The 47,470-nt window shown below is 70.7% G+C and carries 37 protein-coding genes and 1 pseudogene (1 of these 38 running past the window's edge); 27 read left to right on the top strand and 11 right to left on the bottom strand.

Annotated elements, in window-relative coordinates; translation table 11 throughout:
* The 11 genes from N555_RS0101155 to N555_RS0101205 all read left to right on the top strand — a co-directional run.
* Window positions 1–319 carry the 3' portion of an SAF domain-containing protein gene (locus tag N555_RS0101155; RefSeq protein ID WP_231502557.1) on the top strand. The gene continues 236 nt to the left of window position 1, outside the view, so the window shows 319 of its 555 coding nt (coding positions 237–555); its start codon lies off the left edge, out of view; the stop codon is at window positions 317–319.
* Window positions 320–330: 11 nt separating this feature from the next.
* Window positions 331–1,134, top strand: a complete 804-nt coding sequence (locus tag N555_RS0101160) for a hypothetical protein (RefSeq protein WP_029429672.1) — start codon at window positions 331–333, stop codon at window positions 1,132–1,134.
* Window positions 1,124–2,545 (top strand): CpaF family protein, encoded by a 1,422-nt coding sequence (locus tag N555_RS0101165; protein WP_231502558.1) that lies wholly within the window; start codon window positions 1,124–1,126, stop codon window positions 2,543–2,545. The genes N555_RS0101160 and N555_RS0101165 overlap by 11 nt, the downstream gene beginning before the upstream one ends.
* Window positions 2,542–3,456, top strand: a complete 915-nt coding sequence (locus N555_RS0101170; RefSeq protein WP_034508138.1) for a type II secretion system F family protein — start codon at window positions 2,542–2,544, stop codon at window positions 3,454–3,456. Before N555_RS0101165 ends, N555_RS0101170 begins: the two co-directional genes overlap by 4 nt.
* The gene (locus tag N555_RS0101175) at window positions 3,453–4,367 is read left to right on the top strand and encodes a type II secretion system F family protein (RefSeq protein ID WP_029429675.1); all 915 of its coding nucleotides are present in this window, start codon (window positions 3,453–3,455) and stop codon (window positions 4,365–4,367) included. Before N555_RS0101170 ends, N555_RS0101175 begins: the two co-directional genes overlap by 4 nt.
* A 50-nt stretch (window positions 4,368–4,417) precedes the next feature.
* Window positions 4,418–4,615 (top strand): hypothetical protein, encoded by a 198-nt coding sequence (locus N555_RS0101180; RefSeq protein WP_029429676.1) that lies wholly within the window; start codon window positions 4,418–4,420, stop codon window positions 4,613–4,615.
* A 123-nt stretch (window positions 4,616–4,738) separates the two neighbouring features.
* Entirely contained in the window at window positions 4,739–5,083 is a 345-nt protein-coding gene (locus N555_RS0101185; protein WP_029429677.1) for a TadE/TadG family type IV pilus assembly protein, read from the top strand.
* Complete coding sequence (locus tag N555_RS0101190) at window positions 5,080–5,499, top strand: TadE/TadG family type IV pilus assembly protein (RefSeq protein WP_029429678.1); 420 nt, start codon at window positions 5,080–5,082, stop codon at window positions 5,497–5,499. Before N555_RS0101185 ends, N555_RS0101190 begins: the two co-directional genes overlap by 4 nt.
* Window positions 5,496–5,933 (top strand): TadE/TadG family type IV pilus assembly protein, encoded by a 438-nt coding sequence (locus N555_RS0101195; RefSeq protein WP_029429679.1) that lies wholly within the window; start codon window positions 5,496–5,498, stop codon window positions 5,931–5,933. Before N555_RS0101190 ends, N555_RS0101195 begins: the two co-directional genes overlap by 4 nt.
* Window positions 5,930–9,142: a LysM peptidoglycan-binding domain-containing protein gene (locus tag N555_RS0101200; RefSeq protein WP_029429680.1), complete on the top strand. Its 3,213-nt coding sequence runs from the start codon at window positions 5,930–5,932 to the stop codon at window positions 9,140–9,142. The genes N555_RS0101195 and N555_RS0101200 overlap by 4 nt, the downstream gene beginning before the upstream one ends.
* A gap of 670 nt (window positions 9,143–9,812) precedes the next feature.
* Window positions 9,813–10,280, top strand: coding sequence for a hypothetical protein (locus N555_RS0101205; RefSeq protein WP_156036023.1), 468 nt, complete (start codon window positions 9,813–9,815; stop codon window positions 10,278–10,280).
* Between the two features lie 6 nt (window positions 10,281–10,286).
* On the opposite strand, the gene N555_RS27670 is transcribed toward N555_RS0101205, so the two are convergent.
* Together N555_RS27670 and N555_RS29030 are read right to left on the bottom strand one after the other, a co-directional pair.
* On the bottom strand, window positions 10,287–10,433 hold the full coding sequence (locus tag N555_RS27670; protein ID WP_156036026.1) for a hypothetical protein: 147 nt from the start codon (window positions 10,431–10,433) through the stop codon (window positions 10,287–10,289).
* 498 nt (window positions 10,434–10,931) lie between these two features.
* Window positions 10,932–12,437, bottom strand: a complete 1,506-nt coding sequence (locus N555_RS29030) for an exonuclease domain-containing protein (protein WP_029429682.1) — start codon at window positions 12,435–12,437, stop codon at window positions 10,932–10,934.
* 1,049 nt (window positions 12,438–13,486) lie between these two features.
* Between N555_RS29030 and N555_RS28530 the strand changes: the two genes are divergently transcribed.
* The 11 genes from N555_RS28530 to N555_RS0101270 all read left to right on the top strand — a co-directional run bounded on the left by N555_RS28530 (window position 13,487) and on the right by N555_RS0101270 (window position 25,618).
* Window positions 13,487–13,912, top strand: a complete 426-nt coding sequence (locus tag N555_RS28530; RefSeq protein WP_231502561.1) for a hypothetical protein — start codon at window positions 13,487–13,489, stop codon at window positions 13,910–13,912.
* Window positions 13,913–14,055: 143 nt separating this feature from the next.
* Window positions 14,056–14,286 carry a hypothetical protein gene (locus N555_RS28535; protein ID WP_231502562.1) on the top strand — a complete coding sequence of 77 codons (231 nt, stop codon included), beginning with the start codon at window positions 14,056–14,058 and terminating at the stop codon, window positions 14,284–14,286.
* Window positions 14,287–14,369: 83 nt separating this feature from the next.
* A complete protein-coding gene (locus N555_RS0101230; protein ID WP_369794000.1) occupies window positions 14,370–15,092 on the top strand; it encodes a hypothetical protein in 723 nt (240 codons plus the stop codon).
* Window positions 15,093–15,150: 58 nt separating this feature from the next.
* The gene (locus N555_RS0101235; protein ID WP_231502563.1) at window positions 15,151–16,716 is read left to right on the top strand and encodes a hypothetical protein; all 1,566 of its coding nucleotides are present in this window, start codon (window positions 15,151–15,153) and stop codon (window positions 16,714–16,716) included.
* Window positions 16,713–18,233: an SCO6880 family protein gene (locus N555_RS0101240; RefSeq protein ID WP_029429687.1), complete on the top strand. Its 1,521-nt coding sequence runs from the start codon at window positions 16,713–16,715 to the stop codon at window positions 18,231–18,233. Before N555_RS0101235 ends, N555_RS0101240 begins: the two co-directional genes overlap by 4 nt.
* On the top strand, window positions 18,230–19,735 hold the full coding sequence (locus N555_RS0101245) for an ATP-binding protein (RefSeq protein WP_029429688.1): 1,506 nt from the start codon (window positions 18,230–18,232) through the stop codon (window positions 19,733–19,735). The genes N555_RS0101240 and N555_RS0101245 overlap by 4 nt, the downstream gene beginning before the upstream one ends.
* The gene (locus N555_RS0101250; protein ID WP_029429689.1) at window positions 19,732–20,892 is read left to right on the top strand and encodes a M23 family metallopeptidase; all 1,161 of its coding nucleotides are present in this window, start codon (window positions 19,732–19,734) and stop codon (window positions 20,890–20,892) included. Before N555_RS0101245 ends, N555_RS0101250 begins: the two co-directional genes overlap by 4 nt.
* An 85-nt stretch (window positions 20,893–20,977) precedes the next feature.
* Complete coding sequence (locus N555_RS0101255) at window positions 20,978–22,888, top strand: type IV secretory system conjugative DNA transfer family protein (RefSeq protein ID WP_029429690.1); 1,911 nt, start codon at window positions 20,978–20,980, stop codon at window positions 22,886–22,888.
* On the top strand, window positions 22,885–23,439 hold the full coding sequence (locus tag N555_RS0101260; protein WP_081865883.1) for a hypothetical protein: 555 nt from the start codon (window positions 22,885–22,887) through the stop codon (window positions 23,437–23,439). The genes N555_RS0101255 and N555_RS0101260 overlap by 4 nt, the downstream gene beginning before the upstream one ends.
* Window positions 23,440–24,004: 565 nt before the next feature.
* Complete coding sequence (locus N555_RS0101265) at window positions 24,005–24,301, top strand: hypothetical protein (RefSeq protein ID WP_051683518.1); 297 nt, start codon at window positions 24,005–24,007, stop codon at window positions 24,299–24,301.
* Between the two features lie 3 nt (window positions 24,302–24,304).
* Entirely contained in the window at window positions 24,305–25,618 is a 1,314-nt protein-coding gene (locus tag N555_RS0101270; RefSeq protein WP_051683519.1) for a hypothetical protein, read from the top strand.
* 654 nt (window positions 25,619–26,272) lie between these two features.
* Here N555_RS0101270 and mobF read toward each other — a convergent pair.
* Window positions 26,273–31,741, bottom strand: a complete 5,469-nt coding sequence (gene mobF / locus N555_RS0101275; protein ID WP_034508265.1) for a MobF family relaxase — start codon at window positions 31,739–31,741, stop codon at window positions 26,273–26,275.
* A 2,132-nt stretch (window positions 31,742–33,873) separates the two neighbouring features.
* On the opposite strand from mobF, the gene N555_RS0101290 reads away from it, so the two are divergent.
* The gene (locus tag N555_RS0101290; RefSeq protein WP_029429696.1) at window positions 33,874–34,131 is read left to right on the top strand and encodes a hypothetical protein; all 258 of its coding nucleotides are present in this window, start codon (window positions 33,874–33,876) and stop codon (window positions 34,129–34,131) included.
* Window positions 34,128–34,964, top strand: coding sequence for a hypothetical protein (locus N555_RS0101295; protein WP_029429697.1), 837 nt, complete (start codon window positions 34,128–34,130; stop codon window positions 34,962–34,964). Before N555_RS0101290 ends, N555_RS0101295 begins: the two co-directional genes overlap by 4 nt.
* A 368-nt stretch (window positions 34,965–35,332) precedes the next feature.
* Here the strand turns inward: N555_RS0101295 and N555_RS0101300 are convergent, their stop codons facing one another.
* Window positions 35,333–37,609 (bottom strand): hypothetical protein, encoded by a 2,277-nt coding sequence (locus tag N555_RS0101300; protein ID WP_029429698.1) that lies wholly within the window; start codon window positions 37,607–37,609, stop codon window positions 35,333–35,335.
* Window positions 37,610–38,276: 667 nt separating this feature from the next.
* On the opposite strand from N555_RS0101300, the gene N555_RS25445 reads away from it, so the two are divergent.
* From N555_RS25445 to N555_RS27675, 3 genes are all read left to right on the top strand, one after another.
* Window positions 38,277–39,371 (top strand): IS110 family RNA-guided transposase, encoded by a 1,095-nt coding sequence (locus tag N555_RS25445; protein ID WP_197028864.1) that lies wholly within the window; start codon window positions 38,277–38,279, stop codon window positions 39,369–39,371.
* Complete coding sequence (locus N555_RS28140; protein WP_197028865.1) at window positions 39,372–39,509, top strand: hypothetical protein; 138 nt, start codon at window positions 39,372–39,374, stop codon at window positions 39,507–39,509.
* Between the two features lie 705 nt (window positions 39,510–40,214).
* Window positions 40,215–40,475, top strand: a complete 261-nt coding sequence (locus N555_RS27675) for a hypothetical protein (protein ID WP_029429699.1) — start codon at window positions 40,215–40,217, stop codon at window positions 40,473–40,475.
* Between the two features lie 107 nt (window positions 40,476–40,582).
* On the opposite strand, the pseudogene N555_RS25450 reads toward N555_RS27675, so the two are convergent.
* The 7 genes and pseudogenes from N555_RS25450 to N555_RS0101340 form a co-directional block, all read right to left on the bottom strand.
* Window positions 40,583–41,571 (bottom strand): annotated as a pseudogene (locus N555_RS25450) (IS481 family transposase).
* Between the two features lie 131 nt (window positions 41,572–41,702).
* Entirely contained in the window at window positions 41,703–42,818 is a 1,116-nt protein-coding gene (locus N555_RS0101320) for an alcohol dehydrogenase catalytic domain-containing protein (protein ID WP_051683520.1), read from the bottom strand.
* Between the two features lie 49 nt (window positions 42,819–42,867).
* Complete coding sequence (locus N555_RS0101325) at window positions 42,868–44,340, bottom strand: aldehyde dehydrogenase family protein (RefSeq protein ID WP_029429701.1); 1,473 nt, start codon at window positions 44,338–44,340, stop codon at window positions 42,868–42,870.
* 107 nt (window positions 44,341–44,447) lie between these two features.
* Entirely contained in the window at window positions 44,448–45,722 is a 1,275-nt protein-coding gene (locus tag N555_RS0101330; protein WP_156036029.1) for a cytochrome P450, read from the bottom strand.
* Between the two features lie 78 nt (window positions 45,723–45,800).
* Window positions 45,801–45,950, bottom strand: a complete 150-nt coding sequence (locus N555_RS27680) for a hypothetical protein (protein ID WP_156036032.1) — start codon at window positions 45,948–45,950, stop codon at window positions 45,801–45,803.
* A 136-nt stretch (window positions 45,951–46,086) separates the two neighbouring features.
* Window positions 46,087–46,338 carry a zinc-binding dehydrogenase gene (locus N555_RS26490; RefSeq protein ID WP_051683523.1) on the bottom strand — a complete coding sequence of 84 codons (252 nt, stop codon included), beginning with the start codon at window positions 46,336–46,338 and terminating at the stop codon, window positions 46,087–46,089.
* A partial coding sequence (locus tag N555_RS0101340) for an FAD-binding protein (RefSeq protein ID WP_156036035.1) occupies window positions 46,326–47,470 on the bottom strand: 1,145 nt, incomplete at its 5' end. The genes N555_RS26490 and N555_RS0101340, both read right to left, overlap by 13 nt.

Here is a 47,470-nt window from a genome sequence, read left to right on the forward strand (position 1 = left end):
CACCCGCGACGCGCTGGCCGAGCAGCGGCTGCCTGGTCCTGGTCAGCAGTTGGTCGGGGTCGGGGTCTCCTCCGTCCAGCTGCCGGCGACCCCGCTGCGTCCCGGCGACGCGGTCCTGCTGGTGCCCGTGACGGGGACCGCCACGAGCACCGGGTCGGCCGCCTCGGACATGGTCGAGGCGACCGTCGTGCAGACCGGTCCACCAGGAGCCGACGGCTTGCGAGTAGTCGACGTCCTGGTCGACGCCGCTGACGGGCCGGACGTCGCAGCCCGCGCCGCGGCTGGCCAGATCGCCGTCGTCGTGACCGCCGGCGCATAGGGGCAGCTGTCGTGTTGATCGCGTTGTGCTCGGCGAAGGGCGCACCCGGGGTGACCACCACCGGGCTGGCCCTCGCGTTGTCGTGGCCGCGGCCGGTGGTCCTGGCCGAGCTCGATCCGGCCGGTGGGGATGTGCTGGCCGGATACGGCCGCGGGGAGACGCCTGCGGACGGCTTGGCGGAGATCGAGTTCGCCGCCCGCCGCGGCGACCTGATCCGTCACCTGGACGCACGGCTACTGCGGCTGGACGGCGACGGGCAGGCACGGCTGCTCCCCGGTCTCGCCGACCCCGCGGGCGCGGGACACGTGAACTGGGACCGGCTCGCCTCCTCGCTTGCGGGGCTCGATGGCGGCACGACGGACGTGCTCGCCGACTGTGGACGACTGCGCACGGAGCACTTCCCGACGGCGGTGCTCGAGCGGGCTGCCGCCGTCGTGCTGGTCACCGGCTCGTCGCTGCGGGCTGTCCGGGCAGCCACGCACGCGATCGCCGAGCTGCGGGCCCGGACCGGCGGTGCGGGCCTGCTTGCCGCGGTCGTGGTGAGGCCGGGGGAGCCCTACTCCGAGCCGGAGATCGGCGAGGCGCTCGGCGTCCCCGTCATCGGCTCGTTGCCTCGGGATGTCAAGGCAGCCGCCGTGCTCAGCGACGGCATCCCGGCCGGACGGCTGTACTCCCAGTCGGCCCTGATGCGGACCGCCCGCACGCTTGCCACCGAGGTCATCCGGGTCGTCGAAGCACACCGGTCTCGGCTGGCGCCACCGCCGGACGCCACATCGCCGTCCACGATCACGGTCGGGGACAGCCGTGTCGGCTGACCGCTACCCCGTGCCGGCCGGCAGCGAGCCGCGGCCCGAGCCTCGCGACACCATGGAGGTCGCGGTGGACTGGTCGCTGGTGCGCCGGCTGCACGAGGTGACGGCGACTGCGCTGGCCGAGGAGCTCAAGCGCCGCCCGGAGATGAGCTCCTTCGCTCAGCAGGAGCTTGCCCGCACGCTCGTGCAGGACAGCGTCGATGACCTGGTCCGGGAGCGGATGCGCGCGGGGGAGGTGGTGCCGTCAGCGGCAGAGGAGGCGGCGATCGCCGAGGCGGTGTTCGCCGCCCAGTTCGGCCTCGGGCGCCTGCAGCCCTACGTCGATGACCCGCTGGTGGAGAACATCGAGGTACACGGACACGACAACGTCTGGATCGGCTACGCCGACGGCCGGGACGCCCGCGTCGGCCCGATCGCGGACTCCGACGAGGACCTCGTCCGCCAGCTGCAACACATCGCGGCCAGGCTGGGCCGCGCGGAGCGGACCCTGACCACAGCGAGTCCGCTGCTGACGATGCGACTGCCGGACGGCTCCCGGCTGGCCGCTGTCATCGAGACCGTGCCGCGTCCGCAGCTGGTGATCCGCCGGCACCGGATCCGCAACGTCGACCTCGACGACCTGGTGGAGCTGGGCGCCCTCGACCGGGCGCTCGCCGAGTTCCTCCGGGCCGGGGTGCGGGCCCGCAAGAACATCATCGTCACCGGCGCGCAGGGAGCCGGAAAGACGCTGCTGCTGCGGGCTCTGGCCAACGAGCTCCCGGTCACCGAGAACCTCGCCACCATCGAAAAGCACTTCGAGTTGCTCCTGCACGAGCTGCCCGACCGGCATCCGCGCGTGGTGCCGTTCGAGGCCCGCGACGGAACCGGCGAGCGGGGCCCGGACGGTCGCCGGCTGGGCGAGGTGACGCTGACCGAGCTGGTCGAGCAGGCGCTGGTCATGAACGTCAGCCGGGTCTGGCTGGGCGAAGTCCGTGGCGAAGAGGCGTGGCCGCTGATCGAGGTGATGGAGGCCGGCGAAGGCGGCTCGTGCTGCACGCTGCACGCCCGCTCGGCGCGGCACGCCTTCGAGCGACTGGCCAACCTGTGCATGCGCGGCCGCGCCGCCGTCACCCCCGAGCACGCCTACCGGTCCTGTGCTGCGGCGATCGACCTCGTCGTGCACATCACCACTGTGGACGAACGGTGGACCGGCGGCCAGCGGCAGCGGTTCGTCAGCCAGGTCGTCGAATGCAACGGCATCGGCGAGGGCGGACGCCCCGCACTCACCGAGGTCTTCGCTCCCGGTCCCGACGGACGAGCGGTGCCCGAACACGACCCGGTGGACCTCGCCGACTACGTCCGCGTCGGCTTCGACCCCGCCTGGCTGCGCTCCGGCCCGGTCAGTTGGGCCGGTGCCGCGGGAGGGCGACGATGAGCGCCCACGCCCTGCTCGCCGGCGTCTGCGGCGCGCTGGTGGTCGGCGGCCTCGTGCTGGCCGTCCACGCCATCACCTCCAATGAACCACCGGATCGGCCACGACGCCGCACCCTGCGGCTCCGGCGGCAGCCAGAGCGCCAGATCTCTCGGCGCTGGCGAGTGACATGGGTGATCGGCGGCGCCGCGGCCGTCGCCGTCTGGCTCGCCTCCGAATGGCCGGTCGGCGGAGCGCTGGTCGGGCTGGCGGTGATCGGGGTGCCCTGGCTGTTCGCGCAGTTCTCCACAGGCAACGCCGGCGTCGAACGCCTGGAGGCGCTGCAGGACTGGGTCCGGCGCACCTCCGACGTGCTGGCCGCCGGCGGAGGACTGGAGCAGACCCTCATCCGGTCGGCCCGGACCGCCCCCGGCCCGATCCAGGCGGAGGTGTCCACGCTCGCGGCGAGACTGCAGGCGCGATGGCCTACGCAACGAGCGCTGCTGGCCTTCGCCGACGACCTCGACGACGCCGCCGGCGACCTGGTGGTGGCCGCGCTGCTGTCGGGGGCGGAGCTCCGCGGGCCCGGCCTCGCGCGCGTGCTGACCGAGCTCGCGCACAGCCTCACCGACGAAGTCACCATGCGCCGCAAGGTCGAGGCCGACCGCGCCAAGCCACGCGCCAACGCCCGCTGGCTGCTGATGATCACCGTTGCCGCCAGCGGACTGGCCGCGCTCAACGGCGACTACCTGAGCCCCTACGGCACCGCGCTGGGGCAGCTCGTCCTAGCCGCCATCGGCGCCGCGATGGCCGCCTGCCTGCTGTGGATGCGTCGCCTCACCCTCCCGGCGCCGTCCCCCCGCTTCCTGGCCGACCGAGACCGCGATCGCAGTCACGACGCTCAGCCACAACCGGTCGCGGTGAGCCTCCGGTGAGCAGCACGCAGGCCCTGCTTATTGGCGCCGGCGCGGTCGTCGGACTTGGCGTCTTCCTCCTGGTCCGCTCGATCCTGGTTGTCGAGCAGCCGCAACTGGCCGACGCCCTGGCCCGGCTGGCGACCCGGCCGTCTGGCCCCCACCGAGTTCCGGCGCCCGCGGCGAAGGACCGGTGGGCTCGGGCACTCGGCCGAGCCGGAAGCCGAATGGGCGCCCGTCTACCGGCCGTGGGAGGCCGGGTCCCGGGGCAGACCCTCGCGCTGATCGGCTGGACGCCGGAGGGCTACGTGGCCCGCAAGCTGGGCCTGGCCGCCTTCGGCGCTGCGTTCCTGCCGATGCTCACCTCCACGCTGACCATCACGGGCGTGGCCGTGCCGGTGACCATCCCGGTGGTTGGGTCTGTGGCGCTCGCCGTCGTCCTGTTCTTCGTCGTCGACCTCATCGTGCGCGACCACGCGGAAGAGGCCCGGGCCCAGATGCGCCGGGCGCTGTGCTCCTACCTGGACCTGGTCAGCCTCCGCCGCGACGCCAGCGAGGGACCCACCGTCGCACTCGAGCGCGCCGCGGCCCTCGGAGAGGGGTGGGTGTTCCGCCGGATACGAGATGCGCTCGTCGCCGCACGACTCGCCGGCGAACCACCCTGGGAAGGACTGCGCCGCCTTGCCGCTGACACCGGGGTCGGAGAACTGACCGACGTCGCCGACATCGCCGCCGTCGCCGCTCACGAAGGCGCGTCGATCGCCCCGACTCTCCGAGCCCGCGCCCAGGCGTTGCGCACGCAACTGCTGGCCGAGGAAGAAGCAGCTGCCAACACCGCCAGCGAGAAGCTCACCGCCCCCGTGGCCCTGCTCTCGATCGCCTTCCTCTTGCTGTTCCTCTATCCCGCCCTGGCGCGGCTCACCGCCACCTGACCGCCGGCCGCCCGGACTCCTGACCTGTCCCACGTCACGAAGGAAGACCAATGACTGCACTGATCACCGCCCTCGCCGCCCTCGGTGGAGGGCTGCGCGACCGCCTGCGCGACGTCCGTGACGACCCGGAGCGGGGTTCCCTGTCGGTCGAGCAGGTGATCATCACCGTCGCCCTGATCGGCATCGCGGTCGCGCTGGTCGCCGTCATCGCCAACGCGGTCACCTCCCGCTCCGCGTCGATCCAGTAGCCGTCCATGAACCGGCCAACCAACCGTCGGGACACCGCGGGTATGCGCCTCGGTGGTGGATCCTGTGGCGGGTGGCTGCGCGCGACCCGGCGGCGCCTGGCCGGAGAGCGTGGCGCGGCATCGGTGGAGTTGGCGGTGCTCTTCCCCGTTGTGCTGCTGCTGATCATGACTCTGATCCAGGCGGCGCTGTGGTTCTACTCCCGCTCGGTCGCGCTCGGCGCGGCGCAAGAAGGCGCCCGCGAAGGCCGCGTGCAACCCACCTCCACTGACCGCGCCGAGACGGCCGCCGAAGACTTCCTTGACCAGACGGGGGAAGGGTTGCTGACCGGCTCGGAGGTCACCGTGGCCGCGACGCCAGGCAGCATCGAGGTGACCGTGACCGGCACGTCGATCAGTCTCTTCCCCGGCCTGTCCGGCTGGTCGATCACCCAGACTGCCAGTGGTCCCGTGGAACGGCCCACCCCGTGACATCGCCGTCGGGGGAGCGGGGATCAGCTTCGATCGAACTGGTGCTCCTGGCGCCAGCGGTGCTCCTACTGGTGTCGTTCGCGATCGTCGCCGGACGCACGCAGATCGCCGAGGGAACCGTGGCCGAGGCCGCCCGCGCGGCCGCCCGCGAGGCCTCCCTGGCCCGCAGTGGTGACGCCGCCGGAGCCGCGGCACGTGCGGAGCAGGCACTGAGCGACCGGAACCTGCACTGCCAGAGCACCACCGTTGAGATCGACACCACCGGCTTTCAAGTGCCACCGGGCCAGCCGGCCGACGTGACCGTCACCGTCAGCTGCGTCGTCGGCATGGCCGACCTGCTGGCCCCGGGCCTGCCCGGATCGGTCACGGTCGAGGCTTCCTTCACCAGTCCCATCGACGCGTTCCGCGAACGATGACCGCTCCCAAGCGCCACCTGTCGACGCGTTCGGAGCAGGGATCGATCAGCGCCTTCTTCGCCGTGCTCGTCCCCGCCCTGCTCCTGGTGATCGGACTGGCGGTCGACGGGGGCGCCAAGGTCGCCGCCACTCAACGGGCCAACGCCCTCGCCGACGAGGCCGCACGCGCCGGCGGACAGGCCCTCGACATCGCCGCCGCACTCACCGGAGAGATACGTGTCGACCCGACCGCCGCGGTCGCCGCGGCCCAGGACTACCTCGACCGCAGCGGGGTCGCAGGCACCGTCACCGTCGTCGACGGCGACACCCTGCGCGTGACCACCACCCTCACCGAACCCACGACGTTCCTCGGGCTGATCGGCATCACCACGCTCACCGTCGAGGGCGCCGGCACAGCCGATCTGATCACCGACGACGAGGAGGCAGGCCCGTGACAACCCACATGCGCATTGAGCCTCTGCGCCGCCTGTCTGCGCTCCTCGTCCTCCTCGCCGGAGTGCTCGGCGCCCCGGTCGGCCTTTGGCGGCTCGGCCGCGCCTACCTGCCGGACGAGCTGCCTTCCTGGGCACAGGTGTCCGCCAGCCTCAGCTCACCGGACACCGGCGCCGTCCTGCTGGGGCTGCTGGTCCTCGTCGGGTGGGTGGCCTGGGCGGCCTTCACCCTGTCCGTGGCCGTCGAACTGACTGCCCAGCTGCGCGGTCTTCCGTCGCTGCGGCTTCCCGGCCTGGCCACGCCGCAGCAGGTGGCCGGGCTGCTAATCGCCGCCGTCATCGGCCTCACGAGCGGCTCCGTGCTGGCAGCACCGGCGCTCGCCGCACCCACCGTTGCCATGCCCCTGCCCACACAGGAACCGCTGCCGACACCGACCCCAGTCCCCACCCCCGAGACCCGGCCGACGGCGTCCCCAGCCGCAGGGCTGACGTACACCGTTCAGCCGCGCGACACCCTGGGCCGCATCGCCGCCCGGCAACTGGGGGACTGGTCCCGCTTCGAGGAAATTCTCGACCTCAACCGCGGCCGCCCCCAACCGGACGGCGGCGCGCTCACCGACCCCGCGCTCATCCGCCCCGGTTGGATCCTCGTCCTCCCCACCGATGCCCCAGGCGCCGCAAGGCCGGCCGCAGGGCGCGTCGTCGTCGAGCCGGGCGACACCCTCACCGGCATCGCCCAGGAACACGGCCTGGACGCCTGGCGGCCGATCTTCGACCTCAACGCGGGGGAGCCCCAACCTGGCGGCGGAAACTTCACCGACCCCGACCTGCTCCGCCCCGGCCAGGTGCTCGACCTGCCACCGACGGAGCCTTCGCCCGCCGAACCGCCGGCGGTCGAACCGGCACCGTCGCCGCCCGCTCCGCCCTCTGAGGACGGCGAGTCGACACCGCAGCTGGACGGACCCCAGCCGCCCGCACCGATTCCCTCGGCGGATCCCGTACCGGAGGACCAGGGTCCGGCACCGACAGTGGAGCCCGACACCTCGGACACTGGCGCCCAGCAGTCTTCATCGACGCTGGCGACCGTCCTCAGCGGTAGCGGGGCGCTGCTGGCGGCTGGCGTTGCTGCCGCGTGGCTTGCGCACCGACGACAGCGCCTGCGCAGCCGCCGACCGGGCCGACGGCTGACTCCGCTCCCCGCCGACCTGGCTGCAGCCGAAGCAGTCGTCGCCGCGGCCGGGGCCGTCGGCCAGGCCGACTACCAGGCACTCGACCGAGCGCTGCGTGAGCTGGCCGTCCTGATCTCCGCCGACCCCGACACGCGACTGCCCGACATCGTCGCTGCCCGGCTCGGCGGGGTACACCTGCAGCTCCGGCTGCCCGAGGCCGGCGTGAAGCCGCCGCCCGCCCCGTGGACGGTCGACGACACCGGACTGTGGTGGTCCCTGAAACTCGACGAGCCCACCGGCGTCGACCCCGACGAGGCGGGCGCCCGCCTGGCGCCGTACCCGACCCTGGTCACGATCGGCGCCGACAACCAATGGCGATGGCTGCTGGACCTGGAGCACTTCGGCGACCTCACCATCGCCGGCCCGGCGTCACGACGGGAGAACCTCGCCCGGCATATCGCGGCGGAGCTCGCGGTCAACAGCTGGTCGGACCTGCTGACCGTCACCACCGTCGGCTTCGGCGAGGAGCTGGCCGATCTGGCACCCGACCGCCTCAGCGTCGCGGATGCATCGGCGTTCGTCGCGTTGCGCGCCGAGCTCACCGACGGCGGCACCGACGACGCCGATGTACTCCAGGGTCGGCTGCGCGCGGCCGAAGGCGACGGATGGATGCCACACGTCGTGCTCGCCCCATACCTGGATGCCGCGCTCGGCGAGCAGAACCGATCAGGTCGGGCCCTCGCCGCAGATCGTTGCCGCCGCGGATCCGTCGCGCTGGTGACTGCGGATCCCGAAGCATCGTCGGACGACGACTTGGGAGTGACGCTCACTGAGGACGGGATAGTGCTCATCCCAGCCCTCGGGCTGCGACTACCAGCCCCACAGCTGAACGTCCAAGAAGCCGTCGATATCGCCGCCCTGCTCGCCTTCGAACGCGACACGTCCGATCAAGCCGTGCCGGCTGCCGAAGGCGATCGGCCGTGGCAGGTGCACACCGACTCGGGTGGCGCGTTGTGCGCCGACGCCGCGCTGAGCGCGACCGCAACGCCCGACCAGACGGAGGGGCAGCTGTCCCAGCGCGAAGACCGGTCAGCAGCGACGCAGGCGAGCGAGCTTTCGCCCGGGCAGTCCACGGATGTCGTCGTTGCCGATGCTGCAGACGGGCCAACGTTGCTCGCCCCGTCGTCGGCCCTCGCTCTGCGCCGGACGATCGAAGCGGACCTCGACCAGCTCGACCGCGACCTTCGTGACTGGTGGAACCCTGACTGCCAACGACCGCGGCTCACCCTGCTGGGGCCCGTCACGCTCCGGGCTCTCGGCGACGAGAAGGCCGTCACCAGGTCAGGACTTCGCCGCCGCTATGAGGAGGCGGTGGCCTACCTCGCCACCCGTCCCCACGGCGCGACCGTCGATGAAGCCGCCACCGCCCTGCAGCCCGCACGCAGAGGCAAGACCGACGACGTCAGCGCTCGCGCCTACGTACACCGGATCACCGCCGGAGCACGCGCCTGGCTGGGCGTCGACCCCGACACGGGGGAAAAGCACCTCAGCTCAGGCCACCGCGGGCCGTACACGCTCACGAATGTGTTGGTCGATGCTGACCTCTTTCGACAGCTCCGAGCCCGCGCAGGCGTCCGTGGTCGAGACGGCATGGCTGACCTGATCTCCGCGCTGAAGCTCGTGTCCGGGCAGCCCTTCGCTCAAAGGCCAACCGGTTACGAGTGGCTAGACGGGCTGGACTTCACCCTGACCGCTGCAATATGCGACGTCGCTCACCAGGTCGTCACCGCAGCTCTGGGCGAGGGCAACCTCGAGGCTGCGCGCGCCGGCGCCACCACGGCGCTACGCGTCGCACCTGACGATGAGAAGGTGCTCCTCGACGCCATGCAGGTCGCCTTCAGCGAGGGCAACAGAGCCGAGGCGGAGGCCCACATCGCGCGCGTCGTGGTGGTCCACAGCGGTGAGGACGAAATGGACTTGCCCTTGAGCACCGCCGAAGCGATCAGCCGCGCCCGCCGCCTATTCCTTGACCGAGCTTCATAGAAGACGGTCCCGGCCTCTTCCGGAGTTCCGGTGGCCGCAAGCCCGGGGCCGGCCACGTTGCCGGCGCCCGCGCGGCGGGCGCCAAGTAGCGCCCCCGCAAGGCATCACCGCCCTGTAAGGGCGGCGCAACGCTCCCTGCAGTCCACGTGGACGCCCTCCAGCTCTCGCGGAGCCGTCCCGTTCGCCTACAGTTCCCGCGGTTCGGAAGAGCGGCGGTCTCACGGGGTGGCTGTACCAACTGCGACCAGCGCGCTTGAGGTCGTCGGCGGCGTTCGAAGCGTGACGACCGCCGGGCGCGGGCCAGCTGGTTGATCCGGTGCCGGGGCCAGTGCGCAAAGTCGTCGCCGACCAGTCTGGGTTGCCCGGGTTCAGGCCGGACATCGCACGGTGCCACATGGCCGTCCAACATCCACAAGTTCGTGCTGCAGGCGCACTCCCTCGACGAGCTGCTCGCCCTCGTCACGCTGACCGCCCACGCGGCGCGGTTCCCGGAGACCGCGGTCGCGGTCGGGGTCGGGGTCGGGCTCAACGTGCTGGCCTCCGGGGGCACGCAGGCGGGGAAGACTAGGCACCTTGGAGCCCGGTCTTGCGCCCCGGTTCCGCCGTCCCCGCAGGCGCCGGGACCGGGGCGCGCATGTCCCTTGTCGGCCTCGGCTGGCACGCTCGCTGCGTGTCAGTGTGGAGCTGGTTCGGGGACCACGGGATCGAGGTGCTCGCGTTCGGCGCGGCCGCGGTGGCGGTCGGCTACAGCCGCCGAGCGACTCGCATCGCCCACGAGTCAGCCGACTACACGCGCCGCGCTACTGAGGTCACTGAACGTGCCGAGCAGCGCGCGATCGCCGACGCTGCCCGAACCGCGGTCCGGTGGGAGCTCGAGCCGAATCCGACGTACGTCGCAGAGACGCACGGGCTCAAGCTGACCAACGTCGGAACCCACACAGCCCACGACTTCCATGTGGACCTTCCGCCGAACGCGCAGACCGTCGGCACCCACCCGGTTGGAGTGGCGATGCAGCCAGGTCTGCCGCTGACCCTTGAAGTGGCGCTGTTCGGTGCCAGGGATCCGCATGTGACCCTGCGCTGGCGCGCGGCTCCGGATGGGGAGGTGCAGTTACGGACGTACCCGTTCCCGATGTAGGGGCGGTCAGATCTCCCAGGTCACGCGGCAGTTGCCGCACGTCGCCTGAGTGGCCTTCACCTTCCGCGAGAGACCGGTCAGGAGCACCGAGAAGCCTCCGGTGACGACCGCGCCGGTCGCCTTGCCGCCGCTGATGCCTCGCTTCAGCTTCACGCTGGCCGTGCGCACATGACCGCGTGTCTGGCAGTGAGGACAAGCGATCCGCTCGGCGGGGTGGAACGAGGCGAGGGCGGCCGAGTCGGCTGTGTCCAGCGTATTGCCGACTCGGGGGTCCCCGTTCGGTCCATGCCGATCACAGAAGGCCGTCCCCGCGAAACGAGGGCGGTTGCAAGGTCCGACGGCACAACTTCGGGCTTCGGTCATGGCGGCGGAGCGTATGCCAGCGCCTGACTCTCTGTAGTCCCCCGAACTGGTGAGGCGGGGCGGGAACCTTCGCCGATCTGGCAGGCCGTCCGCCCGTTCGGTAACGACGCGACCAGTTGCCGCATCGCCTTCAAGGTCGTGGAGGTGATGCGGTCGCCGCATACATCCGGGTGAGCACCTGCGAGCAAGCGAAGGACGGACACGGCCTCGACGCCCAACGGCTTGAGATCACGCGCCCGCCGAGGTGCCGCCATGAGTCGTGGGCAGGCCCAACGACAACCCAGCCGGTCAGTTGCTGCCGAGCAGGTCGTGCGCCCGTCGGTACGCGTCGGTGACATCGGCCGGCAGCCGGCCCCGCTCGCCGACGTCCCAGCCGTTCCCGCGGGCCCAGGCGCGGACGGCGGCGGGTGCGGCGGACACGTGCGCGGCAGGCAGCGATCGATCGTCCGCCGCCGCCGCCGCCGGCGCCTGCGTCGGAGCGCTACATGGCCGTGGGACCGCGGCGGTGGCCTTCCTCGCGGCCGGCTGCAGGTGCTTGAGCAGGATCGCGAACTCGTCGGGATGCACGCACCTGGTGCCGTGCAGATCAGCATCGCCGGCCTTGCCGCCGGTGAAGCTGCCGTCGGTAACCAGCAGCGCGGTCCGGGAGGAGACGTTGCTCATCACCCGCACGCCGAGCCGCCCGGCGCGCTCTTCGAGCTTCTCCCGCACGGCCCAGTCGCAGCCGGTGAAGGCCACCTTGTCGCCGACTCTAAGCGGCTCGCCCAGCGGCCAGTCCGCCGGCAGCGGCCGCAGCCCGGCCGACAGCCGCTCGTGGCGAGCGGCCTCCGCAGCGTCGAGGACGGCGGTCACCGCTTTGGTCGGGACGTCCAGCAGGGCGGCGGTCGCGGTCAGTTCGGCCTTCTCCGCGCGGCTGACCCGGCCGTCGTCGAGCGCCAGGTGGGCCAGGGCGAGCAGAAAGCCGCGGTGGGCGGCGGCGACGGCGTCACTGTCGAGCTTGTAGAGAGCGGCGACGTCGACCAAGGCCGCGCGTTCGTCGTCAGTAAGGACGCCGTCCTCGAGGACGGCGGCCAGCAGTTCCAGGTAGAGCAGCGACCCTTCGGGCGCGCCGTCATCAAGGGCGTCGGCGAGGTTGACGTCGTGCAGCAGGGTGACCAGCGGCGGCGCCGGCGGCTTCGCCGCCCAGGTGTCGACCCGGTGCTGCACGTGAGCGGCCCGGTCGGCCATCGGCGGGCGGACGCCGCCCGGCTCGGTGGGCCAGGACACGGCCCATCCCCAGTGGGGCAGGTCGAGCAGCTCGGCGCGCGGTGGCCGACCCCAGGAGGGGTCCAGGTAGGCGGCGAGCAGCTGGGCAGTGGCGCGGGCGTCGTGCAGCGCCGAGTGCGTCTGGTGCAGCGCCAGGCCGATGGCCGAACAGCAGTCGATCAGCCGGCGGCGACTCAGGTGCGGTAGGTGGTCGTGACTGTGGTCAAGGGTGCAGGCGGCGGGCAAGTGCGGGAGCGCCCAGCCCGCGCGGGCGTACTCGGCGCGCAGGAACCCAAGGTCGAAGGTGACGTTGTGCCCGGCGATCGCCGCGCCGGCGAGCCGGGCGCTGATCTCGGGCAGAATCTGGGCGAACCGTGGTGCCCCGGCGACGTCGGCGTCGCGGATTCCGTGGATGTGTGTCGCGCCGACCGGGCCGTCGGGGTTGAACCGGGTCGTCCACTCGTCGAGCACCCGTCCGGTCGGATCGGTGCGCACGATCGCCAATTCGAGGATCCGGTGGCTGTTCGGCGACAGGCCGGTGGTCTCCACGTCGATGACCGCGAACCCGAGCGCTGCGCTCGTCGATGCAGATGCTGTGTGTCCTGGCGCCCTGCGCGGTGGGGGCACTGGCGGCAGCAGACGCGTCGCGACCACTGCGGCGGGTCCCGCCGGCAAGGGCGCCATCTGCTCCTGCGGGGCAGGCGGAGCCCTGCGGAACCTATCGAAGAAACCCACGCGTCCCCCTCCGTCGTCACCCTGGACCAGCGGAGCCTGCCATCGGCGAGTGCCGGACCTGTGCTGTCTCCTCGACGAGATGCCTCAACGCCCCCATTGGCCTCGGGCGTCGCACGTGGCCGGTCTGCGGGAGCGATCGGATGTCGAGGGGTCCCGTCGGCCGCCCCGTCAGGCGAGATTCCGGAAGCGGTCCTCGGTATGGCGCATAGCCTGCCTCGGGCTCCGTGCGTGCGGCTGCAACGAGGCTCGTTCAGCGGGCTAGCCAATGGCCACTGGCGGTCCACTGGAGAAGTTCGGAAGCTCGCTGAGTCAGCGTCCGCCACATGCGGACCACACAAGCGCGCCCGAATTCGACAATGGCCGGAGGCCGAGGACGCGAGGGCGGAGGGCAGTCGCAGTCTGCGATGGGCCCGAGTTCCACTGCCGTGGCACGGCCTCTGTCGCTTGAGGAGATGCGCGCGGCCGTCGCTGCATTGCGCGGTGGTGCATCTGTCCTTCCCGACGCTCAGCATGACGAGACATCGACCGATGCGGCCGTCGGCCCCCCCGTGCCTCCTTGGACCGACGCGACCAACCTCGGGGGCGTTGTGCTGGTCCTGCCTGGGCATGCGGGAGCTGGCGCATCGACGGTCGCAGTGGCACTTGCCGAAGCACTCGCGCGCGGCCGGAAGGTGCAGCTCGTCGAGTACGCCGACCCGCTGCGGTCCGGGCTGCTCTCCGCCTCGAGTCATGAGCTGGGCACCGTCGGGCCTTGGCGCCGCGGCCGCCGTGGCGAGCTCGATGTCTGGCGACTTGTAGAGCCGGTGGCCAGTTGTGGAGCTCCTTACCTACCCGACGGCGACGACCCGCACCGGTGGTCAGTCGTGGAAGCCGGCGCACCCTTGATCAGCGACTGGCTGGCCAGTTCGGACGAGGTTCTCGAACGGGTCCAGCACGTCGTGGTGACCACGCGGTTGACGGTGCCGGCGGTGCGCCAGACCGAGCACCTTCTTGAGGCGATCAGCGGCCCGGTCTTTGTGGCGGCGCTGGGCCCATTCCGTTGGCCGCGGCTCGTGGAGGCGGGCTGCGGACCACGGCTTCGCGAGCTGCGAGGACGCGGTCACGTCGTGCGGGTGCCGATCGACCGCAGGCTCGCCACGTCTGGTCTCACGGGTGACTCCCTGCCGGCAGCCGTGGAAGCCGCTGGTCGATCACTCGCCGCGCTGGTCGCGCCCCAGTTGCCGGCACAGCACCGGCATCGCCCTCAGGCGAAGTCGTCTCGGCGAACCCCGGCGGGGACGGTCCGTTGAGGTGGCGTGGCCGGGGACTGTGGCGAGTCGTCCCGATCCTCGCGGTTGCTGCGTTGGTCGTCGTCCTACTCAGTGCAACGCCCGCTGCCGCTGCTGCCTCGGATGAGGTCACATCCGCCGTCTGTCCGCAGGCGCCGCCTGGCATGCAGGGCTTCGCGGACCAGGTCACCGGCTGGGTTAAGTGGGGCGTCCTGGTGCTGATCGTCATCAGCGCGGTGATGTCGCTCGGGGCGGTTTTGCTGGGGCGGATCTTCTCCCATCCGCACGCGTCCCGGTACGGGGCCATGGGGGTCGCGGTCGTTGTGATGGTGGCGATCACCTACACGGTCATTCTCGTGATCTTGGATTCGATCACCGGCAGTGGGTGCACGTGATGAGGCGACGGGTCCATCGCGTGCAGACACCAGCAACTGCGTGGAGTCCTGCTCGACTGCTCATCCTCGTCGGCAGCTGTGCCGTGACTGTCCTCGCGCTCATCGCCGGGCTGGTGCTCGCGGTCTTGTCGGCGCTGGCTGAGGAGCCGGATGCACGCGACGCGGCTCCAACTGCCGAGCGGACGACCGGGAGCCTGACCGAGCGGGATGCACTGGCCGCTGCTCCCATGCCGACCGCCGAGCCGGACCAGGCGCTGCCGGGTCCGCTGTCCAGCAGAGCAGCCGAGGTGATCGCGCTCCCGCGCCCCACGGGCGTCGGTCCGGCAGCCGTGGCCTTTGGCTTCCCCCGCACTTCGGAGGGTGCCCTGGCGCAGCTAGCAGCGATCGATGTGGGAGCGATGCAGTCCGGCTCTGTGGAGGGCGTGCGCGACGTGATAACCGCGTGGGGCGCTGTGGGCGGCCCGACCCGGGAGAACTGGTCCGGCGTGACCGGGATGGCGAGCCTGCTGTCTGGGGCACGCCTGTCCGCCGCTGGGTCACCGCAGCTGGCCATCGTCGTCCGGCCGGTCATGGGCCTGATCAAGGGCACGGTGGGCCCGGACTTCGCGGTCGTATGCGTGGACTTGGAGTTCACCGTCACCCTTGAGCGGACGGCCCGGATGGCTGTCGCGGATTGCCAGCGGATGGTCTGGGTTGAGGATCGCTGGCTGATCGGTCCGGGGCCGGAGCCTGCACCAGCGCCGTCGATCTGGCCGGGGACCGACGCGGCGATCGACGCGGGATGGCGGGACCTGCGCCATGCCTAGGCCCTCCGCGCGTCAACGCGTCATCTCACTGTTCGTCCGTCTCCTGCTCGCTGTTCTCGTGCTAACGGCGATCAGCTGGCTGGGGACGGCAACGCCGGCCGCGGCCGAGTCGACGGTTATGGCTCTGCCGGCGGCGGTCCCGAACCGTCTGCCCTGTCTGCCGATCAATCCCCTCTGCGCGCTCGGACAGGCGGCCGATGCAGCCGGTGACCTGCTCGGCGACGCGGCCGGGAAGGCGGCAGAGAACGTGTGGACGAGCGCCATGCTCTCGCTGTGGGACGCAGGGCTGTGGCTGTTGAGCCTCGCCTTCTCGGTCATCGACGCACTCGCCACTCCTGACCTGTCTGCCGATGGCCCGCTGGCCGGCGTCTATCCGGTGACGTTCGGCATCGGCGCGGCCGTGGCGACGCTGATGGCACTCGTGCAGCTGGGGGCCGCGGCCCTGCGCCGGGACGGGCAGACGCTGGGGCGGCTGCTGCTGGGGGTCGTGCAGTACGGGCTGGTCTGGGCTGGCTACGTCGGTGTGGCCGCGCTGCTGGTTACCGGCGTCTCCGGGCTGACCACGGGTCTGCTCCGCAGTCTGCTCGACATCGACACCATGGCCGCCTTCGATCCCTCGATCAGCGTGGAGCGCGACCTGGTCGACGCCACCGTGGCCACCGTCCTCGGGATTTCGTCGATCTTCCTGCTGGTGCCCGCCAGTGTCGGCTACCTGTTGCTGATGCTCGTCCGCGAAGCGGCGCTCATCGTGCTGGCCGCGACCTCTGCGATCTCGGCGGGCGGGCTGCTGGCGCAGGCGTCCAGCGCCTGGTTCTGGCGGAGCCTGCGCTGGTTCATCGCCGCGCTGCTGGTGGCCCCTGTGGCTGTCCTTGTCCTCGGGGTGGGCGTCACGATCACCGAGGGCATCCTGACTGGCGCCGAGGAGACCAGCACCGAGTCAGCGGTCGGCATGGCCGTCGTGGGTTGCCTGCTGATCCTGCTGGGCGCGGTGTCACCGCTGGTGCTCTTCCGGCTGCTGGCCTTCGTCGATCCGGGCACCTCCAGCGGTGCGGCGCTGCGGTCCTCCCTCGCCGCTTCCGGCGGCGTCATGGGAGCGCTGGGCAAGCTCGGCGGTGGGACAGCCGCCGGCGGTGCAGCGGCCGCCGCGACCTCCGGCGGCGCCGCCGCTTCGGGCGCGGCCGCGCAGACCAGTGGAGACCGCGCGCAGGGGGAGTCCACCGCGGACGCAGCGACTCATGGGCGGTTCGCCGGTGCGCTGCGAGCCCTGGCCGCTGGTACGTCGGGAGCCGGGCGACTCGCCGCCGGGGTGGCCGCGTCGGCCTCGGATGTGCTGGCCAGCGCCGGAGTCGGGCACTCTGCGCCGTACCACGGCCAGCCAGCCGCCGGACGGGGAGCGTGGCGCGACTCCGGGGCGCCGCAGGGTCGCGGCTCCGGCTCAGCGAGTCAATTGGCTGCTGCAGGCGGGCCGCTCGGCTCGACGTCGCACGGTGGCGGTGGCGGCGGATCGGTGGTCGCCGCCTGGCCGGCGGAGCGATCGGGCAGTCACGCGGGCGTCGAGTACGACGCGCTCGAGTTACCGACCGTCGGTCCGGACGACGTCGGCGGGGACGGCGATCCCCGGTGAGCGCTACCCGCTACGGCGACTACGCCAAGGACGTCTCGGGCTGGTTCCTCGGCATGACCGGTGCCCAGTTGGCTCCGGTCAGCGTCGCCGGCGTGCCGGCGCTGATCGCCTTCAACGCGCAGGCCTGGGCCGCGCTGCTGCTGTGCCTGCTGGTGTGGACTCTGCTGGTCGCGGCTCTGCTGGTGCCCATCAGCGGACGGTCGGCCGGCCGCTGGGTCGCCGACCTGTGGCTGTTCTCACTTGGACGTGCACTGGGCTGGACGGTCTTCGGGTCCCGCGCGGCCGCCGGGACGGCCGAGGACCTGTCGGAGGCGGACCTGCCGGGAGTGCTAGCCGGGGTCCGCACCCACGACGGGCCGCCGTTTGGCCAGACCTTTACGCGACCGGTGATCGTGCAGAACTGCGCGGCACGGACCTGGGCGGCCGTCGCCCGGATTGCCCATCCCGGCATCGGACTTGCCGAACCCGGAGAGCGGGATCGGATGGGCGCCGGTCTGGCCGAACTGTGCGAGATCGCCGCCCGCACCGAATTGGTCGACGTGGTCGCCCTGCAGGTGCGGACGGTGCCCGATGACGGTGCCGAGCGCGCCGCCTGGGAACGATCCCATGCCCGCAGGGATGCGCCGGCCGTCGCGTCGCAGGTCAACGCGCTGCTGGGCGCGACGCTCACCCCAGCAGCGGTGCGCTCCGAGGCGTTCGTGACCGTGGTCGTCGGCGAGCGGAGGATCGCCCGCGCCGCCAAGGAGTCCGGCGGTGGGATCGACGGCCGTGCCCGGGTGCTCCACGGCGTGATGGCCGAGATCGAAGGTGCGCTGCGCGGGGCGGTCGGCTGCACCGCCGTCAGCTGGCTGGACTCGGCCGGCCTCGCGGCGGCGGTGCGCACGGGCTTCGCGCCCGGGGATCGCGGCCAGCTCATCGCCGCCGACCTCACCAGCGGCGGCGTCGACGGGCGCGCCCCAGCGACCGGCGTGCCGATGGGCGCCGCCGGGCCGACCCAAGCCCTCGCCGAGGTGCGGCACTACGTCCACGACGCCTGGGCCTCGGTCACCGACACGATTCTGCTGCCCGATTCCGGAGCGGTACTCGGCGCACTGGCCCCGGTCCTCGTGCCGGCCACGCCAGGGGAGCGGCGCAGCGTCACCGTGTTCTTGGCGCCACTGCCGCTGGACCGGGCCACTCGGCTCGTCGGCCGGGAGGACATGAGCGCCACCACCGGCAACGAACTACGTGCCCGGATGGGGTTCCGCCAGCGAGCACGGCAACGGCGAGACACCGAGCGGATCGGCACCGCCGACGAGAAGCTCGCCGCCGGCCGGGCGCTGGTCCGTCCGGCCGTCGCCGCCTGCGTCACGGTGCCGGCCACGTGGCCGATCGCCGAGCACGGCCGACGGCTCGACGCCGCCGTCCGCGCCGCGGGCTTCGTGCCGCTGCGGCTGGACCTGGCCCAGGACTCCGGATTCGCCGCCGCCGCCATCCCACTGGGGATCGGTCTGCCCGACCGGAGGGGACGGCGATGAGCCGCCGCCACGGTCAAGGCCGGGATCTCGCCGTCCTGCTCGACGACTTTGGCCACCGCCTCCCTCCTGCGCGGAGGGAACCGGTGGGGGAGCGGGGCACTTCACCTTTCCCGGTGGTCGCCCCTCGCCGAGGCGCGCGCGGGCGCGGACGAGGGCACGCGGTCGCGCCGGCACCGCTGTCGGTGTGGCGGATGACCTCAGAACAGACACCAGTGGTGTGGCCGCTCATCGCCACCAGCGGTCTGCCACCCACCGGCGCGCAGATGGGCGTCGACCTGCTCTCAGGCGGCGCCTTCTACTGCGACCCGATCGGCTGGGTCACCGACGACGACATCCCGGTCACCAACCCGAACGTCGTCGTGTTCGGCAAGCCAGGCCGCGGGAAGTCCGCCACGGTCAAGGCATTCGCGCTGCGAATGCTCGGCTACGGCTACCGAACCCTGGTCCTCGGCGACACCAAAGACGAGTACGAGCCGCTGTGCCGCGCCCTCGGCGTGGAACCGATCGCCGTCGGCCACGGCCTGCCCGCCCGGGTGAATCCCTTGGACTTCGGCCCGCTCGGGCACGGCTGGGACCGGCTGCCCGCCGCCGAGGCCCGACGCCGGGAGGCGCTTGTCTTCGCGCGATGGATCGTGCTGCTCCGCGGCCTCGTCGGCTCCCACCACGTGCCGTTCGGACCGGTCGAGGAGACGGCCGTGGGGGAGGCGCTGCGCCTGCTCACCGGCTACCGCTCCGGCGCCACCCGGCTGACCGAGGTGACCGTTCCCCGACTGTGGCGGGCACTGGACGAGCCGCCCGACGCGCTCATCACCAGCTGCCGCTACGCCGACCGCCGGCATTTCCTCGACGCCACTCGAACCCTGCGCGACGCCCTCGGGTCACTGGTCAAGGGCTCACTGGCCGGCCTGTTCGACGACCGCACGACGATCGCCGTGGACTGGCGGGCCCCCATCCAGTCGCTGTCGCTGTCCCGCCTGGAACCGCTCGGCGACCAGGCCGTCGGTATCGCGCTGACCTGCCTGAACAGCTGGGGGCAGGCGATGCGCGAGATCGCCGAGCCCGGGGACCTGCGCATCGTCGTCCGCGACGAGACCTGGCGGCAGATGCGCCTGGGCACCGAAGCGTTGAAGAGCCTGGACGCCAACCTGCGGCTGTCCCGCCGCGACGCCGACGTGCAGGTCCTGCTCGCCCACAAGCCCTCGGACATGCTCACCGCCGGCGACGCCACCTCCCAGGCCGTTGCCATCGCCCGCGACCTGCTGCACCTGTGCGACGTCAAGGTCCTGCACGGCCAGGATCAGGCCGTCGGCGAAGAGCTGGGCGACCTGCTCGGCCTGACCCCGATCGCCCAGCGGGTCGTCACCGGCTGGGCGGTGGCCGGCAAGGGGCGGGCGCTGTGGCTGGTCGGGGACCGGGCGTTCAAGGTGCAGACGGTCCTCACCGGACCTGAGCTGGACCTGACCTACACGAATGAGGCACTCACCGCCGGGCGGCCGGCATGAGCGGAGCAGTCGAACGCGCTGCAGAGTCCTATGCGCGCGCGTGGCTGTGGAGGCTGGCCGCACCGCTGGCCATCCCAGCAGGGGCCTCGCTCGCGCTGCTGCTGATTCCTCTGGCGGTCCTCGCCGCGCCGGAAGCAGCTGAGGCGGCCCTGCCCGCAGGGTTCTCAGCGTGTGGGACCGCAGGGACGGGCGCCTCGGCTGCCGGAACGGACCTCGACGCCGTCCAGATGGGTCACGCCCAGACGATCGTCGACGTCGCGGCTCGTACCGGACTGCCGTTGTACGCGGCAACGGTGGCCGTGGCCACCGCCTACCAGGAATCCCGGCTCCGGATGCTGGCCAACGATGGCAGCAGCCCGCAGCTGACCGCGGAGCAGGCCGCGGTGACCGCGACCAGTCTGCAGTTCCCGAACGACGGGATCGGCACCAACTACGACAGCGTCAACACGTTTCAGCAACGCTGGACCGCAGGCTGGGGCTCCATCGCCGATCTGATGGACCCCGTCTACGCCGCGCAGGCGTTCTACCGACGGCTCGCCACGGTGCCCGACTGGCAGAGCCTCACGCTGACGGCGGCCGCCCAGGCCGTTCAGGTCTCGGCGACCCCGACCGCCTACGCCCGCTGGGAGCCGCTCGCCCGTGAGCTGACCGCCATGCTCTGGCCGGCCGCCCAAGCCGCCGCAGCTGACCCGTCCGGCGCGGCTCCCAATCTCTGCCCGGCCGCGGTCGCGGCGGCCGGCACGTGGATCCGGCCCACCGACGGGACCGTCACGTCCGGTTTCGGTTCCCGCGGCGGAAGCCCGCATGAGGGCGTGGACATCGGCGGCCCCCGTGGCACGCCGGTCTACGCCGCAACGGACGGCACCGTCACCGACGCCCGGTGCACCAGCGCCTACTGCGACCGCGACGGCAGCCTGGCGCTGTCCGGCTACGGCAACCTCGTCGAGCTCGATCACGGTGCTGGAGTCAGCACCCGCTACGCGCATCTGACCTCGTTCACGGTCACCGTCGGCCAGGCGGTCACTGCTGGCGCGCTGCTCGGCTACCAGGGCTCGACCGGCAACAGCACCGGCGTGCACCTGCACTTCGAGGTCCGTGTTGACGGCGCCCCGAGCGACCCCGTCCCCTGGCTCGCGGACCGAGGAATTGACATCTAGCCAGACCCAGCGAGCCACCTCTCTGGACTGCGCTCGTGCTGACTCAGGAGGAACCCATGTGCACCTCGGTCAACGGAACCGCGCCATGACACTCGATCGATCGCGAGCCGACGTCGGCCCGGCGAGCTGGGAACTCCCGGCCGCCGCGGCGTTGACATGGCTGACCGGAACAGGCCTGCTGCTTCCCGCTGCCCGGGCGATAGCAGCGCTGGCCACGGGCCGCGGATGGCTGTGGCCGGCCACTCCGGAGGCAGTGGTCCACTCGATCGGCGGGCTGATCACCGGTAATCCGACCGCAGGACTCACTGAAGCGCAGATCTTGGCGTCGCCGCCTGGGGGAGTCGTCTACGCCACCGTTCTCCTCTCGGTGCTGACCTACCTGGCGCTGAGCGGGGGAGCGGTGTGGGTGATCGGCGTCCGCATGGGCGGTGGACAAGGCATGGCGACCCGCAGCGAAGTCGACGACGTCCTGGGGCGCCACCGGCTGCGCCGGGTCGCGCCCGTCGTCCGCCCCGACCTACACCGACGGCCGGGCCACCGCGGGCCCAGCGTGCGGGAGACCGACGTCGGTTGGCAGCTGGGGCGCGCCGCCGTCCCTGCTGGCGGGTCCCTCTGGGTGCCCTTCGATCGCACCACGGGTGTCTACGGCCCGCAGGGCTCCGGCAAGACCCTGGACCTGCTGGCCCCGGCCCTGCTCGACGCACCGGGACCGGCGCTGGTGACCCTAACCAAGGCCGAGGACCTGCTGCTCACCGTGGACGCCCGGGCCGCCGGTGGGCGGCCGGTCGCCGTTCTTGACCCGTTCGGATCGGTACCCGGCCTGCCCGAGCTGGTGTGGGATCCCGTTGCCGGCTGCGTCGACCCCATGACCGCCGAGCGGCGCGCCAAGGCCTTCGCCGCCGGGACGGTGACCGGCGCGATCACCAGCGGAGGCTCGGACTCCGCCGCCCGCTTCTACGCCTTCGAGGCGGCCAAGGTGCTGCAGGCCTACTTCCACGCCGCCGCGCTCACCGGCCGCACCATCGAGGACGTCCTTCACTGGGCCGCGCAGCCGTCCGCGGTCACCCAGCCGGCCGACATCCTCCGCGCCCATCCCCACGCGGCCCCTCTGTGGGACGGGCTGCTGCACGGGGCCCTGCACGGGGACCCACGCACCGCCGGCAACACCATGACCACCGTCCAGCAAGCGCTGGCACTGTTCTTCCAGGCCGACATCCGCCGCCGGTGCACCCCCGGACCTGACCGGCCCGCCACCGACATCCCCGCACTGCTCGCCGCCAGCGGCACCATCTACCTGCTCGGCCGCGACGACCCCTACGCCTCAGCTTCCCCGCTGATGACGGCCCTGGCCGAGCACGTCTTAGACACCGCCCTGCAGCTGGCCGACAGGTCGGACACCGGGCGGCTCTGCCCGCCACTGCTGGCGTGCCTGGACGAACTGCCCTCCACCGCGCCGCTGCCGACCTTGCGCACCCGGATGGCCAACGACCGCGCACTGGGCATCAGCTTCATCTACGCCGCTCAGACCTGGCGGCAGCTCGTGCTCATCTACGGGGACGACGAGGCCCGGGCCCTGTTCGGGCTCACCAACGTCATCACCGCCTTCGGCGGAGGCAAGGACGGCGGCTTCTACCGCGAACTGTCAGAGCTGCTGGGAACCACCCGCGTGCGCCGCACCTCCTACAGCTACCGCGGAGCCGGCTGGTCCCGGTCCACCCACGGAGAATCTGTGCCAGTCCTCCGCGCGGAGGAGATCCGAGGCCTGCCCGAGGGACGCGCGCTCGTCGTCGCGGAGAACGCGCCACCGCTGATCGCCGCGCTGACGCGGTGCATCGCCGGACCCCGGGGGCGCGCGCTCCTCGCCGCCCAGACCCGCGCCCGGGCGCGGGTCGCCGCAGCCCGGACGGGTGGCACCAGCCCGGCCGAACGCACCGAGCAGGCACTGCAGGCCGCGGTCCGCATCGGTCTGACCCCGACCGGGGGAGGGAACCGATGATCGTCCGGCCGTTCCCGGGGCCGCCGCGCTGGGTCGCCCACGCGCTCGAGCAACTGCGCCTCGCCGAAGCCGTCGGACTGCAGCCAGGCGGACTCACCGCGTTGGACCGCCCGTGGGACCCCGCCGCCTGCACGCAGCGGGTCCGCGCGGAGCTGTGGCCCTGGCTCGACGACGTCGCCGCCTGGCTCAACCACAGCTACGCCTGGTCCACCGGGCACGCCGTCCCCGCCTGCTGGCCGGCCCACCCACATCTGGTTCACGAGCTCGCCGGACTGGCGTGCCTGCGCCTGGCCGCCGGCGAGGCCACAAGCCCGCACGCGCTCGAGGACTGGCACCGCCACGCCCTGCCCGGCTTCACCGCCCGGATGACCGAGCGACTCGGAGCCGGCTGCCCGCCCGGCCGGCACGTGGACTGGCCGGCCCGGTCCTGGGCCGCGGACTACGACAGCGAGACGGCGCGCTCTGCCCGCGCCGACCGCTTCGCAGCCGACCTCGATGAACCGGACCCCGAGACGACGAGCGCGACCGCGACCGCGCGGGCAGCCCGATGAGCCCGGCTGCTCGCCCAGCCGACTGGGTGTCCCTGCTCGAAGGAGTGCGGGTCAGCCGGGAGTGGATGACCCGACACACACCCGAACTGCTCGACGCCTGGCGTAAGGCACCCACAGCCGAGCGTCGCCGGCGGATCGCCGTGCAGATCGTCGACGCGGCGGCCGGGCAGAGCCGCAAGCCGGACGACGATCCGGGGCCATCGGTCGACCAATCGCTACGCGCGATCGTGCAGCGGATCGATCCTCGGCTCGTCCATGGCCCTGACTGGTTGCCACTGGCCGCCGCACTCGTCCGAGCCGCGACCGCCGGCTACGACGTCGCGCGACGCCTACCTGCGCTGGCCGCTGCCGGCCTACCCGCATGGCATCCCGGCCGCGAGCTGCACTGGCGACTGCTCGAGGACTGCCCAGCCGCGCTCCCATCTGCCGAGGACCGCCGATCCGGCAACCAAGCGGAGCGCACGTCGCCCGACCGTCCACAGAGAACCGACACCAGCCCCGCTAGCCCCACAGCCACGACACCGTTCTCAACAGACACACCTGCTCGCAGCAAGGGAGCCTCTCGATGAATAGCCACACCGACCGAACGGCGCTGGAGTCCGCGGCGTCCTTGTTGAACGCCGTCGGCGCCGACCGCGACCGCGTCCCGGCCGGCATCGCCCTGGACTGCCTCTACGCAGCCGAACTCCTCGAGCTCGCCGGAGCCCACACCCGCGCGGTGGAGCTGGAGGACGCCGACCCACGACACCGGATCCGCACCGCTTTGGACGCTCTCGCAACCCTGTCCGCCGGCCGGCCGTCGCTCAGCGAGGTGGCAGAGGCGGCGCAGGTCGCACGTGACGCCCTGGCGCGGCTGGGCTGACCGGTGGCCACGACGCTGCAAGGGCTCATCGACGGGCTCGCCACCCAGATCACGGATCAGCAGGCCGATGTGCGCGTTGACGACGCGACGAGGGCGCTGAGCCACCTCGGACGGGCCCTTACCCGCCTGGCCGAGGACGGCTTCACCGCTACCGCCAAGCAACGGCAGCTCACGACGGTCGCCCTCGGCGAGGCGTGTGTCCACGCCGGCGAGCTATGGCCGGACGCGCGGGGCCCGGTCACCGACCGAGCCGGCGCGATCGCTGACCACCTCGGCCGCAGCCGCGAGCTGATGGGCCGGGCCCAGCGATGGGCCCTGGCCGTCGAGCTCTCCAAGCTGGCCGGTTCGTGCGCCCAGCTGGGAGAGCAACTACTGCCGCTTGTTGGCATCGCGCCGCTGGCTGCCGTCCGGCAGCTGGCCGCCGCCGTCGGTCGTCACGCGGTCGCCGAGCCGCCGGCCTTCGCCGGTGCCGCGCTCCTGGACCGCTTGATCCCGATGCCCGCGGCGGCACGCGCGACAGCCGACACCACCGCACCCGACGCCGTCGCCTCCCTGACCGCCGCACTCGACCGAGCGCAACGCAATGGTGACTTCACACTGCGCGGCTTCCGAGCAGTCACCGCGACAGCCGAGATCGCCAGCGCCTTTGCGGCGACCCTGACGTCGGCCGTACGAGGCCACGACATCGTCGCGGCGCCCGCCGCCGTCGCCTGGCGTGCCACAGGCCGCGCCAGCATGGCCTTCCATGACGGCCATCAGGGCAAGGCACCCGAAGCGGGAGGCGTCGTTGCCTGGTCGAAAGCACTGGCCGACGTTCTCCGGCGAAGCACTGAGGTCCTGGCTCAGACGCCCGGGTCCGCGGGCGGAGCCGACCGGAGCGTGCTCATCACGTCGACGCAGTTCGTCACCAACCAGCTGCCTCTCCTCGCCGAGCAGCTGGGAGCCGCGGTGGGGGACTGGGCTCGAACTGGTCACCTGTACGCCAAGGCCCGAGAGCTGCCACGAATGGACGACATGCCCGTCGACCGCATCCGCGACGTCATCGCCGGTCGGCACGTACGCGCGCACGCCGACGATCTCCGGCCCCTGGCCGATGCCGTCGCACGGGCCGGCGTCCTGTCCATAGCGCTGGCCGACTCCCTCAACCAAGCGGCTCCACCGGTGCAGCGTTCCCTCGCCGCCAGCCACACGCAGAGCCTTCACGAGCACGCAGCGCTGCAACGGTCGTCCGCGCTGGCGACGGGTACGTCGGCTGGACCGACTCGGCTGTCCCCAATCCGTCCAGGAAACGACGCGTCTCGGCCGCACGACCGCTGAAGTCCGGTCGCGGCTGCAGCGCGCCCGCCGGATGTTGGACGGCCCTTGTGCCGCGGCACCCCGTCGACCGTCAGGCGTCCCATGGGTTTCCGTCGCCGTCGGCGCGGTGGGGCAGCCCCAGAATGTCCGGCGGGACGGTAGTGCGGCTCTGACTAGCAGCGGTTCGGGAGGGACTTCTGTCCCTATCTGGGGCGGATCCGGTGCCCCTACGTTCCCTCCAGGGCCATCACTCACCGCATCGCTGGGGGAACTATGAGCGTTCGACGCTGGTCAGCAGGCGCAGTCCTCACCTTGGGTCTGGTCGTTCTCGCGCCCGCCACGGCCGGCGCGGCCGGGACGCCTACGACGACGCCCGGACAGAGCGGGGTGTCCGGCTGCGCGGCGAACGGTGCGGTGATCTCAGGTGCGGCCGGAGGACCCGGAGTCTTCGGGCAGATGGTGCGCGGCGCGGCCCCCATCGCCGACGAGAATGCGGCGTTCTTCGCTCTGTTCTGCTGACGCGCGGCACGCCGAGTCGCATGACGCCCGCCAGCCGTGAGGCTCGGCTGTAGATGGAGCCCATGCAGTGGGAGCCAGCACAGCCTCGGGCGATACGGCTACTTGTCCTTCGTGAGCCGACGGGAACGCTCGAGCGGGACGGCGCAGGTGAGGTGATCAGTCCTGCGGCCGTCCCATATGCCCCGTCCGGTGATGATCCTTGTGGGGCGGCGTCGAGCAGGACAGTCCTGAGGGACTGGTCGTAGTCCTGCGGGGCGGCGAGGTGATCGGTTCGGTGCCGAGGACGGCCCGATGGACGGTGCCGCATGGCAGGCCGAGGGCGTCGGTGACGCGGTCTATGTGGGCCAGCCACCGGGCCGGTGGGAGCGCGGTGATGATGGCGGCCGCGTCACGCACTGCTGCGCGAATGCCTAGGGGGTTCTCGTCGTGCGCGGTCGGGGTGAGGCGGCTGTCGAGCAGGTCGGCGGCGAGGCTGCCGGAGACGTTGATGGCTGTCCGCAGCGCGGTCGCGCCGTGGCGGTGGAGGAGGTCGGCGGGGTCGAGCCCGTGAGGGAGGGCGAGTCGACGGGGGTCGTCGCCGCGGGCGGTGAGTTGCCAGTAGATGCGCTCGGCGGCGCGATGTCCGGCGTCGTCGTGGTCAGAGGCCACGAGGACTCCGGTATCGCCCTGGCGGATGTGGGGGAGGAGCAGGTCGGCTTGTCGGTCGGTGAGGGCTGTGCCGAGGGTGGCGACGCCGACGGTCCGTCCGTTGCCGGCGAGGGTGACGGCGATGGCATCAAGCGGTCCCTCGACGAGGGCTGGGGTGGCACCGTTGGTGAGCGTGGCCCGGTTCTCGTAGAGCCCAAGCATGTGCTCGCCCTTGATGTACAGGTCCGTGGCGGGGGTGTTGAGGTACTTGGGCCCGGCGCGGCCGCCGTCGGAGGTGGCGGGGTTGCGGCGAGCAATGAACCCGACGACCTCGCCGTCGACGTTGTAGATGGGAAAAACGAGCCGGTCGCGGAACCGGTCGATGAGCGTCCCGGTGCGGGCGCGCTGGGCGAGGCCGGCAGCGAGGAGCTCGGTGTCCGTGGCGCCGGAAGCGCGCAGGTGCTCGACGAGGGTGGTCCAGTTGGTGGGGGCGTAGCCGGGGCTGAACCGCGGGTCCGCGGTGAGGTCGGTGCCCAGCCGCTGGCGCAGATAGTCCGGCGCCCACGAGTTGGGGTAGCGGTCGGTGTAGAAGGCGGCCGCCTGAGTGTTGAGCTCGATCAGCCGGTCGCGGCCGACGACAGCGGTGGCCCAGAAGTGCTGCTCGAGCAGGTAGTCCGCCTCGTCGGCGCCGGGGTTGCCGGGGGCGAAGGGGTCGGGGGTGAGGTACCGCGGTTCGGTCAGCGGCGGTTCGTCGTTGGGGCCGGGGGGCTCAGTCTCGAGGGCGGGTGCGTCGGCCCAGACGGTGCCGGTGAGGGCTGTGGTGTCCGCGGCCGGCGGGAGTAGATGCACGTCGTCGGGTGGCTGCAGGTCGGCCGGTAGGGGCTCGGGTGCCTGCACTGGCGCGGGGTCGGTAAGAGCGGAGATCCGGAAGACCAGCGTCTCGGCGAGTTCGTGTCCGGCTCGGTCACCGTCGTCGTCGGCGGCCGGCAGGTCGGTGACCGTGGCGGTGAGTAGGTCGGTGGGGGACCAGCCGTCGCGGACCCCGGTAGTGACCGCAGCGACCAGCGCCGTCCAGGCGGGGCTAAGGAGCACCCGCTGCCCGGGTTCGCCGGGCAGTAGCGCCAGCAGGGTGCCGCACCAATCCGGGCGCAGCACAGTTGTGCTTCGCCCGGTGGCGACGGTGGCTGGGGCCAGGTGCGGAGTGATCCGCCACCACAGGGCGGCAGCGGGGAGGTCGTCGGGCAGCGGTCGCTGGGCGGCCACCGCGGCGAGCAGACCGGCAGCGTCCAGTCCGGCGCGGTCTGCCGCGGTGAGCCGTTCTGCGAGGGCAGGCCAGTGCGGGTCTTGGCGTACGCGGGGGTCGATGCTGTCGGCCAGCTTGGCCCACGCCGGGCGGCCCTGTGTCGGAACGGCGGCAGTGACTGCGTCGTCGAGCCGTCGTTGGTGCCTGCGTTCGGCGGCGGCAGGCTGGAGCGGGCCGGTGGGGCGCCGGTCGCTGTCGGAGACGCCGAGCGCGGCGCGCCAGGTGGCGATCCCGGCTCGTAGGACAGCGTGGTCGGGGTTCAGCAGCGGACGCGCCCAGCCGGGCGCGCTGGCCGGTGTCATCGCGGCGGTGGTGTCGGCGACCCGGGTCGCGCAGGTGGTGACGTGACTTGCGCGGTCCGCAAGGTAGGGCCCCCAGTGCGGGTCGTCGGCCAGCGCCGTGGGTGTGCCCGGCAGCCACGGCAATGGCCCCGGCGGGCCGGAGCCGACAATGTTCAGCCGCCAGTCCAGGACAGCGGCGGGGTCGCCGGCGCTTGTCAGTTCGTGCTCGGCTGCCGCTGCGCGCAAGGCGGCGATGGGGTCGGCGCCGCCGACGGCGAGCAGCGCGAGGTGCCCGTGCAGCGTGGGCCAGGCCGGGGCCGCGGTGAGCCCGGGATGGAGCTGCTCGGCGGCGTTCTCCAGTGCTTCTGCAGCCGCCGGGCCGATTCGGTGGGCGGCGGCGAATCGCTGTGCGTCGGCGTATCGGGCGGCGGCGGAGTGCAGTCGCTCGGCCGGGTCGGCCAGCGCTCGGCGGGCGCCGGTGGCCGAGGTCTGTGTGCCGTCGCGGTCGAGCATGGCGATCAGCAGGTCGGTGGCGGTCGGCGGATGAACGGCCGCCGGGGTGATGATGCCGTGCGGATCTCCGTCGCCGACGGTGGCCAGGTACAGGTGGTTGGCGGTGCGGCCGCGGGAGAGGGCGACGTAGAGCAGTTGCCGGCTCTCGCTGCCGGTAAGCACGGTGTGGCAGGTGTCGGCAGTGACGCCCTGGGCGCCGTGCACGGTGGTGGCGTAGCCCAGCTGAACGTGCTCGGCGACATAGTCAGCGGGGAGGGTGACGTGCCGTCCGCTGCCGGTGTGGGTGACGGTGAGGCTGCCGCCCTCGTGCAGGGTCGTGACGGTCCAGCGGTCGCCGTTCTTCACCCAGTCCGCGGCGCCCAGCGGCAGTCGCCGGTTGTTGGCGCGGGTGATGATCGGGTCCCCGGCGCTCGCGCGGGTGCCATCAGACAGCGAGACTTCCCGGCCGGTTGGTGCTCCGAGGGCTGCGAGTCGGTCGGTGCGCGCCTTCCCGTTCAGCGCGGTGACGGTGTCGCGGGTGGCCGCCAGCAGCAGCGCGTCGACGCCGCGGGTGCGGTCGGCGGCCCAGGCGGTGTAAGCATGCTCGGCGCAGGTGGTGGCGTCGCCGACGTGTACCCGCCCGGCGTCGAGGTAGAAGCCGGCCGCGGTGGTGTCACCGTCGCGGACAGCGACGGTGGCCGCGGCCTCCGCCGGATCGGTGAAGCGGACCAGCTGGGTGAGGGTGATCGCGCCGTGGGTGGCGGCGATCTCGGCCAGCACGCCTCCGGCGGCGACCGCGGCCAGCTGCCGGTCGTCACCGACCAGCCGCACCGACCCGCCCCTTCCCAGGACGTGGTCGACGACCGCGGCCAGGTCGAGGGTGCCGGCCATGCCCGCCTCGTCGACGATCACGAGCGTGCCCGGGCCGATGTCGCTGACCCAGTCCGGCAGGTTGCCGGTGTCCAGCGCCCAGACGAGTTTGGCCACGGTGTCGCAGGTGCCGCCGATGGCCTCACGTAGGCCCGCGGTGGCCACCGCCGAGGGCGCCAGACCGAGCACTTCGCCTCCGCTGGCAGTCCAGGCCCTGGACAGTGCGGCCAGCGCGGTGGTCTTGCCGGTACCGGCCGGGGCGATGGCCAGCTGCACCCGCGTCCCGCTGCCGGCCAAGTCTCGGACCAGCTGCGCCTGGCCGGGGTTGAGCTGGGTGCCGTTTGCGGTGGCCTCCAGCAGCGCCAGCTCGAGCACGGCGGGGTCGGCGCGGCGACCGTCGCTCCGGCCGGCGGCGGTCACCAGCCGCGCTTCGGCGTCCAGCACGGCACGGGAGGTGTAGAGCTGGGCGCCCGCGACGGTGTAGACGCTGGCCCCGTCCGAGCGGCGCAGCTCCGGCGGCTCGACCGCGGGGTCCGGTCGGTCCAGGGGGATCGATAGGGCGGGGGAGAGAGCGAGCGCGGTGATCCGAGCGACGGCTGTGTCCACGTCGTCCGGGGCGAGCGCGGCGGCGCGCGCCGCCCGCTCGGCCTCGGCGCGCAGGTGCCACATCTGCCAGCTCGCGCGCTGCGCGGCGACGGTGTCCACCGCCCGGGTGGCCGCTGACTGAACCCATGCCTCGGTCATTCGCACGATTGGGACCGCTGGCGGGCTCAGGGCTCTGTCGAGCATGGAAGCGATTGCGGAGGGGCCGCCCAGGATGCCGAGGGCCTGCCGCCTCCAAGTCGTCCGCTGCTCACCGAGTGAACGCGGTTCGTGCTTGGACTCCCGCGTTTCCAGGGTCGCCTGCTGTGCTAGCGCGATCGCCTCGACAGCCGTTGGAGGCCGGCCGTGCTGGGCCTGGAAGGCCGCGGTCAGCTCGGCGCGCCGGGCGTCGATGACCTGGCGGCGCGAGGACCAGGCGTACAGCAGGCGCGGGTCGAGTCCGAAGATTTCGCGTACCGCGCGCTTGTCCGTGGCGCCGGCGCGGTTGATGAACCGGACGCCGAGGCCGGTCGTGAGGTAGGCCTCGAGTCGGGTGTTGTACCGCTCGGAGGCGGCGACAGCGGCCTTGTGGAGCACGCGGCCGTCCAGCGCGCGCCAACGACCGTCATGGCCTTGCACCTTGTTACTTACGGCCACATGACTGTGCAGGTCCGGGTCGCCGGCGCGGGAATCGCGGTGGGTGAATACCGCCGCGACAAAGCCGGTGGTCTCCACCTGCCGCACGCCGTCGTGGCCAGCGCGGGTGTAGCAGGCGGAGCGCTCCAACCAGGACAGGACGTCGGTGACGGCAGCGGAGTGGGCGGCTTCGATCTTCTCCGCAATGTCACGAGGCGCCAGCGCCCACAGCGCGGAAACGGATTTCACGGGAGAGAAGGTGAGGTCGTAGCCAGCGACCGCGCTCGTCGCCGGACGGGAAGCCCGAGCGAGAAATCCGGACAACTCCCGTGCATCGTTCGGCTGACGTCCATGCGCCTCGGCGAACAACGAGCGGGCCAGGTCGCTGCGGATGAGGGCTCGGTGGTCGAGCGGCAGGGCGGCATGAGGCGGCTGCCCACGTGCTCGGTTGGCGGAGACGAAGGCCTCGGCGCATCGATACCGGAACCCGTCCGTGGTGACAGCGAAGACGGAGAAGGCCTGACCGAGTGCGCCCGCTCGCCGGGCATCGCGAGCCAAGAGGCCGGCGGCCACTGCCTCGAGTTCAATGCGGGTCGCGTCTGGGTGTCGGCCCTCGCCGAACAGGGACTGCATCTGCGCCTCATCGACCGACTGACCGGCGACCACGCCCTGCAAGCCCACGAGGCCCGCGCCGGCCCAGGTTCCTGGGGACTCGCCTCGCTGCGAGTAGTAGTCCCCGAGTCCGGCGTGGCCGCGCTCGGTGGCGTCCATCGCGGCGACCTGTCGCGTCAAGTAGGTGTAGCCATCGCCGGCGGTCAGCTTGTGCAGCGACATCACGCCGCGGACTGTAGGAACGCCTCCTCCAGTCCGAGGCGCGCTGATCCTCCAGTGCGCGCCGGGCCGACTATGACGACCCGGCATCTAAGGGGCGCTCGTCTTCCAAGCTGGCCATGCCGGTTCGATCCCGGTCACCCGCTCCACGCATAACCGCAGGTCAGAGCGCCCGTTAGCGCAACCGGAGAAGGTCTGCAGGACCCTCCGGAAGGCCCGATATGACCCGTTTTGACCCTCGTTTTCCGCTGCGTGGGTCATGAATGGGTCACGCCTGGCGACCGAAACGCTAGGCAGAGGGCCTCGCCCCCCTCCCTCGTGACCACGGCTGGCACGCGGTGAGGTCGAAGCCGTGCCGCCTGACGATCTTCCTGAGCGGAACCGAGAGGCGCTCGGCCGCCGCCCTGCTGTAGGTCACGACGCCGGGCACCCGCACGCTTGGCGACGACCGCCTGAGGCGGGTGCGGGAAGCAAGCTGGGACTCGCCCACGGCGAGCTCATCGGCTCCGACGCTCGCAGCTACCCCGCCCGCCGACTGGGCCGCCGCCCGCTGCACGACCACCCAAGCGAGCCCGACGGCCTGCGGTGGACGTCGCGGCTGCACAACACCAGCCGCGCCCTCGTGCGCTTCGGCCATCACGGACCACCCCTGGGCCCAAAGCCGGCCGCCGGCCGCTGGCCAGCTTTGCTGACGGCCGACCGTTCAAGCGAAGCGAGATTTAGCTGAATAGGATGTATCGCACTTGCCACCCGTAGAGAGAGCGGCGACAGTCCGGTGTTCTTTGAGTACGTTCGTGCTCTCGCCAGCATCCTGGCCGCAGTGGTGGCCTTATTCGGGCTCTACCTTGGCCTCACGCGCTCTGCGCGCGTCCGGCGAAGAGAGCAACTCTTCCGCGAATCGCTGAACGCTCTGCCTGAGCACGATTCACGGCGACGTATCATCGTGGATCTCCACCGAGCGGCGGTCGGCGAGTTGGTTGCCCGCCAACTAACGGGGAGCTGGCGGGCCACCTGGCCCTGGCTGGCCTGGATGACCTTGGCTGCAGTCTGGGGTCAGTCGGGCTACCTCGCAGCCGACTACCTCGGTGGCGGCGCCGCCTGGAGCTTCACTGAGTTCTTGATCGCCGCGCTCGGCGACGCCGCCATAACCCCGATTGCGGTCGTCGCCGTGCTATTCGCCGTTCTGCCACGGGTCTTCTGGTCCTACCGGCTGACGTTGATGGGGCGGGCTGGAATAGCGCGCCGGTTGTACGACGGCGACAGCATCGCGAGGCCGAAAGGCCTCTTCGAGGTGGACCATGTTCCCGCCGAGTCGTGGGAGCGAAAGGCAGCGACAGCTAACAAAAAGTCCGTCGACCGGGCAGACGAGCTCACGGCGGACGACCCACGCGAAGTGCTGCGGAATTACCGCCAATCCTTGGCTCCCGGTTTGTTTGCCACAGCTCTGGGGTTCTTCGTGGGTGTTCAAGTGTGGATTGCAGTTCAACCGGGAGACCAAGTGCAGGCGGTTACTTCAGTGAGCGGCTTGTTTCTTCTATCCTTCTTGCTGCTCGCCGTTACTGGCATGTCGACCGGACTGGCGTGGATACGCCTCGTCAGCAAGCTCAGGACGATGTGGCCTCCGCGAAGTCATCCTGAGTCCACCGGTCGGAACAGGACGGCACTCGGAAGCAGGGCCAGCCGGCATGGGGTGCGGCCGACTCCGCGCCGGGTGGCAGGGCCGGTCAAGCGGTCGGCAGAACCAGCAGCTCGTCGGTCACGCCTCGCTACACGACGACGCTCGGGGCCTGGGTGGCCGCGCTGGCCAGCACAGTTGCAGTGGCGGCGTCCCAGAGGACGTTGAAGGGGGACGCCATCTCTCGCCTGGAGCACTGCAGAGCGACGGCGGAGTGTCTAGCCCTCGTCGTGTGACCGCCAGATATTCGCCGAGTGGAGGACGCGTGCTGAAGCCGTCCTGCGGCGGGGCCGCCTTCCTCCTGGCCGTTGACCGGCTGGCGGCCCTAGACGCGACGAGCGCCGGGGGTGGCCGAGCCGCTCGCGAGCAGGTTGTGGATGGGGGACAGCCCTTGTGGATGCACCCTTGACATTGAGCCAGTCGCAGCTGCCTGTCGCCAACGACTGCCAGACTCCTGGGCATGGCAAAGGAGTCGTGGACGCTGGCCGAGCTGCATCAGGCGCTGCAGCGCTTCCGCGCCGAGGCCGAGCGGGCGGGACTCAAGCCGCACACCGTCGACACCTACGTCGGCCGCTCTGAGCAGTTCGTCCGTTGGCTGGCCGGGGACTTCACCTTCCGAGGGCCGAACGAGGTTGACCGGGCGCCCATGAGGCACAGCCATCATCGCGAGTCACTGGGACGACAGTCCTTGGACGCAACTGATCGGCTGCCCGGATGAGCTTGAGTTCCGACGTCATCGACTCGGTCGCTGGCGCACTGGCAGTCGCCGCGTTGGGTGCCGCCGGGGTGCAGGGCCGTCGGCTCGTCGCCCGGGCCAGGAGCCAGCGGCAGGACGATCACCAGCCGATGAACTTCGGTGGCTGGCGCGTCCACATGCCGCCGGATGGGGGTGCCAACGGCGTGCGTGTCCTGATCATCTGCGCACCGAGCCGCACGATCAGCGGGGCGCGCTTTGATCCTGCCGCAGCGGTTGACTTCGTGAAGAGCCATTTTGCGCAGGAGTTCCAAGACCCGCCGGCCTATTCGTCATCTGAGGGCGTGCGCTTCGACCGGACAGCAGACCCGGGAAGCGACTATGTATGGATTAACGCGAGCGGCCGCGTTGACCTCTCGCTCACGATGCCCACTTTGGATACAGCTAACGGGCAACGCATCCTGGGCGTGCAGGATCTTCTCCAGCCGATCGACCGCGTGGCTGTTGCCGTGCGCGATCCCGCCTACTGGCGAATCTTTGGCTTGAAGAAGCCTCCTCGCCAGCCCCGTTTTGACTGGCGGATTGGTCCGAGCATTGATAACCGCGATCGCGACATGAACTACCGGGTAGCCTGGGATGACCTGAGCTTCCCGGGACGGACGCCGATTTCACGCTCCGCGGGACAGCGTCCATTCTGTCCGCCTCTTGGCTTTGCGCCGGATAATTTGATCAGCCGCGGGACCGACGAACCTGTCGAGGAACTACTTCACACGTTCTTGACGTCGTTCCTCACAGACCACGGGTATCTGAGCATCGAAGACGCGGTGGATGACGTGGCAAACAGTTGGCAGGGCTGATAAAAGCCGCGGGCTCGGCTAGTCGAGCTGGAACTAAGCGGCCCGGACTGAGGGCTGTCGGTCAGGAGGCGTACTGAGGCGGCGTCAGTAGCTCGAAGAGGGTCCACCCCAGTCCGAGCACTCGGTCGGCTGTCCGGAAGGCCGTCAACCCTCTGCCGGATTCACGAGACGCCTTGGCGAGAGCGGTGAAGTCAGCCAGATGCATCTCAAATCTTGGGCCCAACGGGCTCATCCCGGAACCGCACTCGCCTGTCTGCCCCTTGCGTCCGACGGTACTTCGATCCGTGGGCGGGACGAGTGACGGCCGCGGGAAACGGCGCACACGGTGCGATGCGGGCAGTCACGGGATGTCCAGAGAGCGGGAATCGTCATGAGTTGGGCTTGAACACCTCGGTGAGCCGGCCATACTCGGCCGCATCGTATGCGGGCGGTCCATTCGTCGAGATCGCTGTTGTATCCCACGGCCTCAGGCCGTCGGCGCGAGGTGTGAGCAGAACACCGACCGTCCACGGATAGGCGGGTCCCAGGGCACCTGACTTTTCCAGAAAGTCCTGGCGACGCAATAGCAGCCACGAGCGGTAAATCTCAAGATGGTAGTCGTTGAGCTGCGACATGGTCGTGAAGGTGAGCTGGAAAGAGCCCTGGTCGATGTACATGATGCGGTGGTCCATCCTGTGACCATTTGGGGCCACCTGGGCGCACCGGGTCAGCCGTCGCAGCAGAAGCCTGCCCAGCTCGGCCCGCTCCCCGACCGCAACCCGGTCAATGTTGGAGAGAAGCGTGATGCGGTCTGACTCGTCGCCTGTGAAGTCGGTGTGTGCGATGTCCTCGAGGATTTGCTGGAAGATCGCATGCCCGAAGCGGTCGGCTGACGGTGCAGGGTCGTAGGGAAGGAGTGGATGGCTCGTATTGATGGCACCGGTCTCTGGAATCCAGTCCGGAATCTTCGCCGGGGGCGCCTGTGCATCCTTCTCCGCCAGGTCGAGATACCGGTTGCTCTCTGCGCCAAGCTCGAGCGGGTCCTGCTCCTCGGCGACTCGGTGGATGTAGTCGACGATCGCAGTTGCGGAGCGGAGTTGGTCCCAGAGAAACTCCCAGTCGCGTCGCGTCAGAACAACGCTGGGGCCCTTGGGGTCGGGGGCCGGAATGACACCCGTAGGTGGAAGATTGGGGTGGTCAACCACCACGACGGGAATCCACGCGACCGAGCTTCCTCGGATCGCGACGGTGCGTCCACGCAGGTTTGTCAGCTCGACAGCGGGGTTGAGCAGGGCCGTCCTGATCGTGCCCCGGGCCTGTCGCAGGGCCTGGGCTGCGTTCTTGAGTGTCCACCGCGTCGCCTTCTCCGGGGTGTCTCCGGTAACACCTCGAGCCTTGACCTGGAGGCTGATCCCTCGCGGGCCGGCAAGGATCGTTCCGTCGCCGAGCTCGCGGATCCCGCTTCCCTTCGCGAAGACCTTCGGCTGTAGCACAAGGTCCGGCAGACCCCACCGGCCGGCGGCCGCCCGGGTCGCTTCTTCGACCGCCATCCCATCCTGGCTGGCATCGAGCAGGTCGCGCGCAGGAGCGATCTCGCGTCCGATGACGACCCCGCCCTCGGCGAGGCGCATGTACACCAGCGTGCCGTCTCCGTTGAGGTAGGTGGCCATGCCCCGGTCGGATTGAGCGATAGCGGCTTTGGCATCCTCTTCCTCCTCGCCGCTGTCGAACTTCACCGGCAGCCAGGTGTCGACCTGCTCCTGTGGAAAGTCTCGGTCCAGCGAGCGAAGAAGATCCGTGCGATAGGGGTCGCTGACCGAGCGCTCCAAGCCATCGATGAGGTGTCTCGTGATCACAATGAGGCCATACGAGCGGCGGGAGAAGTTGTCGTCAGGGTCGTCGGGCCAAGGGCCGGCGTTTAAGACGACGTCGAAGGAAACGTTGGGGTCCCCTGCGAACGATGCTCTAGCCGAGTTCTTGTGAAGAGTGAATTTGGCCAACCTCTTGGGCCGGTGCAGCGGACCGGCGGGGTCGACCTCGGCCTTCTCGATCCGCACACCGTTCGGAAGCTCAGGCCTGGGATCGGCTTCGGACGCCCAGGCAGTGAATAGCGGACGCTGTCCTTGGGAGGACTCCCAAGCGTCCAGCGCCTCAAGCCCGGCCGCGAGATGCGCCATGTCCCGGGCGATTGTGCGCGTGGGCTCTGGCTCCTCCAGTCGTTCGGTGAACGGCTGGATGAGCCGAAGTGCACGGATCTGGTCGGGGCGCAGACCCCTCAGCTGCCCCAGCGCCGGAAGAGAATCAAACTCCGAGGGCGCGGCGGCGAGCGGCATCCGATGGACCTCCGGCTCGACCAACCCGATCGGGCGGCACACGATGTTTGCAGCAGCAAGAACGCAGGCGTCCAGCGCGGCCTTGATGTCGCGGAGAAGGGCGGCCATGCCTTCGTCCGCCTCTCGTTGAAGGTCTTGATCAGGCTCGAAGGAACACCACAATTCACGGACGAGAGGCTCGGGGGACTCGACCCACGCGGAGAACGCTTGGTTGCCCCGCATCGCGTCCCAGAGTGCGTTGACGCGAGAGCGGCCATCTTGGGCACGAGCCAAATGGCTCCGTGCGACCGAGAAGACCGGCCCTGGGAGCAAAGTGTCCGCGATGTCCTCCACGAGAGCAGCCTGCCGGGTAGACCTGACAGTTGGACCTGACCATGCCGTCAGTCGCGCAAGTCCGGGTGCGCGACCTCATGCCGTCCCGTTGACTCGCCCGCGGACCTGCCCGGCGACGGGACGGTTTTAGGCCCAGCTCAGACGCCGAACTGCAAGGTAGCGGCACCGCCGGGGACGGCCGCGACGCGTCGCCTACTGGCCCTGCAGCGTCTCGTGCCTGCCTGCCAACCTCAGCCCAGCCAGCACCACCTGGAGTCCCTACCAGCGCCGAGGAAGGCTCAGCCGCCTCACAGCCGGCGCAGATTCACGAACCTGGAGCATTCAAGATCACGAACCGTCACACCTCTTGCCGCCAGGCGCCAGGCGCCGTCGTTGAGGATGTTCAGCGCGCGCGGTGCGTCCGTCGAAGTCGTCACAACGAGTCGCCCAAACCGAAGATGCAAGAGGTGTAATCCTTTGCGATCTTGAATCGCAGCCTCCGGCGATGAGAATGCTCCTGTCGTCCGGCGACGTCGTCCGTCACTGGTGCGGGAGAGCCCGCAGAGGTGTTTGGCGCGGGGTCCTCGGGTGCCCCTGATTGCTGCCGTGAGCGCGCGGGTCTGTGTCCTTGACTTGAGGGCCCTCCGGGCGACGCCTTGCAGGTCCTCGACGTGAGGAGGGGTCGGCGGTGGAGGTTCTGTACGAGCGGGTGGCCGGGCTGGACATCGGCAAGAAGACGCTGACCGTCTGCGTTCGCATCCCCGAGCCGCGGGGTGGCCGGCGGTCGGAGACGCGGACGTTCTCGACGATGACCCGGTCACTGCAGGTCATGCGGGACTGGCTGATCGAGTGCGGCGTGACGATCGCGGCGATGGAGTCGACCTCGACCTCCTGGAAGGGCGCGTTCTACTGCCTGGAGGAGGTGATGGAGGTCTGGCTGGTCAACGCCGCCCACATCAAGTCGATCTCCCGGCGCAAGACCGACGTCAAGGACGCCGAGTGGATCGCCCAGCTGCTGGAGTGCGGGCTGCTGCGGCCCTCGTTCGTGCCGCCGCCGGACATCCGCCGGCTGCGGATGCTGACCCGCTCCCGGGTGCAGCTGATGGCCGACCGCACCCGGGAGATCACCCGGCTGGAGCTGATGCTGGAAGACGCCTCCGTCAAGCTCTCCTCCGTCGCGGCCAGCCTGACCAGCGTCTCCGCCCGCGCCATGCTGACCGCGCTGATCAGCGGGGAGAGCGATCCGCGGGTGCTGGCGGACCTGGCCAAGGGCAAGATGCGCCGCAAGATCCCGGCCCTGACCGAGGCCCTGACCGGGCACTTCGACGCCCAGCACGCGCAGCTCGCCCGCTCCATGCTGGACCGGATCGAGGCGATCGAGACCGCGCTGGCCGAGCTCAACACAGTCATCGCCGCGGCGTTCGAGCCCTGGACGCACCAGCTGGAGCTGCTGCAGACGATTCCCGGAGTGGGCGAGAAGGTCGCGCAGGTGATCATCGCCGAGACCGGCGCGGACATGTCCCGCTTCCCGACACCGGAGCACCTGGCGTCCTGGGCCGGAGTGGCTCCGGGCACGCGGGAGTCAGCGGGCAAGCGGTACCCGGTGCGGCCGCCGCACGGCAACAAATGGCTGACGGCGATGCTGGTCGAGGCCGCCGGCTCGGTCGGCCGGATGAAGGGCGCCAACTACCTCGCCGCCCAGCACGCCCGGCTCACCAGCCGCCGCGGCACGGCCCGGGCACAGCTCGCGGTCGGCCACTCGATCCTGGTCTCGGCCTACTGAATGCTCACCCGCGACGAGCCCTACCGAGACCTCGGACCCGAGTGGTTGGCCCGCCGCAACGACGAAGCCCACGCCCGCCGGCTGGTCGCCCAACTCGAGCGGCTCGGCCACACCGTGGTCCTCGACCCGGCCGCCTGACGGACTACTGCAGAACCACTGCGGACGGGCTTCGCCCGCCCCGGCGCTGACGCGCGCCTGCAACTCACCTATTCACGGGTCTGTAACGGTTGCGATCTTGATCGCTGCCCCTTGCTGATGAGAATGCTGTGGGCGTCCGGCGACGTCGTTGCACAGTGGTGCGGGTGAGCCCGCAGAGGTGTATGGCGCGGGGCCCTCGGGTGCCTGCTGATTGCTGCCTTAGAGCACCTGAGTCTGTGTCTTGGCAGAGGGCCCTCCGGACACCACACTGCCGCCGCTGCGGGAGGGCGGGCCTCAACTCCACGCGGCCCGCGCTCCTCGCCAGCCCGTCGTAGGGACGGCGACAGGTTCTCCTGTGCTGCCGACGTCCGTCCTCGTTCACAGCTGGGCAGTGGCATTCGCTCCAGTTTCGCTCTTGCGTCACTTGAACTGGTGGTTCGCTCGGTCTGACGCCTGACGCCTGACGCGCTGACGCGCGCCTGCAACTCACAAGTTCACGGGTCTGGTGAACGACGCCCAACGGGGTCACGATCATCGGCTACACCGACCTGCCCGGGCGGCTGCCCGCGCAGGCTTCCATCTGTACGGCACCAACCTGGTGAACCTGGTCAAGCTGCTCAGGTCGAGCAAGGACGGACAGCTGGTCCTTGCCATGGACGCCGTCGTGATCCGGGTGATGACGGTGGTCCGCGACGGCGAGGTGATGTGGACACCGCCACCGCCAGCCGTCTCCGCCGCGCCAGCCACGACGGCGCTACCGCTACCGCCGCCGCCACCGGCGCTCCTGGCGCGGCACGAGAAGCCGGCGATGTCCCGCTCATCGCGCTAGCGAACTTCCCCCAGGGGTTCCCGCAGCTGGCAGAGCTCATCACAGGCCAACGGCCCGACGATCCAAAGTTCGAGCAGCGGCAGGACGAGCTGTTCGCCCGGTTCGCTTCGTTCCTCAACTCGGCGCCCGACAGCTAGATTGCCCGATCTCGCTAGTCGTCACGGAGCCGCGGGTCGGACGCGGTATCTGCACGGGGAGCGGCGCCCGGTGAGAGTTCTCACTCGCACCGGGCGGCCGTACGCCACTAGATGTACTGACCGGGCAGGTTGGTCAAGCGGCTGATGGGCGGGTGGCCGCCGATGCCGGTGTGGGGCCGATGGTGGTTGTAGGTGTGAAGCCAAGCAGGGAACGCCTCGCGGCGGGCGGTCTCGCTGGTGAACAATTGGGCGAAAGCCCATTCGGTGGTCATGGTGCGGTTGAAGCGTTCGACCTTGCCGTTGGTCTGTGTCGGTAAGGCCGGGTCTTCTTCACCGTGATGCCCAGCTCGGCGCAGGCGGCGGCCCAGTCGCGGCTGCGGTAGCAGCCGCCGTTGTCGGTGATCACCCGGCGAGCGGTGACGCCGCGGTCAGCGAACCAGGCAACCGCGCGGCGCAGGACCGCGGTGGCGGTGACGCCGAGCTCGTCGTTGTGGATCTCGGCGTAAGCCAGCCGGGAGTGGTCATCGAGGACGACGTGGATGAAGCCGTGCCGCATCAGCGGCTGGTGATAGCGGTTGCGGTCCCGGCCACCGTCGGCGGTGCGGTTCAATCCGCCCTGTTCGCGGCCGAGGAACCGCCAGCCACCGCCGGCGGGGATGTTGCCCAGCTTTTTCACGTCGGCGTGCAGTAGGTCCCCGGGCTCGGGGTGCTCGTAGCGGATGACGGTCTGCTCACGCCGGTCCAGGCGGGACAGACGGCTGATCTGGCAGCGGCGCAGCACCGCACCCGCGGTCGAAGCCGCGATGCCGGTCTCGGCGGCCAGCCGGACGGGGCCCCACCGCTTGCGCAGCCGCAGCGACACGATCCGCCGGGTCACCGACGGGCTGGTGATGTTCGGGGTGGTGTGTGGCCGACTTGAGCGGTCGGTCATCCCCGCCGGGCCCTCGGTGCGATAGCGATCGGCCCAGCGCTTGGCGGTGGTCCACGCGACGCCGAAGAACCTGGCCGCATGAGCCACCGGCCAGCCTTCCTCGACGACCAACCGAGCCAGGCGAAGGCGCTGGCGAGGAGTGAGCGCGGCATTAGCGTGGAGCACGAGGACCTCCGGTGCTTCGTGGATTGGGTGCCTTCAGCAGCCCCACTCCACGCCCGGAGGTCCTCCCCGGACAAGTTCTCAATCAGATCCTGTCGTCACAGCTCCTCGACCAACGTCTCCGGTCAGTACAACTAGAAGCGGATAACGCCACGGATGGTGAGGCCGTCGCGCAGGTCGCGGTAACCGTCGTTGACCTCGTCGAGTGTGTACTCCTTGGTGATCATGGAGGCCACGTCGATGTGCCCGGCGGTCACCTGCTCCACGAGGCGGGCGATGTCGCCTCGGGTGGCCGTTCCGTAGACGTTCCCCACGAGCTGCTTGGCTGAGAACAGAAAGCGGCTGATGGGCAGTGTGATCTTGTCGGCGTCCGCTCGCGCGGCGGCGGTGAGCACTGTGCGCCCGCCCTTGGCGACGAGGGTGTTCACCTCGCCGATCAGGTCGCCGGTGAGGACGCTGACAGTGATGATCGCGACGTCGGCCATCACGTTGCGGGTCAACTCGGACACCAGCGCCTGGGCCTCCTCGACCGATCCGACGGCGTGTGTCGCTCCCAGCTTGAGGGCCGCCTGCTGTTTCATCGGCACGGGGTCGACGGCGACTACGACCGTGGCCCCGGCGTTGCGGGCACCCTGCACCGCACTCATGCCCAGCCCGCCGGTCCCGACGACGACGACGACCTGGCCGGTGTGGACTTGGCCGGCCTTAACCGCGGCGCCCCAGCCCGTGATCACACCGCAGCTGAGCACCGCGGCCACGTCGTAGGGCATGGCGTGGGCGTCGAACGGCACAACTTGTGTCTGGTCGACCAGGGCGTACTCGGAAAAGGTTCCGAGCTGCGCGTACGTCCCAAGCGGGTCGCCCTTGGTGTCGTGGGCGCGCGCCGTCCCGTCTGGCCGACGGCCGCTCATGACGTAGGCGTTGAGGTCGCACAGCCAGCCCCGGCCGTCAAGGCAGAACCGGCACAGGCCGCATGAGGGGGTTGAGGTCACGAAGACGGAGTCGCCCACGGCGGCGCGCGTGACGTGCTCACCGACGGCCACGACCTTCCCCGCGCCCTCGTGTCCGCCCACGATGGGTGGGGGAGCGGGGTAGTCGCCGGTGATGTTGTGATCGTCGGAGTGGCACAACCCGGCGTACTCGAGCTTGATGAGTAGTTCCGTCGGTCGGGGGTCTGCCAGGGTGATCTCCTCGATCGCCCAGGGCGTACCGATCTCCCGGAAGACAGCGGCTCTCGTCTGCATTGTCATGGCCTCTCCAGTGTCCGGTGTTGGTGTTGAGTGGGGCGGGCTGGACGGGTCATCGGCGGGGCGCGTAGGGCTGACCGTCGAGGTATAGGGCCTTGGTCTCGACGTAGGTGTCGATGCCCTCCGGCCCGAATTCGCGCCCCACCCCGGAGGCCTTGAAGCCGCCGAAGGGGATCCCGATGTCGCTCAGGAAACCGTTGTTGTAGTGCACCGAGCCGGCGCGCAACCGGTCGCCCACGGCGCGCACCTGCTGCTCCTGGGCGCCGAACACGGCGGCGGACAGCCCGTACCGCGTGCCGTTGGCGATCGCCACGGCCTCGTCGATGTCGTCGTAGGTCAGGACGGTGAGGACGGGGCCGAAGATCTCCTCCTGGGCGACCGCCGCCGTGGGGCCGACGCCGGTGATGATCGTGGGGCTGATGTAGTAGCCACGCTCCAGGTGGTCCGGGCGCGCGCCGCCGCAGGCGATTCGGCCGCCCTCCTCCGCGGCCGACCGGACGAAGCCCAGGACACGCTCGTAGTGCGCCCGGAACGCCAGCGGCCCGATGTTGACCGCCGGGTCGCGCGGGTCGCCGACCACGAGTCGGGACACTTCTTCGGCGATCGCCGCCACGATCTCGTCCTCGCGGTGCCGAGGAACCAGCATGCGGGTCATTGCCGCGCAGGCCTGCCCGTTGTTGAGGGTGAAGGCGGGGGGCACCGCGACCCGGAGCCGGTCGAGCGGGGCGTCTGGAAGAACGATGCCGGCCGACTTTCCGCCCAGCTCCAGCGTCAGGCGCTTGAAGTGCGGTGCCGCGACCGCGGCGATGCGCGCACCCACCGCGTCGCTGCCGGTGAACGCGATCTTGTCGACGTCCGGGTGCTCGACCAGTCGACTCGATGGGCCGGCCTCCGCGCCGAACACGCTGAGGACGCCATCGGGAAGGCCGACGTGCTCGGCGGCGTCAGCGAAGGCGAGGAGGCTCAGCGCGTTGAGCGGGGAGGCCTTCACGATCATCGTGCAGCCGGCCAGCAGCGCCGGGACGAGCTTGCTCGCGGTCAACGCAAACGGCGCGTTCCACGGCACGACTGCCGCAACCACGCCGATGGGTTCCCGCACCAGCAGGGTGTTCACGCCGCTGACCCCGGTGCGCCGCTCCTCCCAGGGGTAGTCCTCGTACACGCCGGCGATGTAGCGGGCGTTCGCAGTCATCGCCTTGATGCCGCTGTGAGCGAAGGCGCGGGGCAAGCCTGTCTCCTGCAACAGCTGGTCACCGTATTCCGCCGCTCGCCCGTCGAGGTACTCGCCCATCGCGATCAGGACGTCCAGCCGCTCCTTGCGCGACAGACGCGGCCACGGGCCGGAGTCGAACGCGGCGCGCGCGGCGCTGACGGCCGCGTCGACCGCCGCGTCGTCGGCGAGCGGAGCCCGGGTGAACACCTCCTCCGTGCTGGGATCGACGAGATCGATCGCCGAGTCTGCGCTTGGGCGGACCCAGCGGCCCCCGACGTAGATCTCTGTGCGGTTCGGAGCCGGTGTGCTCATGGGACTTCCTTCTGGAGGGACGAGGGGCACCGACCAGCTCCCCGATGAGGAGCCGATCGGCATCGGAAGCTGCGGCAGGCACCTGGGCTGGGTCGTGCTGAGCTCGGTCAGATCGAGCCGGCTGCCTCGGGTTGCCGGGGACGGAAGGTGATGGGCATCTGCACGAACCCGTTGACTTTCGCCCGCTTGGGGTAGCGCTGGATCTCGTCGTGCTGAACCTGGAAGTCAGGGACCCGGCGGAGCAGCTCCCCCAGCATGACCTGCAGCTCCACCCGCCCGAGCGGGGCGCCGATGCAGCGGTGGACGCCGAAGCCGAAACCGATGTGACGGACGGGCTCGCGGTCGACGACGACCTCGTTGGCCCGGTCGAAGACCGTCTCGTCTCGGTTCGCCGAAGCCAGGGCGAGGGCCAGCCGATCCCCGGGCGCCAGCGCCTGTCCGCTGACGCATGCGTCTCGGCGCACTGTCCGGCTGACGATCTGGGCGGGGGTGAGGTAGCGGATGAATTCCTCGCAGGCGAGGGGGAGGAGCTCCGGCTCCTCGATGAGCCGCCGCCGGTCCTCGGGATGCTCGTCGAGCCAGCCGATCGCGCCCGCGATGACGCTGGTGGTCGTATCGACGCCGCCTCCAACCACGGTCATCAGGATGTTGACGATGTCCTCGTCCGGAATCGGGGCGCCGTTCACCTCGGCCTGACAAAGGTGGCTGGCCAGGTCGTTCGCCGGCTCGACCCGCCGCTGCGCCACGAGTTCCGCCAGCGCCGCGGAGACGCGCGCCACCCCCTCGGCTGCCCGCAGGAAAAGCTCACTGCCGGGCAGTGCCGCCACGATCTGGTGCATCGGCTCCGCGAAGCCCTGCCAGTCGTCCAAGGGAAGTCCGATGAGTTCCAGCGTGACGATGGCGGGCACCGGGTTCCCGATGTCCAGGACGACGTCCAGCTGGCCCTTCTCGACGTGCTCGTCGATCAGGGCGTTCGTCAGCTCTGTGATGCGCGGACGCATCTGTTCCGTGCGCTTCAGGCTGAACCACGGGGAGAGCAGCCGGCGGTACTCCGTGGCCTGCGGGGGGTCGAGCTCCAACGGCAGAAGCGGCGGCTGGGCGCTGGTGGGGATGCTGACGCCGCCCCGCCGGACGCCGTCATCGTCCACCCACTTGGCGGAGCCAAAGCCCTCGTGGTCGGCCAAGAGGTCGCGGACCTGCTGATAGCGACTCACGATGTAGAACCCGCCGTCGTACGCGCGGGAGTACGCTACCGGGGCGTTGTTGCGCAGGTCGGCGAACACCTGCTCAGTGTTCTGAGTGTAGAAGTCCGAGTAGTGGTCGAACTCCGGCAACGGCAGGCCGGTCGCTTCCATCGTCACTCCGGTCTCGCGGGCGGTCACAGGGGTGCGGACCGCCACAGACGTGACATCCGACCAACGTGAGCCAAGCTACCCAACTCTGGGTCCAGGATCCAGTCCTCACCTGAGGCTGAGGCCGGTGCCGACGTCTGCGCCGGTCAACCCGAGGGAGGACTGCACCGCGATCAGCCGTCCGGGGACGTGGTCCCGCTCGAGACGCTCGATCCCGTCCCCGATCTCCTCGAAGGCGATCGGGGTCACGAAGGGCATGACCTCGCCCGGGCGATGAGGTCTAGAACTTCGAGGGCGTCCTGTCGAAATCCCCCCTGGGACCCGTGCAGCGACAGCTCCTCGAAGATCATGGCGCGGGTGTCGATAAGCGCCTGGTGCACGGTACTGCCGACCGTCACGACCGCCCGCCGTGAGCGAGGGCCTCGATCGCCGGGGCCGTCGTGGTGCCGACTCCCGCGAAGTCGACGATGACCGCGAGCTCCTCTCCGGTGAAATCCGTGATGTTCCGCGCGCAATGGCGGACGCCCCATCCGGCAGCCCACTCCCACACGTCCTCGTTCAATTCGGCGGCGAAGACCTCGGTGCCCAGGGCGACGGCGATCTGGCAGGCCATCGACCCGAGCCCGCCGAGGCCTATGACGCCCACGCGGGTGCCCTGCCGACGCCACCGACCCGAAGCGCGTGCATCGAGGTCATCCCGGGCTCTTCCCCGCGGCCGAAGTCCTCGTCGACGCCCTGTCGCGCGAACTCCGAGAAGCGTTCGACCGAGCGGGTCAAGGTGGCCGCGAAGTCCGACGCGAGGCGTACGCCTCCGGTCGCCTCTCGGAGCTCGACCAGGCGGGCGTCGATGTTGGCGGCCAGCTCGGCGAATGTCGTGCCGCTGATCACGTAGGGGGCCGGCTGTCCCGGGAATGGGATGTAGCCGCGGAACCCCTCGGGCGACTCCTTCTGGGCGACAGCGTCGTCGTATATCTGGAAGAGCACGAGGTTGGGGTACTCGCGGCGTCCCGCGTCCCAGGCGAAGTGGACGGGACCCCGGTCGTTGTAGGTCTGCTTCTCGTCCATGACCCGGCGGCCGTACTTGTCGACCTGGATCATGCTGTCGCCGAAGGGGAACCAGATGTCCTCGGCGGTCTCTCGCGCGCGCAGGACCACGTCGAGGACGGTCTGCGTCCACCAGGCCTGCTGCATGTTCCCGAGCTGCGCCCCCGCCTCGATACCGATCCGGATGAAGTCTCCGGTGCTCCCGGAGGAAGCGCACCCGCCCAGCAGTGGGCCGCGAAGGAAGTCGCGGGCGAGCTGCTCGTCGTGGAGGAAGCCGCCAGAGGCGAAGACGACGCCGCGGCGGGCTCCCACGAGGACCGTTCCTCGGCCACGACCGGCATGGACCTCAACGCCCACCACCGCGCCGTCGTCGTCCTGGTGCACGTGGACTACGCGGTGTCCCAACAGCAGCTTCACCCCGCGCGCTTTGGCCGCCTGGCGCAGCACCTCAATGAGGATGGTGCCCCCGGGCAGGTTCGCGTTGACCGCCTGGCCGGCGGCAAGCGCCTGCTCCGGTGGCATGGCCGGGCCGAAGGAACGTCCGATCGGTGCAGCGTTCTGCGGCAGATCCGCGTGGTAGTCGGGAAAGATGTGGCCGCGCTCCCTGTTCAGGTACAGCCCTCCGGCATCCACCAAGACCTGCACGGCCTCGGCGCCGCGGTCGTAAAAGGTCTCGAGGAGCGCCAACTCGGCCGTCGGCACGCCGTGCGTCGGCGCGTCCCGGTCGTAGCGGT

It is taken from the genome of Blastococcus sp. URHD0036 (assembly GCF_000701365.1).
Lineage (GTDB): Bacteria > Actinomycetota > Actinomycetes > Mycobacteriales > Geodermatophilaceae > Trujillonella.

Excerpts from the sequence above, each read along its gene's own strand:
- N555_RS0101245 (WP_029429688.1), top strand. The coding sequence starts at position 18,230 with ATGAGCCGCCGCCACGGTCAAGGCCGGGATCTCGCCGTCCTGCTCGAC.
- N555_RS0101290 (WP_029429696.1), top strand. The coding sequence starts at position 33,874 with ATGGCAAAGGAGTCGTGGACGCTGGCCGAGCTGCATCAGGCGCTGCAG.
- N555_RS0101265 (WP_051683518.1), top strand. The coding sequence starts at position 24,005 with ATGAATAGCCACACCGACCGAACGGCGCTGGAGTCCGCGGCGTCCTTG.
- N555_RS0101255 (WP_029429690.1), top strand. The coding sequence starts at position 20,978 with ATGACACTCGATCGATCGCGAGCCGACGTCGGCCCGGCGAGCTGGGAA.
- N555_RS27680 (WP_156036032.1), bottom strand. The coding sequence starts at position 45,950 with ATGCCCTTCGTGACCCCGATCGCCTTCGAGGAGATCGGGGACGGGATC.
- N555_RS0101195 (WP_029429679.1), top strand. The coding sequence starts at position 5,496 with ATGACCGCTCCCAAGCGCCACCTGTCGACGCGTTCGGAGCAGGGATCG.
- N555_RS28140 (WP_197028865.1), top strand. The coding sequence starts at position 39,372 with ATGCTCACCCGCGACGAGCCCTACCGAGACCTCGGACCCGAGTGGTTG.
- N555_RS0101325 (WP_029429701.1), bottom strand. The coding sequence starts at position 44,340 with ATGAGCACACCGGCTCCGAACCGCACAGAGATCTACGTCGGGGGCCGC.
- N555_RS0101260 (WP_081865883.1), top strand. The coding sequence starts at position 22,885 with ATGATCGTCCGGCCGTTCCCGGGGCCGCCGCGCTGGGTCGCCCACGCG.
- N555_RS0101295 (WP_029429697.1), top strand. The coding sequence starts at position 34,128 with ATGAGCTTGAGTTCCGACGTCATCGACTCGGTCGCTGGCGCACTGGCA.
- N555_RS0101170 (WP_034508138.1), top strand. The coding sequence starts at position 2,542 with ATGAGCGCCCACGCCCTGCTCGCCGGCGTCTGCGGCGCGCTGGTGGTC.
- mobF (WP_034508265.1), bottom strand. The coding sequence starts at position 31,741 with ATGTCGCTGCACAAGCTGACCGCCGGCGATGGCTACACCTACTTGACG.
- N555_RS0101180 (WP_029429676.1), top strand. The coding sequence starts at position 4,418 with ATGACTGCACTGATCACCGCCCTCGCCGCCCTCGGTGGAGGGCTGCGC.
- N555_RS0101250 (WP_029429689.1), top strand. The coding sequence starts at position 19,732 with ATGAGCGGAGCAGTCGAACGCGCTGCAGAGTCCTATGCGCGCGCGTGG.
- N555_RS28535 (WP_231502562.1), top strand. The coding sequence starts at position 14,056 with ATGCAGGGCTTCGCGGACCAGGTCACCGGCTGGGTTAAGTGGGGCGTC.
- N555_RS0101320 (WP_051683520.1), bottom strand. The coding sequence starts at position 42,818 with ATGACAATGCAGACGAGAGCCGCTGTCTTCCGGGAGATCGGTACGCCC.